We start from the raw sequence: 57,671 nt of genomic DNA, 5'->3' as shown, positions 1-57,671 counted from the left end.
TGGGGGCGGCCACCCCCGGACGGTCCCGGACCCATGCCAGGGCCACCTGGAGCGGGGTCACCGCCAGTCCGTGGGCGGCCGTGGCGACCGCGTCCACGATGCGGCTCGCCGCGTCGTCCAGGTACGGGTCCACGAAGGCGGCCAGGGTTTCCGAGGCGCCCCGGGAGTCGGCCGGGGTGCCGCCCCGGTACTTGCCCGTCAGGACGCCCCGGCCCAAGGGGGACGAGGGGAGGAGGGATACGCCCAGGTCGAGGGCGGCCGGGACGACCTCGCGCTCCACGCCCCGCTGGAGCAGGGAGTACTCCATCTGGGTCGATGCCAGCCGAGTCCGTACCCCCTGTGCGGCGATCTGCCAGGTCGCCGCCTTCGCCAGCTGCCAGCCGCTGAAGTTGGACACCCCGGCGTACCGTGCCCGGCCGCTGCTGACCGCCAGGTCCAGTGCCTGGAGGGTCTCCTCCAGCGGGGTGCCGGGGTCGAAGGCGTGGACCTGCCAGAGGTCGACGTAGTCCGTGTTCAGCCTGGCCAGGGACTCGTCCAGGGCGGCCAGGAGGTGGCCGCGGGAGCAGTCGAAGGGGCGGTCCCGGTCCGCGACCCCGCCCGCCTTCGTGGCGATCACCAGATCCCGCCGCGGCACGACGGAACCGATCAACTGCCCGAGGAGGTACTCCGCCTCCCCGCCCCCGTACACGTCGGCCGTGTCGACGAGGGTGCCGCCCGCGTTCCAGAACGTCTTCAACTGCGCGGCGGCTTCCGCCTCGTCCGGTCCGTCCGCCGACCGGCCCCAGGTCAGTGTGCCGAGACCGATCCGGGAGACGCGCAGTCCGGTGCGGCCGAGATGCCTCTGCTCCATGAGGGCTGAGACTACTGGGGCACTGACGCGGGGCACCCGGGCGCGCTACAGTCCCCGCAGACTGACGTTACTCATGAGTACTGACCGCTAAGGGGACTGCACATGCGGCTCGGCATCAATCTCGGTTACTGGGGCGCCGGCATGGACGCCGACAACCTCGCCGTCGCGCAGGAGGCCGACCGCCTCGGCTACGACGTGTGCTGGGCCGCCGAGGCCTACGGCTCCGACGCCCCGACCGTCCTGGCCTGGGTCGCCGCCCAGACCGAGCGGATCGACGTCGGCTCCGCGATCCTGCAGATCCCGGCCCGCCAGCCCGCGATGACCGCGATGACGGCCGCCACCCTCGACTCCCTCACCAAGGGCCGTTTCCGGCTCGGCCTCGGCGTCTCCGGACCGCAGGTCTCCGAGGGCTGGTACGGGGTGAAGTTCGACAAGCCGCTCGCCCGCACCCGGGAGTACGTGGAGATCGTCCGCAAGGCGATGAGCCGCGAGCGGCTGTCCTACGAGGGCGAGCACTGGACCCTGCCGCTGCCCGGCGGACCGGGCAAGCCGCTCAAGCTCACCGTGCACCCCGAGCGCGAGCACATCCCGCTGTACATCGCCGCCATCGGACCCAAGAACCTCGAGCAGACCGGCGAGATCGCCGACGGAGCGCTGCTGATCTTCCCAGCCGCCGAGCACCTGGAGGCCACCGCGCTCACGCACATCCGCGCGGGCCGCGAGAAGGCCGGGCTGACGATGGACGGCTTCGACGTCTGCCCGACCGTGCCGCTGGCCCTCGGCGAGGACGTGGCCGGCCTCGCGGACATGTTCCGCCCGTACACCGCCCTGTACGTGGGCGGCATGGGCAGCCGCAAGCAGAACTTCTACAACCAGCTCGCCCAGCGCATGGGTTACGAGAAGGAAGCCGCCGAGATCCAGGACAAGTACCTGGCGGGCGACAAGCAGGGGGCGGCCGCCGCCGTCCCGCACTCGCTGATCGACTCCACCACCCTGCTGGGCCCGGTGGAACGCATCGCGGACGGGATGCGGGCCTACGCGGAAGCCGGGGTCACCACCCTGACGCTCGCCCCGGCCGGCTTCACCCTGGACGAGCGGATCGCCGCCCTGCGGGCCGGCACCGAGGCCATGGAGATCGCGGGCCTCGCCTGACGGACCGGAGCCGCATGCTCTGCGGCCGTGGTGGGGGCTCGGGGGGTCTTCCCCGCCACGGCCGACACAGCCAACAACGCGCCCGGTGCCCGCGGGGTTACGCTCCCGGGGCCATCGGCCGTCTTCGTTCATTCGGCCGAACCCCACGGCGCACCCGGTTGCCCGGTCCGCCGATCGGCTTTTGACTCGATGCATGCTCTCCGCACGCAGCCTGTTCCAGGAGATCGTCGACCACGACGACTCCTTCCAGCTGTTCTGCTCCATCGCCGCCGGCGGCGAGGCCCAGGGAGGCTGGGAGAACGCCCGGATCGCGGCACTGGTCCCCGACTCCATGCGCGATCTCGCACCCAAGATCACCCGGCACGGGGCCGACGAGGACAAGCACGGCCGGATCTTCAACGCGCTGCTGCGCAAGCGCGGCCTGGCGCCCGTACCCGTCCCGCCCGGGACCGACTACACGATGCTGCTGGAGCGCCGCGGCATCGGCCTGGCGCACGAGACCCTGCGCGGGCAGCGGGCCCTGAGGGAGGAGGACGTCGTCGTCTACCTCGCCCACAGCCGGGTCACCGAACAGCGCGCCGCCGAACAGATGGTCATGCTGGTCCGCCACTTCGGGGACCACCCCGACCTCGGCAAGGCCGTCCGCATGATCAGCGCGGACGAGGACAACCACCTCGCCTACTGCCACGAGGAGCTCCTGCGCCTCGCCCGCGCCGGCCACGCCCGGACCATCCACCGGGTGCTGCGCGAGAGCGCGCTCGCCGAGATCGCCGTCTACCGCGACGTGAGCCTCGCCGTCATGGGCCACATGGGACGCCTGCTGCACTGGCCCGCGCCCAAGGCCGCCGCGCTCGCCGCCGGGATCCGCGCGGTGTACGCCTACGAGCGGTTCGGCGGCTGGCACCGGATGGTCGCCCTGCGCCCGCCGGAGCACAGGAACGCCCTGGGCGGCGTGGCGACGACGGCGCCCGAGTTCGCCTGACGGCCCCGCCGTACGGGGCCCCGCCGTACGGGGCCCTGCGCGTCGGAGCCTGCCGCGTCGGAGCCGGTCGCGTCAGAGCCAGCCGCGGCGCTTGAACATGCGGTGCAGCCCCAGACACAGGACCACCATCACCACGACCACCGCCGGATAGCCCCAGCCCTGCTTGAGCTCCGGCATGTGCTCGAAGTTCATGCCGTAGATCCCCGCCACCATCGTCGGGACCGCCGCCATCGCCGCCCAGGCCGAGATCTTGCGCATGTCGTCGTTCTGCCGGACCCCCATCTGCGCCAGATGTGCGGCCAGCGCGTCCGAGAGCAGCCGGTCCAGGCCCTCGATGTACTCGTTGGCCTTCGTCAGATGGTCGGCGACGTCGCGGAAGAACGGCTGGGCGTGCTCGTGCACGAAGGGCACGCTCCCGAAGGCGAGCCGGTCCATCGGCTGCAGCAGCGGGCTCGTCGCCCGGCGGAACTCCAGGACCTGCCGCTTGAAGCCGTAGATCCGGGCCGCCGTGTTCTTGGTGTCCGCCGGGTTCGGCGAGAACACCTCCGCCTCCAGCTCCTCCAGATCCGCCTGGAGTTCGGCGGCCACCTCGATGTAGTGGTCCACCACCGCGTCCGAGACCGCGTACAGCACCGCCGTCGGACCGTGCTTGAGCACCTCCGGCTCCTGCTCCAGCCGGTGGCGCACCGCGGCCAGCGCGGCCCCCTCGCCGTGCCGGACCGTGACCACGAACGAGTCGCCGATGAACACCATCAGCTCGCCCGTGCTCACCGTGTCCGTGTTGTCGTCGTAGCGCACCGGCTTGAGCACCACGAAGAGCGAATCGTCGTACACCTCCAGCTTCGGCCGCTGGTGCGCGGTCAGGGCGTCCTCCACGGCCAGCGGGTGCAGCCCGAACTCCGCACTGACGTGCTCGAATTCCGCCTCCGTCGGCTCGTGCATGCCCACCCAGAGGAAGGCGTCACCGGTCGCCCGCGCCTCGTCCAGGGCATCCGAGAAGTCCTCGGGCGCCTGGGAGCGGCGGCCGTTCCGGTACATCGCGCAGTCCACAATCACCCGCGCATTCTCCCTGCCCCGCACCCCGTCCGCACACCGCCGCGAACGCCTAGGCCGTCTCTTTCGGATCTTGCCGGGTCCGCGCCGCCCGGCACCGCACTGCCGCGGCACCCGAGTACGTCCAGTACACGGAAGCCCCGGCAGCACGGCGAGGCACGGCACCGGACGACGCGGACCTGACCGACAAGATCCGAAGGAGACGGCCTAGGCTGGCCGCATGGCCACGCTGATCCTCGTACGACACGGGCGGTCCACCGCCAACACCGCCGGACTGCTCGCCGGATGGACCCCGGGAGTCAACCTCGACGAACGCGGCCGGGAGCAGGCCGCGGCGCTCCCCGGACGGCTCGCCGGCGTACCGCTCGCCGCCGCCGTCACCAGCCCGCTGGAGCGGTGCGCCCAGACCCTGGCCCCGCTGCTGGCCGCCCGGCCCGGACTCGCACTCCACACCGACGAGCGCATCGGCGAATGCCACTACGGCGACTGGTCGGGCCGCAAACTCTCCGAACTCTCCGAAGAACCCCTGATGCGCATCGTCCAGCAGCACCCCTCGGCCGCCACCTTCCCCGCCGGCGAGTCCCTGCGCGCCATGCAGGCCCGCGCCGTGGACGCCGTACGGGAGTGGGACGCGCGCATCGAGGAGGAGCACGGCGCCGACGCCGTCTTCCTGATGTGCTCGCACGGGGACATCATCAAGTCCCTTGTCGCGGACGCCCTCGGCATGCACCTCGACCTCTTCCAGCGGATCCACGTCGACCCCTGCTCGGTCACCGCGATCCGCTACACGCCGACCCGGCCCTTCCTGCTCCGGCTCGGCGACACCGGAGACTTCGCCTCCTTCACCCCCCGCGAAACCCCGGCCGGGGACCCCGCCGCCTCCTCGGACGAGGCCGAAGCGGGCGGCGAAGCCGTCGTGGGCGGCGGCGCGGGCGCGGTGTGATCGAACGGCGCAGTAGGCTGGACGGGCCAACCCATGGGCCCAGCCCTGCCCCTGCCTCCCCGGACCCCGTCCGGGGACCCCCGGACACTTGGAGACTGGACGTGCCCCGTCAGGTGTTCCTCTACGACCCGCCGGACCGCTTCGTCGCGGGCACGGTCGGGCTGCCTGGACGCCGTACGTTCTTCCTGCAGGCCTCCGCCGGCCCTCGCGTCACCAGCGTCTCCCTGGAAAAGACCCAGGTCGCGGCGCTCGCCGAGCGGATGGACGAGCTGCTGGACGAGGTCGTACGGCGCACCGGCGGCAATGCCCCGGTCCCGGCCGTGGCCCCCGCCGAAGTCACCGACACCGCGCCCCTGGACGTCCCCGTCGACGAGGAGTTCCGCGTCGGCACGATGGCCCTGGCCTGGGACGGCGAGGAACAGCGCATGATCGTCGAAGCGCAGGCCCTCGTCGAACTCGACGCGGACTCCGAAGAGGACCTTGCCGAGGCCGAGGAGCGGCTCCTGCAGGACGAGGAGAACGGCCCGCCCATGCTGCGCGTGCGCCTCTCCGGCGCCCAGGCCCGGGCCTTCGCCAAGCGGGCCCTGGACGTGGTCAACGCCGGCCGGCCGCCGTGCCCGCTGTGCAGCCTCCCGCTGGACCCCGAAGGGCACGTCTGCCCGCGCCAGAACGGCTACCGGCGCCAGGCGTGAACACCACGGGGGAACTGGAAGAGCTGCTGGCCCACGGCGAGCTCACGGTCGTCGGCCGGATCCGCGAGGCGTCCAACGCCGTCCTGCTGTGCAGCGTCACCCACGAGGGCGTCAGCGCCGACTGCGTGTACAAGCCGGTCAAGGGCGAGCGCCCGCTGTGGGACTTCCCCGACGGCAACCTCGCCCAGCGCGAGGTCGCCTCCTACCTGGTCTCCGAGGCCACCGGCTGGGGGCTGGTGCCCCCGACCGTGCTCCGCGACGGACCCTACGGCGAGGGCATGGTCCAGCAGTGGATCGAGACGGGGGAGACCGAGGAGCCCGCGGCCGGACTCCTCGCGCTCGTGGAGGGCGAGGAAGCGGGAGAGGGCTACAAGCCCGTCGCCTTCGCCGAGGTCGGCGAAGGCCGCACCGCGCTCCTGGTCCACGCCGACGACGAGCGGCTGCGCCGGCTCTCCGTCCTCGACGTCGTCATCAACAACGGCGACCGCAAGGGCGGCCACCTGCTGCCCGCCCCCGACGGACGGCTCTACGGCATCGACCACGGCGTGACCTTCCACACCGAGGACAAACTGCGCACCCTGCTCTGGGGATGGGCGGGGGAGCCGCTGACCGGGGAGGCCCGCTCCGTGCTGACCTCCCTGGAGGCCCGGCTGGCCGCAGGAGAGCCCCTCGCCACCCGACTGGCGGAACTGGTCACCACCGCCGAGCTGGCCGCCGTACGGGCCCGGGTGGCCCTGCTGCTGCGCACCGGCAGGCACCCGCAGCCTTCGGGGCAGTGGCCGGCGATCCCCTGGCCGCCCGTCTGAGCCCGCCCGCACGAGCGCGTCTGAGCCCCCCGCGGCGCGTCTGAGCGGGGTCCGAGACCGGCCGCGCACCGCAGGCCCCGTACGCATAGAACCGGCCATGGCGCAAGAGTGCCGTTCAGGACAACAGTGCAGGTCCGGTTCGTTTTCGGAACACCCGTCCGGTTACGCTCGACGCATGCATGCCTGGCCCGCTTCTGAGGTCCCCGCCCTGCCTGGCAAGGGCCGCGACCTCCAGATCCACGACACCGCGACCCAGGGGACGATCACCCTCGCCCCCGGTCCCGTCGCCCGAATCTACGTCTGCGGGATCACCCCGTACGACGCGACGCACATCGGTCACGCGGCCACGTACAACGCGTTCGACCTCGTGCAGCGCGTGTGGCTCGACACCAAGCGGCAGGTCCTCTACGTCCAGAACGTCACGGACATCGACGATCCCCTGCTGGAGCGGGCGCTGCGCGACAACCAGGACTGGAGCGAGCTCGCCGAGCGCGAGACGGCCCTGTTCCGCGAGGACATGACCGCCCTGCGGATGCTGCCCCCGCAGCACTACGTCGGCGCGGTCGAAGCCATACCCGGCATCGTGCCCCTCGTCGAACGGCTGCGGGACGCGGGCGCCGCCTACGAGCTCGACGGCGACGTCTACTTCTCGGTGGAGTCCGACGCCAACTTCGGCAAGGTCTCCAACCTCGACGCCGAAGCCATGCGCCTGCTCTCCGCGGAGCGGGGCGGCGACCCCGACCGCGTCGGCAAGAAGAACCCCCTCGACCCGATGCTGTGGATGGCCGCCCGTCCGGGCGAGCCCAGCTGGGACGGCGGCTCCCTGGGCCGCGGCCGCCCCGGCTGGCACATCGAGTGCGTGGCCATCGCCCTGGACCACCTGGGCATGACCTTCGACGTCCAGGGCGGCGGCTCCGACCTCGTCTTCCCGCACCACGAGATGGGCGCCTCGCACGCCCAGGTGCTGACGGGCGAGTTCCCCATGGCCAAGGCGTACGTACACGCCGGCATGGTCGCCCTGCACGGCGAGAAGATGTCGAAGTCCAAGGGCAACCTGGTCTTCGTCTCCGCCCTGCGGCGGGCGGGAGTGGACCCGGTGGCGATCCGCCTGGCCCTGCTCTCGCACCACTACCGCGAGAACTGGGAGTGGACCGACGAGGTCCTCGCCCAGGCGGTGGCCCGCCTGGAGCGCTGGCGCGCGGCCGTCTCCCGCCCGGACGGCATCTCCGCCGACGCCCTGGTCGAAGAGGTCCGCGAGGCCCTGGCCAACGACCTGGACGCGCCTGCTGCTCTCGCGGCGGTGGACCGCTGGGTCGAGCTCCAGATCGCCACTGACGGCGACGACGAATCGGCCCCGGGCCTGGTCTCCCGCACGGTGGACGCGCTGCTCGGCGTAGCCCTGTAGGAGCACCTCCAGCCCCTCCGGCGTTTGAGGAGCGGGTCCGGGCAGCGCCCGGGAAACGGCGAAAGGGCGGGGCGGGGAGAGAAAACTCCCCGCCCCGCCCTTTCGCACGGGCTACGCCTCCGGAGGCGTCTCCTCCTCGTCCGGCGAGGCCGCCGGAGGGGCCGGGGGTTCGTCCCCCGAAGGCTCCGGCTTGCGCTTCGGCGGGCGCGGCAGGCCACCGGAGGTGTCCCGCAGGTACGACCCGTCACCCGCCTCCGCGCCCGCGGAAGGGTCACGCCGCCGCAGGTACCGCTCGAACTCCCGGGCAATGGCGTCCCCGGACGCCTCCGGCAGGTCGGCCGTGTCCCGGGCCTCCTCCAGCGTCTGGACGTACTCCGCCACCTCGCTGTCCTCGGCCGCCAGTTGGTCCACGCCCACCTGCCACGCCCGCGCGTCCTCCGGGAGTTCGCCCAGCGGGATCCGGATGTCGATCAGATCCTCCAGGCGGTTGAGCAGCGCCAGTGTCGCCTTCGGATTCGGCGGCTGGGAGACGTAGTGCGGCACCGCCGCCCACAACGACACCGCCGGGACCCCGGCATGGGTGCAGGCCTCCTGCAGGATGCCCACGATGCCCGTCGGGCCCTCGTACTTCGTCTCCTCCAGATCCATCGTCCGCGCCAGGTCCGCATCCGAGGTGACCCCGCTGACCGGCACCGGCCGGGTGTGCGGGGTGTCCCCGAGCAGCGCGCCCAGGATCACGACCATCTCCACGCCCAGCTCGTGCGCGAAGCCCAGGATCTCGTTGCAGAACGACCGCCACCGCATGGACGGTTCGATGCCCCGCACCAGCACCAGATCGCGCGGCTTCGCACCGCCGATCCGGACCACCGACAACCGGGTCGTCGGCCAGGTGATCTTCCGTACCCCGTTGTCCAGCCACACCGTCGGCCGGTTGACCTGGAAATCGTAGTAGTCCTCGGCGTCCAGAGCCGCGAAGACCTCGCCCTTCCACTCCCGGTCCAGGTGCGCGACCGCACCGGAGGCCGCGTCACCCGCGTCGTTCCAGCCCTCGAACGCGGCCACCATGACCGGGTCGATCAGCTCGGGCACGCCCTCAAGCTCGATCACCCAGGTCTCCTTCCGAAGTTCCCTTGCGTACGTGGGTCAGCCTAAGCCTTGATGGGTCGTCGGCCACAGCCCACGACAGAGGGGCGGTTCCCCCTGGAACCGCCCCTCTGCCCGCTCACGGAGCCGGTTATGCCTTGTCGGCCAGCATCTCCTCGACCCGGCCGCGCACTTCGGCGCTGTCCAGGCCGCGGACCGTCACCGTCGTACGGCGGCGCAGCACGTCATCGGCCGTCTCGGCCCACTCGTTGTCCCGGGCGTAGGCGACCTGCGCCCAGATCTCCGGACCGTCCGGGTGGATCCGCTCCGCGAGCGCCGGGTCCTCGTTCGCGAGCCGCGCGATGTCGAAGGCCAGCGACCCGTAGTGCGAGGCCAGGTGGCGCGCGGTCAGCGGGTCCATCCGCGAACCGGGCTCCCGGTCCACCAGCAGCCGGTGCGCCACCGCGTTCGGGTTGGCGACACCGGGCAGCGCGATCCGGCGCACCAGCGACTTCACCGGCTCCATGTCCTCGGTCAGCGGGCTCCCCGGCAGCTTCGCCAGCTTGTCCATGACCACCCGGCCGATGTGCCGGTACGTGGTCCACTTGCCGCCGGCCACGGACAGCATGCCGCCCGCGCCCTCGGAGACGACCGTCTCGCGCTTGGCCTTCTCGACCCCGCCGGGGCCGCCGGGCAGCACCCGCAGGCCCGCGAAGGCGTACGTCATCAGGGAACGGTCCAGATCGGCGTCCTTCACCGAGAAGGCCGCCTCGTCCAGGATCTGCTGGATGTCTGCCTCGGTGGCGCGCACGTCCGCCGGGTCGCCCTCGTAGACCTCGTCCGTGGTGCCCAGCAGGAGCTGGTCCTCCCACGGCAGGGCGAAGGTGATGCGGTACTTGTCGATCGGGGTGGCCATCGCGGCCTTCCACGGCGACTTGCGCTTCATCACGATGTGCGCGCCCTTGGACAACCGGATGGACGGCATCGAGTGCTTGTCCTCCATGCGCCGCAGGTGGTCCACCCACGGGCCGGTGGCGTTGAGCACGACCCGCGCGTCCACACCGAACTCGGTGCCGTCCAGACGGTCCTTCAGCTCGGCGCCGGAGACCCGGCCGCGCGTCATGCGCAGACCGGTGACCTCGGCGTGGTTCAGGACGACCGCGCCCGACTCCACGGCCGCGCGGACCGTCATCACGGCGACCCGCGAATCGTTCATCTGGTGGTCGTAGTAGACGGCGACGGCCTTGAGGTTGTCCGTCTTGAGACCCGGGTTGTCAGCGGCCGCCCGGGCCGGCGAGATGATCTTGCCCATGCCGTCGCCGAAGGCCGACAGCGCCGAGTACGCGAACACGCCCGCACCCAGCTTCGCGGCGCCCACCGGGCCGCCCTTGTACACCGGCAGGTAGAACGTGAGCGGGTTGACCAGGTGCGGGGCCACGTCCTTGGCCAGCACCCGGCGCTCGTGGTGGTTCTCCGCGACCAGCTTGACCGAACCGGTCTGCAGGTAGCGCAGGCCACCGTGGACCAGCTTGGAGGAGGCCGAGGATGTGGCGCCGGCGAAGTCGCCGGCGTCCACCATGGCGACCCGCAGACCCGACTGCGCGGCGTGCCAGGCCACCGAGGTGCCCAGGATCCCACCGCCGATGACCAGCAGGTCGTACGTGGCCTTCGCCAGCTGCTCACGGGTCTCGGCGCGGCTCGCGTTCGAACCGGCGGTCGGGTGCGAACCCAGGGTGGGAACGCTCTGCAGGCTGCTCATATCTCTCTTAGCTCCTCGTCGATAGCGTCAGCTGAGTGCGGTCAGCTGGCGTCTTCGTCGTCGACCCAGCCCATGGACCGCTCGACGGCCTTGAGCCAGCTCTTGTACTCGCGCTCCCGCTGCTCGGCGGGCATCCGCGGGGTCCACTCCGCCGCGCGGCGCCAGTTGGCGCGCAGGGCGTCGGTGTCCGGCCAGAAGCCGACGGCCAGGCCGGCGGCGTAGGCGGCGCCGAGGCAGGTGGTCTCGGCGACCATCGGGCGCACCACGGGGGCGTCCACGAAGTCGGAGAGCGTCTGCATCAGCAGGTTGTTGGAGGTCATGCCGCCGTCGACCTTCAGGGCCGCGAGCTCGACGCCCGAGTCCTTGGTCATGGCGTCGGTGATCTCACGGGTCTGCCAGGCGGTGGCCTCCAGGACGGCACGGGCGATGTGCGCCTTGGTGACGTACCGGGTGAGGCCGGCGATCACGCCGCGGGCGTCGGAGCGCCAGTACGGGGCGAACAGGCCGGAGAAGGCCGGCACGAAGTACGCGCCGCCGTTGTCCTCGACCGAGGACGCGAGGGTCTCGATCTCGGCCGCGGTCTTGATCATGCCCATCTGGTCGCGCATCCACTGGACGAGCGAGCCCGTGACGGCGATGGAGCCCTCCAGCGCGTAGACCGGCTTCTGGTCGCCGATCTGGTAGCCGACGGTCGTCAGCAGGCCGCTGTAGGAGTTGATGATCTTGTCGCCGGTGTTCATCAGCATGAACGTGCCGGTGCCGTACGTGGACTTCGCCTCGCCCTCGGCGAAACAGGTCTGGCCGAACAGCGCGGCCTGCTGGTCACCGAGCGCCGAGGCGACCGGGACGCCGGCCAGGACGCCCTCCTTGACGTGGCCGTAGACCTCGGCGGAGGACTTGATCACCGGGAGGACGTTGAGGGGCACGTCCATGGACTCGGCGATCTTCTCGTCCCAGGCCAGGGTGTGCAGGTTCATCAGCATGGTGCGCGAGGCGTTGGTGACGTCGGTGACGTGCACACCGCCCTGGGCGCCGCCGGTGAGGTTCCAGATGACCCAGGAGTCCATGGTGCCGAAGAGGATGTCCCCGGCCTCGGCGCGCTCGCGCAGACCCTCGACGTTGTCGAGCAGCCAGCGCACCTTGGGGCCGGCGAAGTAGCTCGCCAGCGGGAGGCCGGTCTCGCGGCGGAAGCGGTCCTGGCCGACGTTGCGGCCGAGCTCCTTGCACAGGGCGTCGGTACGGGTGTCCTGCCAGACCAGTGCGTTGTGGACCGGCTCGCCGGTGTGGCGGTCCCACAGCAGGGTGGTCTCGCGCTGGTTGGTGATGCCGACGGCCTTGACGTCGGCGGAGGTGATCTCGGCCTTGGCCATGGCCCCGGCGACGACCTCCTGGACGTTGGTCCAGATCTCGGAGGCGTCGTGCTCGACCCAGCCCGGCTTCGGGAAGATCTGCTCGTGCTCCTTCTGGTCGACGGCGACGATGCGGCCGTCACGGTCGAAGACGATGCAGCGGGAGGAGGTGGTGCCCTGGTCGATCGCGGCGATGAAAGGACCGGTGCTGGTGGTCATGGTGGCTGCTCCTGGCAGGTGTCGAAGTAGGCGGAATCAGAATGGCGGTGCGGGTGGCGCCGTGGTGCCGATTGCTGATCAGGCGAACGCGAGGTTGTACAGACCGCCGGCGAGCGCGGCACCCGCGAGGGGGCCGAGCACCGGGATCCAGGAGTAGCTCCAGTCCGAGCCGCCCTTGTTGGGCAGCGGCAGCAGGGAGTGGACGATGCGCGGGCCGAGGTCGCGGACCGGGTTGATGGCGTAGCCGGTGGGGCCGCCCAGGGAGAGGCCGATGCCGACGACGACGAACGAGGTGATCAGGACGCCGATGACGCCGAGGCCCTTGCCGTCGTCCTGCAGGCCCTGGGTCAAGATGGCCAGGACCAGGACGGCGGTGCCGATGATCTCGGTGGTCAGGTTCTGGACGACGTTACGGATCTCGGGGCCCGTGGAGAAGATGCCGAGCACCGGGCCGGCCACGTCGTGCGGGTGCGGGTCCTCGGGGCCGAGCTTCGCGTCACGGATGTGCTCCGGGTCGGCGAGGTGCGCCCGGAACTGTCCGTAGTAGGCGAGCCACATCAGGACCGAGCCGATCATCGCGCCGAGCAGCTGGCCGGCGAAGTAGACCGGTACGTCGCTCCAGTCGCCGCTCTTGATGGCGAGGCCGACCGTGACGGCCGGGTTGAGGTGCGCACCGGAGAGCGGTGCGGACACGTAGGCGGCGATCAGGACGGCGAAACCCCAGCCGAAGGTGATCGCGAGCCAGCCGGCGCCCCGGGCCTTGGAGCTCTTGAGCGTCAGTGCGGCGCAGACGCCGCCGCCGAGCAGGGTGAGCAGGGCGGTACCGATGGTCTCGCCGATGAAGATGTCGGAGCTGGACACCCGCGACTCCTTTGTCGTTCAGGGGTGGTCGGCCACCGGGTCCCTCCGGTGGCCCACGCACTCGGTGAGTGCTGCACCGGTCCTTGGCCTTGCCACACCCTAACGCGTATTGCCGGTAGGTGTTCGGCAATGCCGACCGATGAACGGCAGTTTTCCGCCACGTGAAGCGGGCGTCAAGGGCTCGACGGGCCAAGGGGCCGGATTGTTACCACTCGGTGTGATCGACCAAATCGGGCCATTGAGTGATCATAAAACGCCAAAAACCGCCCAGATGCCATATTTGAGTGGCCTCTGGACGGTCAGGACAGGGCGACGGGGGACGGCCGGATCAGAACCGGCCCGCCCCCAGGTCGCGGGAAACCGCCCGCGCGCAGTCCCGTACGGACGCCACCAGGGACGCCCGGGGGTCCCCCGAGTCCCCGCACATCCGCTCCACGGCCCCCGCGACGGCCACCGCGCCGACCGGCATCCTGCGCCGGTCGTGGATGGGGGCCGCCACCGAAGCCAGCCCGTCCCAGGTCTCCTCGATGTCACTGGCCCAGCCGCGGGCCCGGGTCAGCTCCAGGATCTCCTCGAAGCCCGCCCCGTCCGTGACCGTACGGGGGGTGAACGCCTCCCGCTCCACCTCCATGACCTGCGTGTGCGCCACAGGGTCGTACGCCGACAGCACCTTGCCCAGGGCCGTGGAGTGCAGCGGCTGCATGGCCCCCACCTCCAGCACCTGACGGCTGTCGTCGGGCCGGAACACGTGGTGCATGATCAGCACCCCGCTCTTGTGGAGCACCCCCACGTACACGCTCTCCCCGCTCGCGCGGGCCAGGTCGTCCGTCCAGACCAGGGCGCGGGCCCGCAGCTCGTGGACGTCCAGATAGCTGTTGCCCAGGCGCAGCAGCTCCGCGCCGAGCTGGTAGCGGCCGGAGGCCGGGTCCTGCTCCACGAAGCCCTCGGCCTGCAGAGTGCGCAGGATCCCGTGTGCCGTCCCCTTGGCCAGGCCGAGGGAAGAGGCCACGTCCGAGAGCCCCAGCCGGCGCTCGCCGCCCGCCAGGAGCCGCAGCATCGCAGCGGCTCGTTCGAGCGACTGGATGTTCCGTGCCATCGCGCAGCCTCCTGCTGACGTAGTTCGACAATGCTGAACACTATCGGTCGATGCCGACTTCGTGCATGGTGGGAAGAGTGTTCGGAAACGATGCGGCCAGGTCGCCCCGGCCGAAAGTCGTCGCCATCCCCGCGCACAGAATGCAGTCCGCCACGTGGGACGACCCCACCGGGGCCCGTTCGTCACCGTTACCCTGGCCGCGTGCACCCTTGATACCGAGGGGGTGCAAAGCCGACAGCCGTCGCAGCCCAGGGAGCAGAACCATGGCCTCGTTGCCGAACCCGCCCGCAGACACCCAGACCCGGGCCGATGCCCTCCGCCAGGCACTGGCGACCCGCGTGGTCGTCGCCGACGGAGCCATGGGAACCATGCTCCAGGCGCAGGACCCGACGATGGAAGACTTCGAGCAGCTCGAAGGCTGCAACGAGATCCTGAACGTCACCCGCCCCGACATCGTGGCGAACGTGCACCGCGAGTACTTCGAGGCCGGGGTCGACTGCGTCGAGACCAACACCTTCGGCACGAACTACGCGGCCCTGGCCGAATACGACATCGCCGACCGCAACCTCGAGCTGTCCGTCGCCGGTGCCCGCATCGCCCGCGAGATCGCCGACGAGTTCACCGCCTCCACGGGACAGCAGCGCTGGGTCCTCGGCTCTATGGGCCCCGGCACCAAGCTCCCCACGCTCGGCCACATCGACTACGCGACCATCCGCGACGCCTACCAGATCAACGCCGAAGGCCTGATCACGGGCGGCGCGGACGCACTCCTCGTGGAGACCACCCAGGACCTGCTCCAGACGAAGTCCTCCATCGTCGGCGCCCGCCGCGCCATGGAGGCCCTCGGCGTCTCCGTCCCGCTGATCTGCTCGGTGACGGTGGAGACGACCGGCACGATGCTGCTGGGTTCGGAGATCGGTGCGGCGCTGACGGCTCTGGAGCCGCTGGGCATCGACATGATCGGTCTGAACTGCGCCACCGGCCCCGCCGAGATGAGCGAGCACCTGCGCTACCTGGCGCGGAACTCCCGTATCCCGCTCTCCTGCATGCCCAACGCCGGCCTGCCCGTCCTCGGCAAGAACGGCGCCCACTACCCGCTGTCCGCGAGCGAGCTGGCGGATGCGCAGGAGACCTTCGTCCGCGAGTACGGGCTCTCGCTGGTCGGCGGCTGCTGCGGCACCACCCCCGAGCACCTGCGCCAGGTCGTGGAACGGGTCCGCGGCCTGAACCCGGGCGTGCGCGACCCCCGCCCCGAGCCGGGTGCGTCCTCGCTGTACCAGACGGTGCCGTTCCGTCAGGACATCTCGTTCATGGCGATCGGTGAGCGGACGAACGCGAACGGGTCGAAGAAGTTCCGCGACGCGATGCTCGAAGCCCGCTGGGACGACTGCGTGGAGATGGTCCGCGACCAGATCCGCGAGGGCGCGCACATGCTCGACCTGTGCGTGGACTACGTCGGCCGCGACGGTGTCGCCGACATGCAGGAACTCGCCGGCCGCTTCGCTACCGCCTCCACCCTGCCGATCGTCCTGGACTCCACGGAGGTTCCCGTCCTGCGGGCGGGTCTGGAGAAGATCGGCGGCCGCGCCGTCATCAACTCCGTGAACTACGAGGACGGCGACGGCCCCGAATCCCGCTTCGCGAAGGTCACCGCCCTGGCCCGGGAACACGGCGCCGCACTGATCGCCCTGACCATCGACGAAGAAGGCCAGGCACGCACCGTCGAGCACAAGGTCGCCATCGCCGAGCGCCTCATCGACGACCTGACGGGCAACTGGGGGATCCACGAGTCGGACATCCTCATCGACACCCTCACGTTCACGATCTGCACCGGTCAGGAGGAGTCCCGCAAGGACGGCATCGCGACGATCGAATCGATCCGCGAACTCAAGCGCCGCCACCCCGACGTCCAGACGACCCTGGGGTTGTCGAACATCTCCTTCGGCCTGAACCCGGCCGCCCGCGTCCTGCTGAACTCCGTCTTCCTCGACGAGTGCGTCAAGGCCGGCCTGGACTCGGCGATCGTGCACGCCTCGAAGATCCTGCCCATCGCCCGCTTCGACGACGAACAGGTCGGCACCGCCCTCGACCTGATCTACGACCGGCGCGCCGAGGGCTACGACCCGCTGCAAAAGCTCATGGCCCTCTTCGAAGGCGTCAACACCAAGTCCCTGAAGGCAGGCCGTGCCGAGGAACTCCTCGCACTGCCCCTGGAGGAGCGCCTGCAGCGCCGCATCATCGACGGCGAGAAGAACGGCCTGGAGGCCGACCTCGACGAGGCCCTCCAGACCCGCCCCGCCCTCGACATCGTCAACGACACCCTCCTGGAGGGCATGAAGGTGGTCGGCGAGCTCTTCGGCTCCGGCCAGATGCAGCTCCCCTTCGTCCTCCAGTCCGCGGAGGTCATGAAGACCGCGGTCGCCCATCTGGAACCGCACATGGAGAAGAGCGACGACGAGGGCAAGGGCACGATCGTGCTGGCCACGGTCCGTGGCGACGTCCATGACATCGGCAAGAACCTCGTCGACATCATCCTGTCCAACAACGGCTACAACGTCGTCAACATCGGCATCAAGCAGCCGGTCTCCGCGATCCTCGAAGCCGCCCAGGAGCACAAGGCCGACGTCATCGGCATGTCGGGTCTCCTGGTGAAGTCCACGGTGATCATGAAGGAGAACCTGGAGGAGCTCAACCAGCGCAAGCTGGCAGCCGACTACCCGGTCATCCTCGGCGGCGCCGCCCTGACCCGCGCCTACGTAGAGCAGGACCTCCACGAGATCTACGAGGGCGAAGTCCGCTACGCCCGCGACGCCTTCGAAGGCCTGCGCCTCATGGACGCCCTCATCGCGGTCAAGCGCGGCGTCCCCGGAGCCTCCCTCCCCGAACTCAAGCAGCGCCGCGTCGCCAAGCGCGACACCCCGGCACTCCAGGTGGAGGAGGCCGAGGAGCCCGGTGGCCGCTCGGACACCGCCATCGACAACCCGGTCCCCACTCCGCCGTTCTGGGGCACCCGCGTCGTCAAGGGCATCCCGCTCAAGGACTACGCCTCCTGGCTCGACGAAGGCGCCCTGTTCAAGGGCCAGTGGGGTCTCAAGCAGGCCCGTGCGGGCGGAGCCACGTACGAGGAACTGGTCGAGTCCGAGGGCCGGCCGCGTCTGCGCGGGCTCCTCGACAAGCTGCACACCGAGAACCTCCTCGAAGCAGCCGTCGTCTACGGCTACTTCCCGTGCGTCTCCAAGGGCGAGGACCTGATCATCCTCGACGAGGCCGGCAACGAGCGGACCCGCTTCACCTTCCCCCGCCAGCGCCGCGGCCGCCGCCTGTGCCTCGCGGACTTCTTCCGCCCCGAAGAATCCGGCGAAATCGACGTCGTCGGCCTCCAGGTGGTCACCGTCGGCTCGAAGATCGGCGAGGCCACCGCCAAGCTCTTCGAAGCCGACTCCTACCGCGACTACCTCGAACTCCACGGACTGTCCGTCCAGCTCGCCGAAGCCATGGCCGAGTACTGGCACGCCCGCGTCCGCGCAGAACTCGGATTCGGCGGCGAGGACCCCACCCAAGTCGAAGACATGTTCGACCTCAAATACCGCGGAGCCCGCTTCTCCCTCGGCTACGGCGCCTGCCCCGACCTCGAAGACCGCGCGAAGATCGCCGACCTCCTCAAGCCCGAGCGGATCGGCGTCCACCTCTCCGAGGAATTCCAGCTCCACCCCGAGCAGTCCACCGACGCCATCGTCATCCACCACCCGCAGGCGAAGTATTTCAACGCACGCTGACACGGACCGGCGTACACTTGTCGGTCCCATACAGGCCGGTCACCTGTTCCTCCGGGCATGCCCCCGGAGGTGAGGTGACCGGCCTTGTCGTCCCTCAAGACCTTCAGAGAGGTGCGCGCATGACGAGCACAGTTCCCGCCCCCGTCGCCCGTACGGCCGACGGACATGCCCTGCAGGCGGTGCTGCTCGACATGGACGGCACCCTCGTCGATACCGAGGGGTTCTGGTGGGAGATCGAGGTCGACGTCTTCGGCGAACTCGGCCACCGCCTCGACGAGTCCTGGCGCGACGTGGTCGTCGGCGGCCCCATGACCCGCAGCGCCGGATTCCTCATCGAATCCACCGGCGCCGACATCGGCCTCGCCGAACTCAGCGTGCTCCTCAACGAACGCTTCGAAGCCCGCATCGCCGACCAGGTGCCCCTCATGCCCGGCGCCGAACGCCTGCTGGCCGAGCTGGCCCGGCACAACGTGCCCACCGCCCTGGTCTCCGCCTCCCACCGGCGGGTCATCGACCAGGTCCTGCTCACCCTCGGCCGCGACCGCTTCCACCTGACGGTCGCCGGCGACGAAGTCGCCCGTACCAAGCCGCACCCCGACCCCTACCTCATGGCCGCCCGGGCCCTGGGCGCACACCCCTCGCGCTGCGCCGTCATCGAGGACACCGCCACCGGCGTCGCCTCCGCCGAGGCCGCCGGCTGCCGGGTCGTCGCCATCCCCTCCGTCGGCCGGATCGCGCCCGCCCCGGGCCGGACCATCGTGCGCTCGCTCGAAGACGTGGACCTGCCCTTCCTGCGCTCCCTCATCACTCCGATGAACTGACCGCGCACGCTCCGTACCGCACGATCCGCCCGCAGGACTCCGGTCCCGCGGGCGGATCTTTCGCGCGATACCCCGGAGGCCGAAATTCCATCCCTCCCGGGGCAGTTGTCCCGGGTGACCTTAGTCACCCACAAGGCCCCCTTCGCACCACTCCGGACCACTCCATGCCACCCCTTGTGTCCACATTGATGAGTACCTGACCGAATCTGCGAACGCCCCCGCGCTCACACCCGGTCCGCTCCCATAACCGTGCGATGACGCACCCGCTCCAACCGGTTCAAGCCACCCCTCCGCAGGCCACTAATGTCGATCCGGGCAAAGCGCCGCACCTCAGCCGTCCCGGACACACACCCCTGTTCCGGAACCGCGTGGACCGATCGTCACAACACCGGCCCGATCGTTCCGCCCAGAACGGGCGACCGCCGCGATGCCCTCCACGCCGCTTTGAACAAGTGCCGGGTTGAGGGAGTACTTCCAGCATGAACCGCAAGACCATGGTGCTGACGGCCGCCGCCGGACTGCTCACCCCCGCGCTGACCGCATGCGGCAGCACCAGCGGCGGAGGAGCAGGATCCGGAGCGATCATCGTCGGAACCACCGACCGGTTCGAGGCCGCCGACTACGCCCCCGCCCCGCTCGACCCCGCCTACGCCTACGACGCCGGCAGCTGGAACATCCTGCGCCAGACCGTCCAGACGCTGATGCACACCCCGCGCGGCGGCGGCCAGCCCGTCCCCGAAGCAGCCTCCGACTGCCGCTTCACCGACACCGGCAACGAGAGCTACCGCTGCACCCTGCGCCCGGACCTCAAGTTCGCCGACGGCAGCCCCCTCACCGCGCAGGACGTCAAGTTCTCCATCGAACGCGTCATCGCCATCAAGGACGAGAACGGCCCCTCCTCGCTGCTCTCCACCGTCGACACCGTCGAAACCAAGGGCGCCGACACCGTCGTCTTCCACCTGAAGACCTCCGACGCGACCTTCCCGTACAAGCTCTCCACCCCCGCCACGGGCATCGTCAGCGCCAAGAAGTACGACGCCAAGAAGCTCCGCGCCGGCTTCACCGTCGAGGGCTCCGGCCCCTACACGATGAAGGCCGAGGTCAAGGACAACCACCTCGTCCGCGCCGTCTTCACCAAGAACCCGAACTACAAGGGCGACCTGAAGCTCCAGAACGACAAGGCCGAACTGCGCACCTTCGAGGACTCCGACACGATGGGCAAGGCCCTGGAACAGGGCTCCATCCACCTGGTCTCCCGCACCCTGTCGCCCGCGCAGATCACCGAGCTCTCCGCCCACCCGCCCAAGGGCATCAAGCTCGTCCCCATGCCCGGCCTGGAGATCCGCTACCTCGGCTTCAACACCGAAGCCCCCGTGGTCAAGGACAAGGCCGTCCGCCAGGCCCTCGCGGCCGCCGTCGACCGGGGCGCCCTCATCACCAAGGTCTACGGGAAATCCGCGCAGCCCCTGTACTCGCTGGTCCCCACCACCGTGACCGGCCACGTCAACTCGTTCTTCAACAAGTACGGCGAGGCCAACACCGCCAAGGCCGCCGACCTGCTGAAGGCCGCCGGGATCAAGACCCCGGTCAAGCTCACCCTCAACTACACCAACGACCACTACGGCGACGGCACCGCGGCCGAGTTCGAAGCCCTCAAGACCCAGCTGAACTCCACCCAGCTCTTCGACATCACCGTCCAGGGCGCCGACTGGGCCGACTTCCGGCCCGCGCAGAAGAAGGGCGACTACGCCGCCTACGGGCTCGGCTGGTTCCCCGACTACCCCGACGCCGACAACTTCCTCGCCCCCTTCCTGGAGCAGGACAACTTCCTGGGCACGCCGTACGCCAACAGCGCGGTGCGCACCAGGCTCATCCCCGAATCCCGACGGGCGGTCGACCGAGGCGTCGCCGTCCCCGCGATCACGGAGATTCAGGACATCGTCGCCGAGGACGTACCCGTCCTGCCCCTGTGGCAGGGCAAGCAGTACGTCGCCGCGCGCGACGGGATCACCGGAGTGGAGTGGTCGGTCAACGCCATCTCCGACCTCCAGCTGTGGGAACTCGGCCGCGGCGTCAGCGGCTGACCAGCAAGGCCGCCGGCCGCGGACCACGCGGGCCGGAACAAGTAATCGGATCACCCAGTGAGACTGTGAAGGACGTTCGCGTGATGAGACGTAACCAGTGGTTGGTGGCCCCGCTCGGTGCAGCCACCGCCGCCGCGCTGCTCAGCGGTTGCGGTTCGACCGATGGCTCGAACGCCGGCGGCGGCAAGGGCGTGGTCATGGGCATATCCGACAAGGTGAAGGCCACCGACCCCGCCTCGGGCTACGACCCCGGCTCCTGGCTGCTCTTCAACAACGTCTTCCAGTCCCTGCTGAGCTTCCCCAAGGGCGGCACCACCCCGGAGCCCGACGCGGCACAGTCCTGCGGGTTCGAGGGCAGCGAGAGCAAGGTGTACAAGTGCACCCTGCGCGGCGGCCTGAAGTTCAGCAACGGTGACAGCCTCACCTCGAAGGACGTCAAGTTCTCCTTCGAGCGCACGCTGAAGATCAACGACGACAACGGCCCGGCCGTCATGCTGGCGTCGATCGCCTCCATCGACACCCCGGACGACAAGACCGTCCTGTTCCACCTCAAGACCCCCGACGCCACCTTCCCGAGCAAGATCGCCTCGGGCGCCGGCTCCATCGTCGACCACGCCGAGTACCCCGCGGACAAGCTCCGCACGGACGGCAAGGCCGTCGGCTCCGGGGTCTACAAGCTGGACTCCATCAACGACAAGAGCGCCAGCTTCTCCGTCAACGATGCCTACAGCGGCAAGGCCAAGCCCCGCAACAGCGGCGTGACCATGAAGTTCTTCAACGAGGACCAGGCCGCCCTCAAGAAGGTCCTCGAAAGCGGCGACGTCGACTTCGCCTTCCGCGGCCTGGCCGCCAAGGACATCGCCGGCCTGGCCTCCCAGAGCGGCGACCAGAAGGTCGAGGTCGTCCAGGGCGCCGGAGCCGAAGTCGAACACCTCGTCTTCAACATGAACGACCCGGTCGCCGGAAAACTCCCCGTCCGCAAGGCCATCGCCTACCTCGTCGACCGCGAAGCCCTCGTCAAGCAGGTCTACGACGGAACGGCCACCTCGCTGTACTCGATCGTCCCGGCCGGCATCGCCTCGCACACCACCGCCTTCTTCGACCGCTACGGCGGCACCCCCCAGCCCGACAAGGCCAAGGCCGTCCTGCACGCCGCCGGCATCAAGGACAAGGTGAAGATCACCCTGTACTCGACGCCCTCGCGCTACGGCCCCTCCACGGACCAGGAATTCCAGCTGATCGCCAAGCAGCTGAACGACAGCGGCCTCTTCGAAGCCACCGTCAAGTCCGTCGAGTTCGACCAGTACGAGAAGGACATCGCCGACGGCAAGTACGGCGTCTACGTCAAGGGCTGGGTGCCCGACTACCCGGACGCCGACAACTTCACGCAGCCGTTCTTCGGCCCGGACAACATCCTGCACAACAACTACGACAACAAGGAGATCACCGGGACGATCATCCCGTCGACCTCCACCAAGTCCGACCGCGCCGCCGCCAACGCCGAGTACAGCAGGCTCCAGGACATCGTCGCCGACGAGATCCCGCTCCTCCCGCTCTGGCAGAGCAAGCAGTACGCCGTCACCCGCCCCAACGTGACCGGCCTGCAGTGGTCCCTGGACGCCTCCACCGTCTTCCGCTTCTGGGAGATCAGCAAGGGCTGACCGGCCCGCACACGGCAAAGGCCCGCCTCCGCACGCAGCGGAGGCGGGCCCTTCCCGTACCGGAGGCGTACCGAAGGACGCCGCTACTGGCCGGCGCCCGGCCGCACCAGACCGCTCTCGTACGCGTACACCGCCGCCTGCACCCGGTCACGCAGACCCAGCTTCGTCAGCACATGACCCACATGCGTCTTCACCGTGGTCTCGCTCACGAACAGATCCGCCGCGATCTCCGCGTTCGACAACCCGCGCGCCACCAGCTTCAGCACCTCGACCTCGCGCTCGGTCAGCGTTCCCAGCGCATCCGGAACACTGTCCTCACCCGACGGCAGATGACCCGCGTACTTGTCCAGCAGCCGCCGCGTGATGCTCGGCGCCAGCATCGCCTCACCACCCGCCACCACCCGGATCGCCTGCACCAGCTCCACGGCGGGCGCATCCTTCAGCAGGAACCCACTGGCCCCCGCCCGCAGCGCCTCCACCACGTACTCGTCCAGATCGAAAGTCGTCAGGACCAGCACCTTCGCCGGACCGTCCCGGCCCGGACCCGTGATCTGCCGGGTCGCCTCCACCCCGTCCATCCGCGGCATCCGGATGTCCATCAGCACCACATCGGGCTGCAGCGCCCGCACCTGGTCCAGCGCCTGCAGACCGTCCCCGGCCTCGCCGACCACCGCCAGGTCCTGCTCCGCCTCCAGGATCATCCGGAAACCGGTGCGCAGGAGCGGCTGGTCGTCGACCAGCAGTACGCGGATCGCCACGGGGTCTACCTCGTATTCGTCGGACGCCATCGGGGGACGCCGCCCATTGTGCCCTGAGGCGAAGATCAGGACTCCGCCCGGCGGTAGCCGGGAGAGATCGTCAGAGGGTAGGCCGGGGGAGTCCCCCCGAACTCGGGACACACCGCCTGATGATCACACCAACCGCACAGCTTCGTCTGCCGCGGCAGCCACTCACCCGTCTCCGTCGCCTCCCGGATCGCGTCCCACAACGCCAGGAGCTTGCGCTCCATCCGCTCCAGATCCTCGATCACCGGGTCGTACGTCACCACGTCCCCACTGCCCAGATACACCAGCTGCAGCCGACGCGGCAAAACCCCCTTCAGCCGCCACACCACCAGCGCGTAGAACTTCATCTGGAACAGCGCACCCTCGGCATACTCCGGCCGCGGAGCCTTCCCCGTCTTGTAGTCGACGATCCGCACCTCGCCCGTCGGAGCCACGTCCACCCGGTCGATGATCCCGCGCAGCCGAAGCCCTGAATCCAGCTCCGTCTCCACGAAGAACTCCCGCTCCACCGGCTCCAGCCGCGTCGGGTCCTCCAACGTGAACCACCGGTCCACCAGCGCCTCGGCCTCCGACAGCCACCGCGCCAGACCCGCCCCCTCATCACCCTGCGGGAACAGCTCCGTCAACTCCGGCTTCGACTCCAGCAACCGGTCCCACTGCCCCGGAATCAACGCCTTCGCCCGCGGCGCCGTCCGCTCCGGCGCCGGATGATCGAACAGCCGCTCCAGCACCGCGTGCACCAACGTCCCCCGGGTCGCCGCCGCACTCGGCTTCTCCGGCAGCTTGTCGATCACCCGGAACCGGTACAGCAACGGACAGCGCATGAAGTCGCTCGCCCGCGAAGGAGACAGCGAAGCGGGCGCCACCGCCCCCGCCCGGCCGGACTCGGGACCAGGACCGGACTCGCGACCGGGATCGGCACTGGGCTCACTACTGGCTGCCGCATCCTGCGGACCGCTGCCGGGGCTCGTCGTCATACCCAAAACCCTACGACCCGCCACCGACAGCACGCGCATACCATCGACTCAAAGCCCCCTCGCACTGCATGATCGGAGCATCACACCGCGCTACGGCGCACCCGGACACCACCGGGAAAAAGCAGAAAAACCGCCGACGCCCCCACTGCGCCGGACAGCAGCGAACGAAGGAAAACCGTGGCAGACACCGAGGAAACCGGCGAGCGCACGGGCCGGCGCCGAGGACCGGGCGGCGGAATCCTCATGGGCCGCCCCTTCGGCGTGCCCGTCTACGTCTCGCCCAGCTGGTTCCTCGTCGCCGCCCTCATCACCTGGGTCTTCGGCAACCAGCTCGACCGGATCCTCCCCGAACTCGGACCCGCCCGCTACCTCGTCGCCCTCTTCTTCGCCGTCGCCTTCTACGCCTCGGTCCTCGTCCACGAACTCGCCCACACCATCGCCGCCCTCCGCTTCAAACTCCCCGTCCGCCGCATCCAGCTCCAGTTCTTCGGCGGCGTCTCCGAAATCGAGAAGGAATCCGAAACCCCCGGCCGCGAATTCGTCCTCGCGTTCGTCGGCCCCCTCCTCTCCCTCCTCCTCGCCGGCGCCTTCTACCTCGGCATGAAAACCGTCGAACCCGCCAGCGTCCCCGGCGTCCTCCTCGCCGGCCTGATGATCTCCAACCTCCTCGTCGCCGCCTTCAACCTCCTCCCCGGCCTCCCCCTCGACGGCGGCCGCATGCTCCGCGCCGTCATCTGGGGCATCACCGGCAAACCCATGACCGGCACCGTCGCCGCCGCCTGGGTCGGCCGCGGCCTCGCCGTCACCGTCCTCCTCGGCCTCCCGCTCCTCACCCACACCGGAGCCCTAGGCAACCCCACCCAGGAAATCGGCGGCATGGACACCGTCATGGACGCCCTCCTCGCCGCGATCCTCGCCGCCATCATCTGGACCGGAGCCGGAAACAGCCTGCGCATGGCCCGCCTGCGCGAACACCTCCCGGAACTCCAAGCCCGCAAACTCACCCGCCGCGCCATCCCCGTCGAGAACGCCACCCCCCTCTCCGAAGCCCTGCGCCGCGCCAACGAAGCCGGCGCCCGCGCCCTCGTCGTCGTCGACGGACTCGGAGACCCCCTCGGCATCGTCCGCGAAACCGCCATCGCCTCCGTACCCGAACACCGCCGCCCCTGGATCGCCGTCAGCACCCTCTCCCAGGACCTCACCGACGGAATGAAGGTTTCCGCGGACCTCACCGGCGAAGAACTCCTCGACCACCTGCGCGCCACCCCCGCCTCCGAATACCTCGTACTCGAAACCGGCGGCACGATCTACGGAGTCCTCTCCACCCTCGACGTCGAGAAGGCCTTCGTGAAGGCCATGGCGCGGCCCCAGTCCTGAAGCCAATACACTGGTCACATGTCCGAACCGACCGGTGCCGCCCGCCGACGCGGGCCCTTCGAGGTCGGGGACCAGGTTCAGCTCACCGACCCCAAGGGCCGCCACTACACGTTCACGCTCGAAGCCGGGAAGAATTTCCACACCCACAAGGGTTCCTTCCCGCACGACGAGCTGATCGGCTCCCCCGAGGGCAGTGTTGTCCGTACCACGGGCAACGTCGCCTATCTCGCGCTGCGTCCCCTGCTCCCCGACTATGTCCTGTCCATGCCCCGCGGTGCCGCCGTGGTCTACCCCAAGGACGCGGGCCAGATCCTGGCCTTCGCCGACATCTTCCCCGGCGCCCGAGTCGTCGAAGCAGGTGTGGGCTCCGGCTCCCTGAGCAGCTTCCTGCTGCGCGCCATCGGCGACCAGGGCATGCTCCACAGCTACGAGCGCCGCCCGGACTTCGCCGAGATCGCCACGGCCAACGTCGAGCGCTACTTCGGCGGCCCCCACCCCGCGTGGCAGCTGACCGTCGGCGACCTCCAGGACAACCTGTCCGACACGGACGTCGACCGCGTGATCCTCGACATGCTCGCCCCCTGGGAATGCCTGGAAGCCGTCTCCAAGGCGCTGGTCCCCGGCGGCATCCTCTGCTGCTACGTGGCCACCACCACCCAGCTCTCCCGGACCGTCGAATCCATCCGCGAGTTCGGCTGCTACGCCGAACCGCAGCCCTGGGAATCGATGATCCGCAACTGGCACGTCGAGGGCCTGGCCGTCCGCCCGGACCACCGGATGATCGGCCACACCGGCTTCCTCGTCACCGCCCGCCGCCTCGCGGACGGCGTCGAAGCGCCCATGCGCCGCCGCCGCCCCTCCAAGGGCGCCTACGGCGAGGACTACGACGGCCCGGGCAGCCAGTCCGGCAGCAAGGCAGCGGCGACCGCCCCGGCCGAACCCGCCGTCACGGACACCGCCGCCGACTCCGCCGACCTCGGCTGAGCCACGCAACAACCGGCCGCCCGCGAAGGCCACCCAACACACAGACGCTGTGGCGCAGTTCCCCGGACCGACCGGGAACTGCGCCACAGCGTCTTTTCGTTGTCCCACACATACGCCCGACCGGGCCGGACCCACCCGTTCCACCCCACTGTGAGGTGTGGCACGATGCTGGCTCCCCGTCACCCTTCGCACAGGAGACACCCCGCGTGCCGCACAGCCCCGCCGAGCCGGCGCCGAACCCGCAGACCCCGGCACACCACCGGGCCCGGCCCGTCCACTGGCTCGCCACCGCCTCGGCCCTGGCCGCCGTCATAGCCGGCGCGGGATTCCTCCAGCCCGAACGGGCCACCGGAGCCTCGGCAGGACCACCGGCCCCTCCAGGGCCCACCGGCCCCGCGAGCCCCACGCCCTCCGCGGACGGCCCCGCCGCACCGGCTCCCGACGCGCACGCAGTCACGTACCCCCTCGACTGCAGAGGCGCCCCGCAGACCGTCACGGCCACCGCCGAAGGCGACCTCGACGGCGACGGCCGCCCCGAAACCGTGGCCGCAGTCCGCTGCGACGCCGGATCCGGAACCCCGCCGCACGCCATCTACGTACTCACCCAGGACAAGGCCAAGGGCTCGGCCCCCCGCGTCGTCGCCACCCTGCTCGAAGCCGGACGCAAGCAGACCGCGACCGACCTCACCCTGCGCGACGGAACCGTCACCGCCACGCTCCACGGGTACTCATCACCCGAAGTGCCCCGCTACAGCCCCGACACCAAGCAACTCGCCAAGTGGCGCTGGACCGGCGGAAAATTCCGCCAAGAGCTTACGGACTCGACCGCCACAGGAGTTTGAACCCCTATTCGGCGTCGGGACCGAAGACCTCGACCCTGTCCGAAACACGCCTTACATGGATGCAGTCGCCAGGACATTCCTTCGCCGAATCCACCACGTCCTGCAACAGCACCAGAGGAACCGGAGTGGTCGCCCCCGCCTCCACGAGCAGCTCGTCGGCGGGGCTCTTCACATACGCCAGACCATCGATGTCCAGCTCGAACACCTCCGGCGCGTACTGCACACAGATGCCGTCGCCGGTGCAGAGGTCCTGGTCGATCCAGACCTCAAGGGGCTCTGAGGCCCCGCCGGCGCCACCCGCCGGCGCCTCCTGCTGCACGGTCATATCTCCTGCCGTTCCCTGCTCTGAGTGATCCATCCCGGACACAACTCGCGGCAAGTCGCACGAGCTCTGACGGGTGTTGAACACTTCGACCTTACAACCGGCTGCTTTCCGATGTTGATGGGTGGGTATTTCCTTGACGTGAGGGAGTACGCAAGGGTGAAGATCGGACACACCCCTACCGTCTTTGTGATCTAGGGGTTTCAATCACCACCAGCCCAGGTAGGGTCAGAAAGCGTCCAGCTCCCCTTGGAGGAGGTGAGGACCGTGGCAGCCCACGACGACGACATCAACCGCGGCATCCGGCCCGCGCGAGGGTCCGAGGACCCCGCCGGCCAGGTTGCCTACCTAGAGCAGGAAATCGCCGTCCTGCGACGTAAGCTCGCCGACTCTCCGCGACACACGAGGATTCTCGAAGAGCGGATCGTCGAGCTCCAGACAAACCTGGCAGGCGTCTCCGCCCAGAACGAACGCCTGGCGAACACCCTGCGCGAGGCCCGCGACCAGATCGTGGCCCTCAAGGAAGAAGTCGACCGGCTCGCACAGCCGCCGGCCGGCTTCGGAGTCTTCCTGCAGTCCAACGAAGACGGCACCGTCGACATCTTCACCGGCGGCCGCAAACTCCGAGTGAACGTGAGCCCCAGCGTCGAACCGGAAGACCTCCGGCGAGGCCAGGAGGTCATGCTCAACGAGGCCCTCAACGTGGTCGAGGCCATGGAATTCGAGCGGGCCGGGGACATCGTCACCCTCAAGGAGATCCTCGAGGACGGCGAGCGCGCCCTGGTGGTCGGGCACACCGACGAGGAAAGGGTGGTGAGGCTCGCCGAGCCGCTCCTGGACGTCACCATCCGCCCCGGCGACTCCCTGCTGCTCGAACCCCGCTCCGGCTACGTCTACGAGATCGTCCCCAAGAGCGAGGTCGAAGACCTCGTCCTCGAAGAGGTCCCCGACATCGACTACGACAAGATCGGCGGCCTGGGCGACCAGATCGAGCTGATCCGCGACGCCGTCGAGCTCCCCTACCTCTACCCCGACCTCTTCAAGGAACACGAACTGCGGCCCCCGAAGGGCATCCTGCTGTACGGCCCCCCCGGCTGCGGCAAGACGCTCATCGCCAAGGCCGTCGCCAACTCCCTTGCCAAGAAGGTCGCCGAAGTCACCGGCCAGCCCACCGGGAAGTCCTACTTCCTGAACATCAAGGGCCCCGAACTCCTCAACAAGTACGTCGGCGAGACCGAGCGGCACATCCGCCTCGTCTTCCAGCGTGCGAGGGAGAAGGCGAGCGAGGGCACCCCCGTCATCGTCTTCTTCGACGAGATGGAATCCCTCTTCCGCACCCGCGGATCAGGCGTCAGCTCGGACGTGGAGAACACCATCGTCCCCCAGCTGCTCGCCGAGATCGACGGCGTGGAAGGCCTGGAGAACGTCATCGTCATCGGCGCCTCCAACCGCGAGGACATGATCGACCCGGCCATCCTGCGCCCCGGCCGACTCGACGTGAAGATCAAGATCGAGCGCCCCGGAGCCGAGGCCGCGAAGGACATCTTCGCGAAGTACCTCAAGGCCTCACTGCCCCTCCACTCGGACGACCTGTCCGAACACCAGGGCTCCACGGCCGACACCGTCCACAGCATGATCCAGACCGTCGTCGAGCAGATGTACGCCGAAACCGAGGAAAACCGCTTCCTCGAGGTCACGTACGCCAACGGCGACAAGGAAGTCCTCTACTTCAAGGACTTCAACTCGGGCGCGATGATCCAGAACATCGTGGACCGTGCAAAGAAGATGGCCATCAAGGCCTTCCTCGAGCACAAGCAGCGGGGCCTTCGCGTCGCCCACCTCCTCCAGGCATGCGTGGACGAGTTCAAGGAGAACGAAGACCTCCCCAACACCACCAACCCCGACGACTGGGCCCGAATCTCCGGAAAGAAGGGCGAGCGGATCGTATTCATCCGCACCCTCGTCACCGGAAAGCAAGGCGCGGACACCGGACGCTCCATCGACACGGTGGCCAACACCGGTCAGTACCTCTGACGAAGCGGGCCGGCTGCGGGAGCCCGCAAGGGCACCCGCAGCCGACTGCTTTACCGACTGCTCTTTTCAGCCGGTGACAGGGCGAAATTCAATGACTGAAATGATCTCCCCACCAGCGCGGAGTGGTTCTAGGCTCATCCGTACCGCAGGTCGCGCAGTGCGGGGACGGGCACCGCACACGACGCACCTCAGCACCAGCGGTACTTGAGCGCCGCTCCCGAACGGGAGCGCCGCCGGGCAAGGAGGGCCGCATGACCGTACGGCGAGTAATGGGGATCGAGACGGAGTACGGGATCTCCGTCCCGGGGCACCCGAACGCCAATGCCATGCTCACCTCGTCCCAGATCGTCAACGCCTACGCGGCGGCGATGCACCGGGCGCGACGCGCCCGCTGGGACTTCGAGGAAGAGAACCCGCTGCGGGACGCCCGCGGCTTCGACCTCGCCCGCGAGGCCGCCGACAACAGCCAGCTCACCGACGAGGACATCGGCCTCGCCAACGTCATCCTCACCAACGGCGCACGCCTCTACGTCGACCACGCACACCCCGAATACAGCTCCCCGGAGATCACCAACCCGCTCGACGCCGTCCTCTGGGACAAGGCCGGCGAGCGGATCATGGCCGAGGCCGCCGTCAGGGCCGCCCAGCTCCCCGGGGCCCAGCCCATCCACCTCTACAAGAACAACACCGACAACAAGGGCGCCTCCTACGGCACGCACGAGAACTACCTGATGAAGCGGGAAACCCCCTTCTCGGACATCGTGCGCCACCTCACCCCCTTCTTCGTCTCCCGCCTCGTCTTCACCGGCGCCGGCCGCGTAGGCATCGGCCAGGACGGCCGCGAACACGGCTTCCAGATCAGCCAGCGCGCCGACTACTTCGAAGTCGAGGTCGGCCTCGAGACCACCCTCAAGCGCCCCATCATCAACACCAGGGACGAGCCGCACTCGGACGCGGAGAAATACCGCCGCCTCCACGTGATCATCGGCGACGCCAACCTCTCCGAGATCTCCACCTACCTCAAGCTCGGCACCACCGCACTCGTCCTGTCCATGATCGAAGACGGCTACATCAACGTCGACCTCGCCGTGGACCAGCCCGTACGCACCCTGCACCAGGTCTCCCACGACCCCGACCTGAAACACCTCATCACGCTGCGCAGCGGGCGGACACTGACCGCCGTACAACTCCAGATGGAGTACTACGAGCTGGCCAGGAAGTACGTGGAGGAGCGTTTCGGCTCCGACGCGGACGAGCAGACCAAGGATGTGCTGGCCCGCTGGGAGGACGTCCTGGGCCGGCTGGAGAGCGACCCGATGAGCCTGTCGGGAGAGCTCGACTGGATCGCGAAGCGGGAGATCCTGGAGGGCTACCGGCGCCGCGACGGCCTCGGCTGGGACGCCGCCCGCCTCCACCTGGTGGACCTGCAGTACGCGGACGTACGGCCCGAGAAGGGGCTGTACAACCGCCTCGTGGCCCGCGGCAAGATGAAGCGGCTCCTGGACGAGACGGCCGTGGAGCGGGCGCAGAGCAAGCCGCCGGAGGACACCCGGGCGTACTTCCGGGGCCGGTGCCTGGAGCAGTACGCCGACGACGTGGCCGCGGCCTCGTGGGACTCGGTGATCTTCGACCTGCCGGGCCACGACTCCCTCCAGCGGGTCCCGACCCTGGAACCCCTGCGGGGCACCCGGGCCCACGTGAAGGAGCTCCTGGACCGCTGCCGCACGGCGGAGGACCTGGTGCGGGTGCTGTCGGGGCGCTGAGTGGGCGCTGAGTCTTTCCGATCCCCGGACGGGGGCTGAAAGGCCCCCGGTCCGGGAATCATGAAGACACCCGGACGTTATGAAAGTACCGGGACGGATGTCGGACCCTCCTTGTAGGGTCCGAAGTAGAGTCTGATCTTGAGGGATCCCGAATTCGCGGGGTCTTTCGACGTGAGCGTGCGAACCGAGCGGGGTGAGCTAGACATGGCGACCAAGGACACCGGCGGCGGACAGCAGAAGGCGCAGCGCTCGACCGAGGAGGTCGAGGAGGCGGCGGTCGAAGAGTCGACCGACCTCAAGGAACGACAGGAAAAGCTCTCCGACGACGTCGACTCGGTACTTGACGAGATTGACGATGTACTCGAGGAAAATGCCGAGGACTTCGTTCGGAGTTTCGTACAAAAAGGCGGCGAATAGCCTTCGAATCTAAGGCGAATCCGCCAGTGTGTGCTCCATGTCCAATGGAACGAAGTGGTGCCGCGGGTGTGCCCGTGACATACCACTGAGCGGATTCGCCTCGGATCGCAACCGGAGCGACGGGCTTCAGCCCAGATGTCGTGAATGCGTGGCAGCGTATAACGCCGAGCACTACCGACGCCGCCGGGCGGCCATGGGTAAGGCCGTCAGAGAGCACGTGGAAGTGCCGACTGGGTGGAAGCTCTGCAGGCAGTGCGGTGAGGTGAAGCCGCACAGCGAATGGCACAAGAACGCAACAGCGTCTGACGGGCTGTCCACTCGCTGCAAGGCATGCCGGGCCATCCAGGGTCGGGTAGATCACCTCAAGCGCTCGTACGGCATGACCGAAGCCGATCGTGACGAGATGATCGCGGCGCAAGGCGGCCTCTGCTTGACCTGTAAAAAGGCTCCGGCCGTACATGTTGATCACTGCCACACCACGGGTAGGGTCCGAGGCGTACTTTGCTTCAACTGCAACACGGCCATCGGCAAGTTGGGAGACGATCCCGACGTAGCTCGTAGGGTCGTCTCATATCTGGAAGGAAACCTGTGGAACCCAACACTCGAAGCACAGGGCGTCTACCGGCAGCCTTCCTGACGCCGGGGTCGTCGTCCTTCATGGACTTCTTGGGCGCGCACCAGCCCGAGATGCTCCCGGGCAACCGGAAGCTGCCCGACGGGGTCATCGAGGCGCCGCACGGGACGACCATCGTGGCCGCCACCTTCCCCGGCGGGGTCGTGCTCGCCGGTGACCGGCGGGCGACCATGGGGAACATGATCGCGCAGCGGGACATCGAGAAGGTGTTCCCGGCGGACGAGTACTCCGCGGTCGGGATCGCCGGTACGGCCGGTCTGGCCGTGGAGATGGTGAAGCTGTTCCAGCTGGAGCTGGAGCACTTCGAGAAGGTGGAGGGGGCGACCCTTTCCCTCGAAGGCAAGGCGAATCGGCTCTCCACCATGATCCGGAGCAATCTGGGGATGGCGATGCAGGGGCTGGCCGTCGTGCCGCTCTTCGCGGGGTACGACGAGGCCAAGGAGAGGGGTCGGATCTTCTCCTACGACGTGACCGGCGGCCGTTCCGAGGAGCACGGGTACGCCGCGACCGGGTCGGGCTCGATCTTCGCCCGGGGGTCGATGAAGAAGCTGTACCACTCCAAGCTGACGGAGGAGGAGGCCACGACGCTGGTCGTCCAGGCGTTGTACGACGCCGCCGACGACGACTCGGCGACCGGCGGCCCGGACCTCTACCGCCACATCTATCCCATCGTCACCGTCATGACCGATGAGGGATTCCGCAGGCTGACCGACGAGGAGTCCTCGGAGCTGGCCCGCAAGATCACGAATCGTCGGCTGGAGCAGCCCGACGGCCCGCGCGCCGCCCTGCTCTGACCATCCGTCGCCCCGTAGGAGCCCAGAAGAAAGGGACGGACAGCCGGTGTCGACTCCGTTCTATGTGTCACCCCAGCAGGCCATGGCCGACCGGGCGGAATACGCCCGGAAGGGCATCGCCCGGGGCCGCAGCCTTGTAGTGATCCAGTACGCCGACGGCATCGTGTTCGTCGGTGAGAACCCGTCCCGTGCGCTGCACAAGTTCAGCGAGATCTACGACCGGATCGGCTTCGCGGCCGCCGGCAAGTACAACGAGTACGAGAACCTGCGGATCGGCGGTGTGAGGTATGCCGATCTGCGCGGATACACCTACGACCGTGACGATGTGACGGCCCGTGGGCTGGCGAACGTCTACGCGCAGACGCTGGGCACGATCTTTTCGAGTGCGGGTGAGAAGCCGTACGAGGTCGAGCTCGTCGTCGCGGAGGTCGGTCCGACGGCGGCGGGTGACCAGATCTACCGGTTGCCGCACGACGGTTCGATCGTGGACGAGCACGGTTCGGTGGCGGTCGGCGGCAATGCCGAGCAGATCAGTACCTTCCTCGATCAGCGGCACCAGGACGGGATGACCCTGTCCGAGGCGTTGAAGCTGGCGGTGCAGGCGCTGTCGAGCCAGGCGAACGGTACGGACAAGTCGATTCCGGCGGAGCGGCTGGAGGTGGCGGTGCTGGACCGTACGCGGGCTCAGCAGCGCAAGTTCAAGCGGATCCGGGGCCGGCAGCTGTCGCGGCTGCTGGAGGCGGACGTTCCGGCGGCCGCTCAGGCGGATGCCGTCTCGAACGACGAGGCTCCGGACGAGGAAGCCGAGTAGAGCGAGCCTGTAGTGAGTGGGCGCCCCTGGCCTTCGGGTCGGGGGCGCTTTCGCGTTCCCGGGGAGTTCAGGGGGTCGGTGCGGGGCCCGAGGAGTCGCGGACGACGAGTTCGACGGGGATGTCGGGGGCGGTCCAGGGGGTGCCTTCGAGGACGGCGAGGAGGGCGGTCATGCCTTGTTCGCCGACGCGTTCGGCGGGGAGTCGGACGGTGGTGAGTTCGGGTTCGACGGCGGTGGCGAGGGCGAGGTCGTCGAAGCCGGTGACGGAGAGGTCTTCGGGGATGCGCAGGCCGAGGCGGCGGGCGGCCTTGCAGGCTCCGGCGGCGAGGATGTCGTCGTCGCAGACGATGGCGGTGGGTCGGTCGTGGGGGGCCGCCAGGGCGGTTTCCATGGCCGTACGGGCGGCGTCCACGCTGAGGTGGGCCCGTACGGTGCGCAGCTCGGTGGAGGGGTCGAGGAGGGCACTGAGGGCTTTGGCGCGGACGTCGAAGGTCCAGGAGTCGATGGCGGAGGCGAGGTGGAGGAAGCGGCGGTGGCCGAGGTTTTGGAGGTGTTGGGTGACTTGGCGCATGCCGTCGGCGATGGCGAGGTTGACGTGGGCGGCGGCTGTGTGGGCGCTGGGGTCGCTGTCGAGCATGACGAGGGGGAGGGTGTCGCCGCCGAGGGCGTGGAGGGCGTCGGCGGCCATGGAGGAGGCGATGACTCCGTCGAGGGCGGCGCGGGCGGAGGCGAAGGGGTTGCGGGCGGGGCCGGTGCCGTCGGGGGAGGGGTAGAGGACGACGCCGAAGCCGTGGTCGGAGGCGATGCGGGCGGCGCCGGTGTAGACGCGGGCGAAGAATTCGTTGGTGAGGGCGGGGACGACGAGGAGGGCGGTGCGGGTGGAGCCGAGGCGGAGGTTGCGGGCGGCGAGGTTGGGGCGGTAGCCGAGTTGGGTGGCGGTGTGGCGGACGTGGTCGGCGGTGCGTTCGGAGACGCGGCCGCGCCATTTTTCGCCGAGTACGAGGGAGACGGTGGCCTGGGAGACTCCGGCGGCGGTGGCTACGTCGCGGCTGGTGGGTCTCGTCACATGGTGCTCCTGTAGTGCGAGGTCAGGTGGGGTTTGGGGGGTTCGGTGGGTGGACCGGCCGTCTGTGGCCATGGTACGTATGACGCGTCAAGTTATACGTATTACCCCGGCGGGGTCCGGGCAGGAGGGGGCGGAGATGGCCGCGGGTTATGCGGAGCTGCTCAGGACCCGGCACGCCGCGAGGCTGCTGGTGGGCACGTTGATAGGTCGGTTGCCGAACGGCACGGCGCCGATCGCGATCGTGCTGTTCACGCGGGCGGAGGGGGGCAGCTACTCCCTGGCGGGGGCGCTGGCGGCGGTGTACGGGGTGGCCAATGCGGTGGGGCAGCCGTTGCTGGGCCGGGCGGTGGACCTGTACGGGCAGCCGCGGGTGCAGTTGCCGGCGGCGGTGGTGTCGGCGCTGGGCATGGTGTGGCTGGCGTTGGCGGGTACGGGTTCGGCGGTGTCGGCGTACGGGGCGGTGGTGGTGGCGGGTCTGTTCACGCCTCCGCTGGAGGGCGGGTTGCGTGCGCTGTGGCCGGGGGTGCTCGGTGGCCGCCAGGAGCGGGTGCATGCCGCGTACGCGATGGACGCGGTGGCGCAGGAGGTCATGTTCACGGTCGGCCCGTTGCTGGTGACGTTGTGCGTGGCGCTGTGGGATCCGGCGGTGGCGCTGCTGGTGATCAATGCGATCGGTGTGCTGGGTGCGCTGTCGGTGGTGGTGTCGGAGCCTTCGCGGACGTGGCGTTCGGAGCCGCGTGAGGCGCATTGGCTGGGGGCGCTGCGTTCGCGGGGGCTGCTGGCGTTGCTGGGTGCGTTCTTCTTCGTGGGGACGGCGCTGGGGTCGATCACGGTGGCCGGTGTGGCGTATGCGGACGATCACGGGAACCAGGCGGTGTACGGCTGGCTGATGGCGGCGCTGGGTCTGGGTGCGCTGGTGGGTGGTCTGGGGTACGGGGCGCGGCAGTGGGCGGGTGCGCCGGAGCGGCGACTGCGGTTGCTGGTGGCGTTGCTGGCGGTGTGTTATCTGCCGTTGATGCTGGTGCCGGGTCCGTGGGCGATGGCGGGTCTGGCGGCGTTGGCCGGGGTGTTCCTGGCGCCGTGCCTGGCCTGTGCGTTCATCGTGGTGGACCGGCATGCTCCGGTGGGCACGGTGACGGAGGCGTTCTCGTGGCTGGTGACGTTCTTCGGGGTGGGTGCGGCGATCGGTACGGGTGCGGCGGGTCCGGCGGTGGAAGCGGGCGGTACGGCGGCCGGGTTCGCGGTGGCGGGTGTGGCGGGTGCGGCGGCGGTGCTGGTGCTGACGGTCACTCGGAAGGTGCTGGAAGGTGCCCGGGTGAGCGGTCCGCTGGGGGACTCCTCGGAGGGTTCTCGGGAAAATGATCGAAACGACGCTCGCGAACTCGGTTTCAGAACAGAGCAGAAGGCGTAATGTTCAGTCATGGACCGCCGCATTTTCGGGCTGGAGAACGAGTACGGCGTCACGTGCACGTTCAGGGGACAGCGCCGACTGTCTCCTGACGAAGTGGCGCGCTACCTCTTCCGCCGTGTTGTGTCATGGGGCCGCAGCAGCAATGTCTTCCTGCGGAACGGCGCCCGCCTCTACCTCGACGTGGGTTCGCATCCGGAGTATGCAACTCCCGAATGCGACAACCTGATCGAACTGGTCACCCACGACAAGGCCGGCGAGCGCATTCTCGAGGGCCTGCTCGTCGACGCCGAACGCCGCTTGCACGAGGAGGGAATCGCGGGCGACGTCTATCTGTTCAAGAACAACACCGACTCGGCGGGAAACTCGTACGGCTGCCACGAGAACTACCTGGTGGCCCGGCACGGGGAATTCTCCCGGCTGGCGGACATTCTCATCCCGTTCCTCGTCACGCGGCAGTTGATCTGCGGCGCGGGCAAGGTGCTGCAGACGCCGCGGGGTGCGGTGTACTGCGTGAGCCAGCGGGCCGAGCACATCTGGGAGGGCGTCAGCTCTGCCACGACCCGTTCGCGGCCGATCATCAACACGCGAGACGAGCCGCACGCGGATGCCGAGCGGTACCGCCGTCTGCACGTGATCGTGGGCGACTCGAACATGTCCGAGACGACCATGCTGCTCAAGGTCGGGGCGACCGATCTGGTGCTGCGCATGATCGAGGCGGGCACGGTGATGCGGGATCTGACGCTGGAGAACCCGATCCGGGCGATCCGCGAGGTCAGCCACGACATCACCGGTCAGCGCAAGGTGCGCCTGGCGAGCGGCCGGGAGGCCTCGGCGCTGGAGATCCAGCGCGAGTACTACGACAAGGCGGTGGACTTCGCCGAGCGGCGGGGCATCCGCGAGGGTGTCGTGGACCAGGTGCTGGAGCTGTGGGGCCGGACCCTGGACGCGATCGACGCGGAGGACCTGGACCGGATCGGGACCGAGATCGACTGGGTGATGAAGTACCAGCTGATCGAGCGGTACCGGGCCAAGCACAACATGACGATGTCGAATCCGCGGGTGGCTCAGATAGACCTCGCCTACCACGACATCCACCGCCGGCGCGGGCTGTACTACCTGCTGGAGCGCAAGGGGCAGGCGGCGCGGATCTGCAACGACCTCAAGATCTTCGAGGGCAAGTCGGTGCCTCCGCAGACGACGAGGGCGCGGCTGCGCGGTGACTTCATCCGTCGTGCGCAGGAGCAGCGGCGGGACTTCACGGTCGACTGGGTGCATCTGAAGCTCAATGACCAGGCGCAGCGCACGGTGCTGTGCAAGGACCCGTTCCGGTCGGTGGACGACCGGGTGGAGAAGCTGATCGCGGGGATGTAGGGCGCCGCGGCGCGTGGTGTGACGTACCACTGATCTGGGACAGGGCCCCGTACGAATCTCGTACGGGGCCCTGTGCACGCCTTAGAGTGGCGACGACCTATGTGCCGTCTGAGATCTGAGGAACACGTGCGCCGACTTGCCGGCCTGCTTGTCGTACCCCTTCTGCTGCTTTCGACAGCGGCCTGTGGCGACAGCGGCTCCGAGATGAAGAACGGGGTGCCCGCGATCACGAAGGGCGCCAAGTTCGGTGAGAGCCCCACCCTGGCGAAGGGGTCGGGCACCCCGCCGAAGGAACTGAAGGTGGTGACCATCAGTGAGGGCGACGGCCCGGCGCTGAAGAAGGGCGACGCCGCCCAGGTCAACTACCTCGGTCAGGTCTGGGACGGTACGAAGCCGTTCGACCAGAGCTTCGGCAAGGGCAAGCCGTTCGACGTGACCATCGGCGCCGGCCAGGTCATCAAGGGCTGGGACCAGGGCCTTGAGGGCAAGAAGGTCGGCAGCCGTCTGGAGCTCGTGATTCCGCCGGACCTCGGGTACGGGGCGCAGGGTCAGGGCGCCGACATCAAGCCGAATGCCACGCTGGTCTTCGTCGTGGACATCGTCAAGGGAACGTCCATCCCGGCTTCGGCCAAGGGCAAGGAAGTTCCGCAGGAGAACAAGGACCTGCCCAAGGTCGGTACGAACACGGACGGCAAGGAAGTCGCCGTGACGGTCCCCAAGGACGTCACGCCGCCGGCCAAGCTGGTGTCGGACTACGTGCTGGAGAGTGACGGCGCGGTCGTCAAGGACACCGACAACGTGGTGGTCAAGTTCAACGGCAAGACGTGGAAGGACGACAAGTCCTTCGAGAGCACGTACGCCACCGACCAGTCGGTGACCTGGCCGATGGCCCAGCTTTCGGTCAAGGGTCTCAAGGACGGTCTGGTCGGCAAGAAGGTCGGCAGCCGCGTCCTGCTGGTGATCCCGCCGGACCAGGGGTTCGGCGACAAGGAGCAGGGCACCATCCCGGCCAACTCGACGCTGGTCTTCAGCCTCGACATCCTCGCCGTGGTGTAAGACTGTCCCGGTTGTCCCCCTGTTCGTACGTTTGAGGAGCAGTACCGTGAGCGACAAGCTCGAGAAGCCCGAGATCGACTTCCCCGAGGGCGATGTCCCGGCCGACCTCGTGATCGAGGACATCTGGGTCGGCGACGGCGCGGAGGCCAAGGCCGGATCCAACGTGTCCGTCCACTACGTGGGTGTGGCCTTCTCCACCGGCGAAGAGTTCGACGCCTCCTGGAACCGCGGCGCCCCGCTGCCGTTCACGCTCGGTATCGGCCAGGTCATCTCCGGCTGGGACCAGGGTGTCCAGGGCATGAAGGTCGGCGGCCGTCGCAAGCTGACGATCCCGGCCCACCTCGCGTACGGCGACCGTGGCGCCGGCGGTGCCATCAAGCCGGGCGAGACGCTGATCTTCGTGTGCGACCTGATGGCCGCCTGACCGGTCGGCTGTGAAGTCGTGGGGCCCCTGCCGTTCGGCAGGGGCCCTCGCTTTTGCCCAGGCGGACCGGGGCGGTACGGTCAACGGTCACGAGGGTGTACGCGGTCGGGGTGCGAGGGACCGCGCGGCGAGAAGGGCGGATGGGGCTCGATGGCGATTGCCAAGGCCGAGCGGCTGATGAATCTGGCGCTGTGTCTGCTGGGGACGCGTCGGCCGCTCAGCAAGCGCGAACTGCGCGGTTCCATCGAGGCGTACATGGAAGCCGGGAACGACGACTCCTTCAACCGGATGTTCGAGCGGGACAAGGACGATCTGCGGGAGCTCGGGCTGGTCATCGAGACCGTCGAGAACCTGGAGGGCGACACCGGTTACCTGGCACGCCGCGACAGCAACCGGCTTCCGCCCGTGGCGCTGGATGCCGAGGAGGCCGCGGCCCTGGGGCTCGCGGCGAAGGTGTGGCAGCAGGCGCGGCTGGCCGGAGCGGCCAGTGGCGCCCTGCAGAAGCTGCGGGCCGGGGGCATGCCCGAGGCCGGGGATCCCTACGAGGGCCAGCACAGTGCCATCGAACCGCGGATCCCGGTCCACGAGGCGGCGTTCGAACCGCTGATGCTGGCCTGCCGCGACCGCCGTCCGGTGGTCTTCGACTACCGCAGGTCCAACGCGGCCCGCCCCGAGACCCGTCAGGTCGAGCCGTGGGCGCTGGAGTGCTGGCGCGGCCACTGGTACCTGGCCGGCTTCGACCGCGACCGCGGGGCGGAGCGGGTGTTCCGGCTCTCCCGGATCACGGGGAAGGTCCGTTCGCGCGCGGCCAAGTACACCGCCGAGGTCCCCGACGTGGTGACGGTGCGGGAGACCGTGGCGAGCTGGGCCGGTGAGGGCGGGGACCGCTCCGCGCTGATCCGGCTGCGGGCCGGTGCGGGTTATCCGCTGCGGGCCAAGGCCACCGCCGTGCGCGAGAGCGCGGGCGGGGAGGGCTGGGACGAGCTGGAGATCCCGTACGGGCACGGGCTCGACGCCTGGCTGGTGGAGTTCGGCCCCGACGTGGTCGTGGTGGAGCCCGCCGATCTGCGGGCCGACGTGATCGACCGGCTGCGCGCCGTGGCCAAGGGCTGACCCAGTGCCGCGTCAGGCAACGTTCGCCCCGTCGCAACGCCCGGCACGCACTCTCGCCGCACCGGCCGAAAGCCAAGTACGTCCAGTACGAGCGCTTCCGGCCGGCGCACCGAGAGCACGCACCGGACGCCGCTCCTCAACGGGCAAACGCTGCCTGACGCGGCACTAGCCCGTTCGCGCAGGTCCGGCGCCGATCCGGTGGCCGGGCCCGGTTCCGCGGGGAGGTCCCGCGGGGCTGCCCCAATCCCGTAGCACGTGCCCTGAGGGGGAGACGTACCAGCATGGCTGCCAACGCCATCGACCAGACGCGCCGGATGCTGTCCCTGGTGACGTACCTGCGCGAGCGCCCCGGCGCGCACGTCGCCGACGTCGCCCGCGCGTTCGGGATCACCGAGGACGAGCTGATCTCGGACCTCGACGTGCTCCCCATGTGCGGAACCAGTTTCCGCGGCGGGGACCTGCTCGACATCGACACCGACGGGGAGCGCATCTGGTGGCGCAACCCCGACGCCTCGGGGGAGTCCACCGCGGAGCCGCTGCGGCTGGCCGCCGACGAGGCGACGGCGCTGCTGGTCGCCGCCCGCGCGGTGGCCACCCTGCCGGGGCTGCGCGAGAGCGACCGGGACGCCCTGCTGCGGGCCACCGCCAAGCTGGAGGCGGCCGCGGGCGAGGCCGCCGGGGCCAGCTCCCGGCTCTCGGTGACCTTCGAGTCCGAGGGCGGGGTCTTCGCCGATGTGGACCGGGCCATCGCGGAGCGGCGCCGGCTGTGGCTGCGCTACTACTCGCCCGCCCGTGACGAGCTCACCGAGCGCAAGGTGGATCCGATCCGGCTCTTCGCCGTCGGCCACACGTACATGGAGGGGTGGTGCCACCTCTCGGAGGCGCGGCGCACCTTCCGGCTGGACCGGGTCGCCGAGATCCGGCTGCTGGACGAGCGGGCCGATCCGCCCGCGATCGAGCCGCGCGACCTGTCGGAGGGGCTGGTGCAGCCGGCTGCCGAGGACCCGGAGGTCGTGGTCGAGGTCGGTCCCGGCGGGCGCTGGGTCGCCGAGTACTACCCGCACGACAGTGCGGAGGAGCTGCCCGAGGGCGGTCTGCGGATCACCCTGCGCAGCCCCGATCCGGCTTCGCTGCGCCGTCTCGCGCTGCGGCTGGGCCGCGAGGGGCGCATCGTGGCCCCCGTGGAGCTGGCGGACAGTGCGCGCCGGGCGGCCCGGGAGGCGTTGGCCGCGTACGAGGACTCGGCTGCTGGGGAACAGGTCTGAGGGGGCTCCGCACGATGTCGCCGACGCCACCAGGACCGCGGGACGTGCCGGTGCGGGCCGTACCGTCCGATTCCGCCGGTCGGGCCGCCTCCGGTCCGGCTGCTTCGGGTCCTGCTGCTTCAGGTCCGGTCCCTTCAGGTCCGCTCCCTTCCGGTACGGGCGCTCCCGGGGCGGCGGCTCCCGGGCCGGTCGCCTTCACGGCGGCCTGTCCCGACTGCCGGGCCCGCTTCGAGCTGGACGCGGGGGCCCTGCGTCTGGCGATCGGCGGCAGCAGGCGGACCACCTTCTACTCCTTCACCTGCCCCGAGTGCGGGGCGGCGGTCCGCAAGCCGGCCGGTGAGCGCATCGTGGAGCTGCTGACCGGTGGCGGCGTGAGCACCCTGCGCAGTGTCTGACCCGGCCGGTGGCCTAGGCTCTGGTCATGCTGTGGCCGATGTTCGCAATCGCTCTGGGCTTCCTCGGGCTCGCCGTCCTCGCCGTGCTCGCGGTACGGGTCTTCGTGGAGGTGCGCAGGCTCTCCTGCCAGGTGGCGGACGCCGGCCGACGGATCGCGGACGCCTCGAGTGATCTGGAGCGGGCCGCGACCGACCTGGCCAGGTCGGGGCGCTCCGCGATGCCGTAGTACCTGTGCGAGGCCGCAGTACCTGGAGGCCGCAGCGCCTACAGGAACGGTCCGGCATCTATAGGAACGGTCCGCGAACCCGCCGTTCTCGCAGGCCATGGCCCGGGGCCATAGCCATGGTGGGGCAACCGTCGTACTGTCTGACCACGCGCGCGGCGATGCCTCAGGGGATTGCCGGGCGTTAACCCCCGGGGGTTACGATCCTTGTCAGAGCGGTTCACGGATCCAGGTCCGGGCCGCCTGCGACCACAACCAGCCGTTTCGGTGAGAAGGAAGACACACATGATCGGCAACCTGAAGCCCCTCGAGATCCTCCTGATCGTCGCCGTGATCTTCCTGCTGTTCGGTGCCAAGAAGCTTCCCGACATGGCCCGCTCGCTCGGCAAGTCCGCCCGCATCCTCAAGAGCGAGGCGAAGGCGATGAAGAAGGACGGCGAGGCCGAGGACGGCACTGCCGCTTCCGTTGCCGACCCGGCTCCGCAGCAGCAGGCCGCGGCCCCGCGCACGATCCAGGCCTCGCCCGGTGACGTCACCAGCGCCCGGCCCGTCAACGAGACCAACCACACCACCCAGAGCTGACTCCGGCCGGCCACGGCCGGGCCAGTCATCTGCGACGAGACAAGGGACGTGGGTTGCTCAAGTCTGCCCGCAAGCAGGAGAAGCTGGATCAGAAGGCGAAGGACGCCGAAGGGCGGATGCCTCTCGTCGAGCACCTGCGTGAGCTGAGAAACCGTCTGCTGAAGGCGGTCGTCGCGGTCCTCCTGATCACCATCGTGGCCGCGGTGTACTACAAGGACATCATCGACTTCATGCTGAAGCCGATGCTGGACTCCGTCGGCTGCACCAACGGTGTGGTGGAGCAGCGCAACGGCCGTCCTTGTGCCGACATGACGGTCAACGGCCTCATCGCGCCCTTCTCCATCGCGCTCAAGGTTTCCCTGACGGCCGGTGTGGTGCTTTCCGCGCCGGTGTGGCTGTACCAGCTCTGGGCCTTCGTGGCTCCGGGTCTGCACAGCAACGAGAAGAAGTACGCGATCGGCTTCGTGGCGGTCGGCGCCCCGCTGTTCGGTGCCGGCGCGGTTCTCGCGTACAAGATCCTTCCGCAGACCGCGGTGATCCTGCTCGAGTTCACTCCGGCCGACGCGCGAAACCTGCTGCCGGTCGACGACTACCTCGACCTCGTGACGCGCATGGTCGTCGTCTTCGGTCTGGCCTTCGAGCTGCCGCTGCTGCTGATCCTGCTCAACTTCACCGGCGTGCTGACCGCGAAGCGGCTGCTGAGCTGGTGGCGCGCGATGGTGCTGGGCATCACGATCTTCGCGGCGTTCGCGACTCCCACCGGTGACCCGCTCACCATGATGTCGCTGGCCTCCCCGATCATCGCCCTGTACTTCATCGCGCTGGGCATCTGCATGATCAACGACCGCAGGCGCAAGAAGTCCAACCCCGACGCGGAACTCGACGACGACGAGGCCGCCGAGCTGGACCTGACCCCTGGGGCGCTCGGCGAGATCGAGTCCGTTCCGTCCCCCAGCGCCCTGCCCGAGCAGGCCGACGGCGGCCGGGCGCGGATCAACGGTTACGACGACGCCACGTGATCGACGCCGACCGAGCCTGACAGGTACATTCCCCCGGGTGAGTGCTGAGATCACCCTCTTCGTCAATCCCACAGCCGGACGCGGCCGGGGCGCGCACGCCGCGCAGCCGGCCGCTTCCGCGCTCCGGGACGCCGGTTTCTCCGTACGGACCGTCGTCGGTGCCGATGGACCGGACGCCCTGGCCCGGCTGCGCGCGGCCGTCCGAGCGGGCACCGGTGCGGTGATCGCGGTGGGCGGCGACGGCATGGTCTCCCTGGCGCTGCAGGCGGTGGCCGGGACCCTGGTACCGCTGGGAGTGGTCGCGGTGGGCACCGGGAACGATTTCGCGCGCGCCACGGGACTGCCCGTACGGGATCCCGCGCGGGCGGGGCGGCTGGCCGCCGAGGCGCTCAAGGCGAGCCGGATCCGCGAGATAGACCTGGGCCGGGTCACCCCGGGCGCCGGAGCGAGCGGCAGCGCGGGCGGGGGCGCCGGTGGCGGTGACGGCACCTGGTACGGGACCGTGCTGTGCTCCGGCTTCGACTCGCGGGTCAACGACCGGGGCAACCGGATGCGGCTGCCGGTCGGGAAGTTCAAGTACGACCTGGCGATGGTCGCGGAACTGGCCGCCTTCCGGCCCTTCCCGTACCGGATCACCCTGGACGGCGGTCCGGTCATCGAGACCGAGGCCACGCTGGTGGCCGTCGGCAACGGGTCCTCGTACGGCGGCGGGATGCGCATCTGCGCGGACGCCGAGCCGGACGACGGGCTGTTCGACGTCACGGTCGTCGGGGACTGCAGCCGCGCCACCCTGCTGAAGGTGTTCCCGCGCGTGTACCGGGGAACCCATCTCTCGCACCCGAAGGTCACCGTGCACCGGGCCGCGAAGGTGACCCTGGAGGCGGCCGGCATCACGGCCTACGCGGACGGGGAGCCGCTGGGGCCGCTTCCGGTGGGCGCGGAGTGCGTCCCGGGGGCCCTGCGTCTCCTGTCGTAGGACGGCGGGACCTCGTGTCGTAGGACAACCGGACCTCGTGGGAGCTCGCCATAAAGATCGCGACTGTTGTCGGAGGCGGCGGGTAGGCTCGATAACAAGATGACCGAAGAACTTTCACCCGCCGAGCGGTACGCCGCTTCCCGGATCCGCGCCGCCGAAGAGGCCACCGCCCTGTGGCCGTTCCGCGAGATGTACGAATTCGATCTGGATCCGTACCAGATCGAGGCCTGCAAGGCACTTGAGGCAGGCAAGGGCGTCCTCGTCGCCGCCCCGACCGGCTCGGGCAAGACGATCGTCGGCGAGTTCGCCGTGCACCTGGCGCTCGCGCAGGGCCGCAAGTGCTTCTACACGACGCCCATCAAGGCCCTGTCGAACCAGAAGTACGCCGACCTCGCCAAGCGCTACGGCGCCGACAAGGTCGGCCTGCTCACCGGCGACAACAGCGTCAACTCCGAGGCTCCGGTGGTCGTCATGACCACCGAGGTGCTCCGCAACATGCTGTACGCGGGCTCGCAGTCGCTGCTGGGTCTGGGCTACGTCGTGATGGACGAGGTCCACTACCTCTCCGACCGGTTCCGCGGAGCCGTCTGGGAGGAAGTGATCATCCACCTCCCCGAGTCGGTGACCCTGGTCTCGCTCTCCGCCACCGTCTCCAACGCCGAGGAGTTCGGCGACTGGCTGGACACGGTGCGCGGCGACACCCAGGTGATCGTCTCCGAGGAGCGGCCCGTACCGCTGTGGCAGCACGTCATGGCCGGCCGGCGGATCTACGACCTCTTCGAGGAGGAGTCCGACCACGGCGGCCGCGGCTCCGCGCGCCGCGAGGTCAACCCCGACCTCCTGCGGATGGCGCGCGAGGAGAACACCAGCCGCTACAACCCGAAGGACCGGCGGCGCGGAAAGATGGTCCGCGAGGCCGACCGCGAGCGCGAGCGGCGCTCGCGCGGCCGGATCTGGACCCCTTCGCGTCCCGAGGTCATCGCCCGCCTCGACGGTGACGGGCTGCTGCCCGCCATCAACTTCATCTTCAGCCGGGCCGGCTGCGAGGCCGCCGTCCAGCAGTGCCTGTACGCGGGGCTGCGGCTCAACGACGACACGGCGCGCCTTAAGGTCCGCGAGATCGTCGAGGAGCGGACCTCGGCGATCCCCGCCGAGGACCTGCACGTCCTGGGGTACTACGAGTGGCTCGAAGGCCTGGAGCGGGGCATCGCCGCGCACCACGCGGGCATGCTGCCCACCTTCAAGGAGGTCGTCGAGGAGCTGTTCGTACGGGGTCTGGTGAAGGCCGTCTTCGCCACCGAGACCCTGGCGCTGGGCATCAACATGCCCGCGCGCACGGTCATCCTGGAGAAGCTGGTCAAGTGGAACGGCGAGCAGCACGCCGACATCACCCCCGGCGAGTACACGCAGCTCACCGGCCGTGCCGGGCGGCGCGGCATCGACGTCGAGGGCCACGCGGTGGTGCTGTGGCAGCGGGGCATGGACCCGGCGGGTCTGGCCGGGCTCGCGGGTACCCGTACGTATCCGCTGCGTTCCAGCTTCAAGCCCTCGTACAACATGGCGGTCAACCTGGTCCAGCAGTTCGGGCGGCACCGCTCGCGCGAGCTGCTGGAGACCTCCTTCGCGCAGTTCCAGGCCGACCGCTCGGTCGTCGGGATCTCCCGGCAGGTGCAGCGCAACGAGGAGGGGCTGGAGGGCTACCGGGAGGGCATGACCTGCCACCTGGGGAACTTCGAGGAGTACGCGCGGCTGCGCCGCGACCTCAAGGACCGTGAGAACGACCTCGCCAAGCAGGGTGCGGCGCAGCGCCGGGTGCAGGCGGCCTCCTCGCTGGAGAAGCTGAAGCCGGGCGACATCATCCACGTGCCCACCGGCAAGTTCGCCGGGCTGGCGCTGGTCCTGGACCCGGGCGTGCCGGCCGGGCGGTCCAACGGGCACCGCGGGCACGAGTACACCGAGGGTCCGCGCCCGCTGGTGCTCACCGCGGAGCGGCAGGTCAAGCGGCTCGCCGCGATCGACTTCCCGGTTCCGGTGGAGGCCATCGAGCGGATGCGGATCCCCAAGACGTTCAACCCGAAGTCCCCGCAGTCGCGCCGGGACCTGGCGTCCCAACTGCGCGTCAAGGCCGGGCACATCACGGTGGAGCGGCACCGGGGCGGCCGGGCGGCCGCGGCGGACGACCGGGAGATCTCGCGGCTGCGCACCGAGCTGCGGGCGCACCCGTGCCACGGCTGCGACGAGCGGGAGGACCACGCCCGCTGGGCGGAGCGCTACCACCGGCTGCAGCGGGACACGCAGCAGCTGGAGCGGCGCATCGAGGGCCGGACGAACACCATCGCCCGCACCTTCGACCGGATCCACGCGCTGCTGACCGATCTGGACTACCTGCGCGAGGACGAGGTCACTCCGCACGGCCGGCGTCTGGCCAGGCTCTACGGAGAGCTCGACCTGCTGGCGTCGGAATGCCTGCGGGCGGGCATCTGGGAGGGGCTGAGTCCGGCCGAGCTGGCGGCCTGCGTCTCGGCGCTGGTCTTCGAGGCGCGGCAGTCCGACGACGCGGTCGCGCCGAAGGTGCCGGGTGGCGCGGCGAAGGCGGCGCTGGGCGAGATGGTCCGCATCTGGGGCCGCCTCGACGCGTTGGAGGAGGAGCACGGCATCAACCAGGCGGAGGGCGTGGGCCAGCGCGAGCCGGACCTCGGCTTCGCGTGGGCGGCGTACCAGTGGGCCTCCGACAAGGGCCTGGACGAGGTGCTGCGCGAGGCGGAGATGCCGGCGGGCGACTTCGTGCGCTGGTGCAAGCAGGTCATCGACGTCCTGGGGCAGGTTGCCGCCGCGGCGCCCTCCTCCTCCGCTCCGCCGTCCTCGGCGGGCGGCAGTACGGTGGCCCGTAATGCCCGTAAGGCCGTGGACGCGCTGCTGCGGGGTGTGGTGGCCTACAGCTCCGTGGGCTAAGGGGACTTGGACCTTCCTCTAGTTCCGGTCATGGCCGGATCTGACCTCTCGCCATGATCAATTCGGCCAGTGCTGTGCGACGATCGGGCCATGACTGGGGGAACGGGCGAAGGTCCGAGACGGGTCGGTCGGCCACGCGCCGATCAGCTGAGGCCGGACAGCGGCAGGCCGCCGCGGGAGGAACTCCTCTACGCGGCGGCCGAGCTGTTCACGGTCAAGGGGTACGCGGCCACCACCACGCGGGCGGTGGCCGAACGGGCCGGAATGCGCCAGGCCACGATGTACCACTACTTCTCCGGCAAGGAGGAACTCCTCGCCGAACTCCTGGAGTCCACGGTCGCACCCTCGCTGGTGCTGGCCCGAAGGCTGCTCCTGGAGACGGACCGGCCCGCCACCCGCCGGCTGTGGGAGCTGTGCCGCGCCGACGTGCTGCTGCTGTGCGGCGGTCCGTACAACCTTGGCGCCCTCTACCTGCTGCCCGAGGTGGACGGCTCGCGGTTCGCCCACTTCGTGCGGATGCGCCTCGAACTCAAGGACGCCTACCGGGAGTTGCTCGACGCCACCTGTGTCGGCGTCGAACTCGCCGGTGACCGGGCCGGATTGGTGCTCCGCAACGACCTGGTCTTCGGCCTCATCGAAGGGGTCATGCTGATCCACCGCTCCGATCCGGCGCGCCCCGTGGCCGCTTTCGCGGAGGCCACCGCCGACGCGGCGCTGCGGATCGCGGGAACCGGCGGCCGGTGAGACCCCCTACTGGGGTGAGTGCGGCCTACTGGGGTGGGTGCGGCTCTGCGGCCGCGCTCGCGGGGCCCGCTTCCCAGGCGGACCGGTCCTCCCAGGCCTGGAGGTTCAGGCCGCTTTCGATGCGGTGCGCGATCCCGGTGACCGGATCGGTGAACTCAAGGGTGCGGGCCAGGAGTTGGAGTGGGCGGCGGTAGTCGTCCGGCGCGGGATCGCCGACCACCGGATACACCGGGTCGCCCAGGATCGGCAGACCGAGACTGTTCATGTGCACCCGCAGCTGGTGGGTGCGCCCGGTGTGCGGAGTCAGCCGGTAGCGACCCAAGTCGCCCCTGGTCTCGACGAGTTCGGCCAGGGTCTCGGCATTGGGCTCCACGCCCTCCACCTCCACCGCGGCCATCACCCCGCGGACCTTCTCGATGTGGCTGCGCAGGATCCGGGGGAACTCCACCGCCGGGTCGTGGGGCGCCAGCGCCTCGTACTCCTTGCTGATCCGCCGCTCCTGGAAGAGCAGCTGGTAGGCGCCGCGGTCCTCGGGGCGGATGCTGAACAGCACCAGCCCGGCCGTCATCCGGTCCAGCCGGTGCGCCGGGCTCAGCGCGGGCAGGCCCAGCTCCACCCGGAGCCGGGCCAGGGCCGTCTGGAAGACGTGGCTGCCGCGCGGGGTGGTCGCCAGGAAATGCGGCTTGTCGATCACCAGCAGGTGCTCGTCGCGGTGCACGACCCCGATCGGGAAGGGCACCACCGGCTCGGGCGGCATGTCCCGGTGGAACCAGAGGAAGGCCCCCGGCTCGTACGGGTCCTCCGGCCGCAGCACCCGGCCGCCGACGCCCAGCACCCGGCCGCCCGCGAGCAGGCGGGCCATGGACTCGGAGCCGCGCGTGCCCTCGTAGCGCGCCGTGAGGTAGGAGCCGAGATCCGGCCACATCCCGTCCGGGTCGGGGGGCAGCCGCATGCGGACCGGGTCGATGCCGGAGACCTGGGGCAGGGGCGATTCGGGGATGTGGGATCTGCGCTTCATCGCGATACAGGCTAGGGGGTACGGGGCGTGCGGCTATCCGCGGGTGAAGGTGCCCAGGTGGTTGGCGTCGAGGTGTTCGACGCGCAGGGCGCCGTCGGTGAAGAACACCCCGGTGCGGCCCACCGCGTTCTCGCCCGCGGTCTCGAAGCTGAAGGTGTCGCCGTCGTAGTGGGTCAGCGGGTAGCGCTGGGGTTTGGGACCGAGGGAGAGGGTCAGGCCGCTGCCGTCGGGGTTCGCGGCGACGGTGGCCTTGCCGTAGTACGGGCTGTTGTAGGTCCCCGTGTACGCGGTGTCGGCCTTGGCGGGCTTCGCCGCGGTCGGCGGGTGGGCGTAGTCGGTGGGGGAGTGGCCGGCGCCGAGGACCTGGGCGTAGAGGGAGGCCAGCAGGGGGAGCCAGTCGGCGGTGGACTTGCCGTTCTGGGCGATGTCGAAGAAGTCCAGGGCGATGGCGTCGGCCACGCCGACGGGGGCGCCGTTGGTCAGGACGACGATCCCGAGCTTCTCCAGGGGGAGCATGGTGGCGTTGGTGTTGGCGCCGAGTTCGAAGCCCCCGGAGTGGCTGAGGCGGAGCCGGCCGGCGCTGTCGTAGGAGACGTTCCAGCCGAGCCCGTAGAAGTCGGGCCTGCCCTGGGCGTTCTTCGGCTGGGAGACGATCTCGGGGAGGCGGGTGCGGGCGAGGTTGTCGGCGGGGATGATCCGCTTCCCGTCGAGTACGCCGTCGCCCAGCTGGAGGCGCAGCCAGCGGGCCATGTCACGGGCGGTGGAGCTGACCCCGCCGGCCGGTGCCTGGGCATCGGGATCGCGGACGTAGCGGGGGCTCCAGGTGCCGTCGGGGTTCTTGACGTGCGTGGCTGCGTGGTCGGGCGCGTGCGCGAAGGCGGAGAACTCGGTGCTGGTGTGCGTCATGCCGGCCGGTTTGAAGAGGGTGTCTTCGGCAAGCTTCTGCCAACTGACCCCGTGCGTCCTGGCGATGGCCTCGGCGGCGGCGGTGAAACCGAAATTGGTGTAGGCGTAGCTCGCGCGGAACTCGGTCAGCGGCTCCAGGCGCATGTGGTCCAGGATGTACGACTGGTCGTACCCGAGGTCTTCGAGGAGGTCCCCGGCGTGGTCCGGGAGGCCGCTGCGGTGGGACAGCAGGTCGGCGGCGGAGACGTGCCCGGTGACCCAGGGGTCCTTGAGCGTGAAGCCGGGCAGGTCGACGGGCCGGTCGAAGTCTTGGGGGGCCTTGAGGGCGCCGGCGGCGATGGTGGAGGTGATCGGCTTGGAGACGGAGGCGAGTTGGAAGACGGTGTCCGGGTCGATCGCGCCCGGCTCGCCGACGCGGCGGACGCCGAAGCCCTTGAGGTAGATCACGTGGTCATCGTGGACGACGGCGACGGAGATGCCGGGCACACCGGTGCTCCGCATCATGTCCGCGACGGTCTGGTCGAGGCGGTGCACCGCCCTGTCGACCTGGGCGTCGGTGAGCTGCGCCTTCGGCTGCGGAGGCGGGCTGGGTGGGGTGGCCGCCGCGGCCGTCCCGGTGGTGACCAGGAGTGCGGCGGCTCCGGCTGTGCCGAGTGCACGGAGCGTACGCATGCGGCCATTGTCCCGCCGCTTGGGTGAACCCGCCCGGCAGGACGGTCGGTCCGCAGACGTCAGAGTTGTCCGGCGGTCAGGACGCCGTGGCGAGGAGCTGTTCCTGCTCCGCTTCCACCCGCGCGTTCCAGTCGCTCTTGATCGCGCGCCAGCCCTCGTCGGTTTCGCCCAGGCGCCAGTACCCGGAGATCGACAGGCGTTCGCGGGGGATGCCGCGTTCCAGGCGCAGGTGGCGGCGGAGCGACTTCACGAAGCCGGCCTCGCCGTGGACGAAGGCGTGCACGTCCGTGGAGGGGAAGGACAGGGCCCGGACGGCTTCCGTCAGGGCCTCGCCCACGGGGCGGGAGCCGCGGTGGATCCAGACCGGGACGATGCCGTCCGGGGTGGCGATCCGCTGCTCGTCCTGCGGTCCCTCGACCTCCACCAGCGCGTGGACCCGGGCGCCGGCCGGCATCCGCTCCATCGCCGCGCCGATCGCCGGCAGCGCGCTCTCGTCGCCGACGAGGAGGTGCCAGCCGGCCGCCGGGGCCGGGGCGTAGCCGCCGCCCGGGCCGAGGAATCGTACGAGTTCACCCGGCTGGACGCGGGCCGCCCAGGGGCCGGCCAGTCCTTCGTCCCCGTGGACCACGAAATCGAGGGTCAGCTCACGGAGTGCCGGGTCCCAGGCGCGCACGGTGTACGCGCGCTGGCGGGGCCATTCCTCGCGCGGATGCGTCATGCGGATCCGGTCCAGGTCCCACGGGGAGTCGTAGGTGACGCCCTCGGGCGGGAAGAGGATCTTCACGTAGTGGTCGGTGTACGCGCCCGCGCCGAAACCGGCCAGCCCGTCACCGCCCAGCACGATCCGCACCATGTGCGGGGTCAACCGCTCGGTGCGCACGACGACTGCGGTGCCGACCTTGCGGACGCGTCCTTCTGCCACGACGTCTCCTTGACTCCCTGACCCTGACTTCCGTGAAGCTTAGGATTACCTAAGTTAGCACCTCATCGGCGCAGCGCGCTGCTCAGGCGTTCAATTGCTCCACCCAGACCCCACCGGTGGCCCAGAGCGGCGAGCACGTCGGGGTGGGCGGGCACGGCCGGGAGGGCCGGATCGAAGGCGGGCAGTTGAACGTCCCGGGCCACCTGGACCACCTTGGGGGCCACCGCCAGATAGGGCCGGGACTCGTCCAGCCGCTTGCGCTGGGTGGGGGTCAGCTTCGACTTCGGATCCCCGATCGCGGCGATGATTCCGGCCAGGTCCCCGTAGGCGTCCAGCAGCTTCGCCGCGGTCTTCTCGCCTACGCCGGGCACGCCCGGCAGGCCGTCGCTCGGGTCGCCGCGCAGCAGTGCCAGGTTCGCGTAGCCGGGGCCGTCGACCCCGTACTTCTCGTGCAGCCAGGACTCGTCGGTCACCTGGAGGGTGCCGACCCCCTTCAGCGGGTACAGGACGCGCCGCTCCTTCGCGTCGTCGACCAGCTGGTAGAGGTCGCGGTCGCCCGTGACGATGTCCACCGGGCCCGTGGCGCGGGTGGTGAGGGTGCCGATCACGTCGTCCGCCTCGTAGCCGGCGACGCCCACCCGGGCGATCCCGAAGGCGTCCAGGGCGGCCTCGATGATCGGTACCTGCGGGGCGAGGGTGTCCGGGGTCTCCTCGAGGTCCGGGCCCGTCTCGGTCTCCTCGGCGACCCGGTGGGCCTTGTAGGAGGGGATCAGCTCCACCCGCCAGTGCGGCCGCCAGTCGGCGTCCATGCAGGCGACCAGGTCGTCGGGCCGGTGGTCCTGCACGAGGCGGCCGATGAAGTCGAGCAGGCCGCGCACGGCGTTGACCGGGGTGCCGTCGGGGGCTTTCACGGAATCCGGCACACCGAAGTACGCGCGGTAGTAGAGGGAGGCGGTGTCCAGGAGCATCAGGCGTCGTGTCGTCGTCACGATCTCGATGATGCCTTGAGGCCCGGTGGAAAGTGCGTGAGGTTCGGCCTCCTCGGCTCTTGAGCGCGAAACCGGAGCCGGTTGCTGCGTAAGGTGCTTACAGCACACCAACGTGCGATGTGTGATGTGTGACGGATCAGGACAAGGGGAGGGCAGCCCCGCCATGGACGACAGGGATGGCACCGACGGCAAGAACGGCAGGAACGTCAGCAACGGCGTCAGCGGCGCGGACGACAAGGACCGGGACAGGGACAAGGACTCCAAGGAACCGCTCCGGGTGGGCGTGGCCGTGCGCAAGCGCCGCCGGGCCCTCGGTCTGACCCTCGCCGCGGTGTCGGGCCGCAGCGGCCTCTCGGTTCCCTTCCTGAGCCAGATAGAGAACGAACGGGCCCGGCCCAGCATGCGGTCCCTGGAACGGGTCGCCGACGCGCTGGAGACCACGGCCGTGGAACTGCTGGCCGCCTCGGACACCGCGCGCACCGTGGACCTCGTACGGGCCGGTGACGATTCGGGGCTCACCCCCGTTCCCGGCGTACGGCCCCTCGTGCGCGGGCACCACCAGCTGCACGCACTGGAGTTCACCGGGGACCAGGACGCCGGCCGCGAGTACCAGCACCGCAACGACGAGCTGATGTACGTGGTCTCGGGCGCCTGCCAGGTGGAGGCCGAAGGGCGGGCGTACCGGCTGGAGAACGGCGACGCGCTGTTCCTGTCCGGTGGCGTACGGCACCGCTGGCGGGCCGTCACCGAGGACACCCGGATCCTGATCGTCGCGGTCGGCGACCACATCCACGCCACCTCCGAACCGCCCTCGCCCGGACACTGAGCGGGACACCGGGCCGGATGCGCAGCCGGATGCGGGTCGTCTCCCTCGTACCGTCCCTGACCGAGGCGATCGCGGTGAGCGCGCCCGGGGCACTGGTCGGTGTGACCGACTGGTGCACCCACCCGGCCCCCGCCGAGCTGGGGGACGTGGCGCGCGTCGGGGGGACGAAGAACCCGGACGTGCGCGCGATCGCGGAGCTGCGCCCTGACCTGGTCGTGGCCAACGAGGAGGAGAACCGGGCCCCCGACCTCGCGGAGCTGCGGGCGGCCGGGCTCCAGGTGCTGGTCACCGAGGTACGGGACCTCCCGCAGGCACTGAGCGAGCTGGAGCGGCTACTGGTGGGGGCCATGGGGCTGAAGCGGCCCGGGTGGCTGTCCGACGCCGAGGCCGCGTGGGCCCGGGTGGTCCCGGCCGGGGTGCCGCGCCTGGCCTTCGTACCGATCTGGCGCAGGCCCTGGATGGTGCTGGGCCGGGACACCTTCGCGGGGGACCTGCTGGCCCGCCTCGGAGTGCGCAACGCCTACGCCGGGCACGCCGAGCGCTACCCGAGGATCCCGGCGGCCGAGCTGGCTGCGGCGGGCTGCGATCTCGTGGTGCTCCCGGACGAGCCGTACCGCTTCACGGCCGGGGACGGGCCCGAGGCCTTCCCCGGCCTGCCCGCCGCGCTCCTCAGCGGACGCCACCTGACCTGGTACGGACCCTCGCTGTCCGAGGCTCCGGCCGTGCTGGCGGCGGCCCTGCACGCGGCCGACACGCACTAGGCACTAGCGGGGCGCGGCCAGCAGCCGGCCGGTGTACAGGCCGCGCAGGGTGTTCGCGGCGGCCGCCAGCCAGGCGGTGACCAGGGCCAGGAACAGGGCGGCGGCCAGCCAGTCGAAGGCGGCGAGGCCGGTGTGGCGGGCGAGCCCGGCGGCGCCGGTGACGCAGGTGCCGACGGGGAAGGTCAGCGCCCACCAGGTCATGGCGAACCCCATGCCGCCCCGGGCGGCCCGCACCAGCATCGCGGCGGCCAGCGCCAGCCACAGCAGGGCGAATCCCATCACGGGGACCCCGTAGACCACGGCGAAGGCCCCGAAGGCCCCGGAGTAGGGGGCGGATATCGACTGGGGGGCCATGTCGGCGAGGGAGTTCACTGCGGTGGTGGACTGGCCGAGGGGGCCCAGGACCAGGAACAGGGTGGGGGTGAGCGCCAGGGGGAGGGGGCCGCTCACGATCAGCCGGCCGAACACCAGGGGGAGCATCAGCAGGGTGGCGAGCAGGCTGATCCCGAACATGGCGTAGCAGGCGAGCAGCATGGCCTCGCGGGCCTGCCCGGCGGCCAGGTGGGGGATCAGCAGGGGGCCCAGCGCGGCGGAGACCATGGGGGCGACCACGGGGAGCAGCCAGACGGGGGTGGCCTGGTGGGCTTCGACCTTGTGGCGGACCACCATCAGGTAGGGGATGCCGGCGGCGGCCAGCAGGCCGATCACGGTGCCGGCGGTGAACAGGACGGTGTCGACGGCGACGGCGGCGGGGACCCCGATGAGGTCCTTGCCGACGATGAGGGTGCCGCCGCCGACGGCCAGCAGGGCCATCGAGAGGCAGCCGTAGAAGGGGGCCACCGCGGGGTCCAGGAGGTGGGTGCGGGCCTGGTCGCGGTGGTGGAGCCAGTGCCCGGCGCGGGCGGTCAGCAGTACGGCGAGGGCGGTGGCGGCCAGCACCCAGAAGATCTGGCAGAGCACGCGCTGGCCGGGGAGCTGGTAGGGGAGTGTCGCCCCGGCGTTGGCGATGATCGCCGTGCCCATGACGGAGGCGTACCAGTTGGGGCCGAGGTGGCGCAGTGCGGGGGCCTTGTGGGGCCGGGCGATCCCAGGGGTGGCGGGACGGGGACGTACGAGGGTGGTGGCCATGGATCCAGCCTGCCGCCGGGCGGGGGCGGGCGGCAGAGGTGATGTTCCTATGAGGGCATAAACTGCGGTTATGGGTAATGAGCAGTGGGCCGAGGCACGCATACCGCTGGCGCACCGGGTCCCGGACCTGGGCGCCATGGAACTGCTGCTGGCCGTGGCCCGGGTCGGCAGCCTGAGCGGGGCCGCCCGGCGGCTGGGGATCACCCAGCCCGCCGCCAGCAGCCGGATCCGGGCGATGGAGACCCGGCTCGGAGTGGCGCTCGTGGACCGCTCCCCGCGGGGATCGACGCTGACGGCGGAAGGCGCGCTGGTCACGGACTGGGCGCGGCGCGTGGTGGAGGCGGCCGAAGCCTTCGACGCGGGCGCCGAGGCGCTACGGGGCCGCCGCGACTCCCGGCTGCGGGTGGCGGCCAGCATGACCATCGCCGAGTACCTGCTGCCCGGCTGGCTCATCGCCCTGCGCGGGCAGCGCCCCGGCACGGCGGTGTCCCTGCACGCGGGGAACTCGGCGGTCGTCGCCGAGCGGGTGCTGGCGCACGAGGCGGACCTGGGCTTCGTCGAGGGGCTCAGCGTCCCGGAGGGGCTCGACGCGGTGGTGATCGCGCAGGACCGCCTCGTGGTGGCGGTGGCTCCGGGGCACCCGTGGGCGCGGCGTTCGAAGGGGGTGGAGGCGGCGGAGCTGGCGGCGACCCCGCTGATCCTGCGCGAGCGGGGGTCGGGAACCCGGCAGGTCCTGGACGCGGCACTGGCCGGGAGCGGGGGGCTGGCGGAGCCGCTGCTCGAACTGGCCTCCACCACGGCGGTGAAGGCGGCGGCGGAGAGCGGAGCCGGGCCGTGCGTGCTGTCGGAGCTGGCGGTCGGCGCCGAGCTGGCGGCCCGCCGCCTGGTGTCCGTCCCGGTCCTCGGCGCCCCGCTGGACCGCGCACTGCGCGCGGTCTGGCCCACGGGCTCCCGCCCGGCGGGCCCGGCGCGCGACCTGCTGTCGCTGACCCGGGCCCGCTGACCCGGCGGGGCCGGACGGGGATGCCCTGCGGGGCTCGTCCCCTACCCGCCCTTCCACCGTTCCCCGGGGCTCCGCCCCGGACCCCGCGCCTCAAACTCCCCCAGCTACCGCTGGGAGGGGCCCCCGGGCGGGGCTGGATTCGCTGAGGGCCCAGGTGGAAGCAGCCGCGATCAGGGCGGACATCACGCGGGTGTCCTTGTCGCGTTCCGGGTGCCATTGGACGCCCAGGGCCCAGTGGGAGGGGTCGGTGAGTTCGATGGATTCGATCGTGCCGTCCACCGCGTGGGACGAGGCGACCAGGCCGGTGCCCAGGCGGTCCACGGCCTGGTGGTGGTAGGTCGGGACCTCCGACTCCTCCGGGACCAGGGCCGCGTACCGGGTGCCCGGGACCGGGCGGACCGGGTGCCAGGAGACGATCCCCGCCCCCGCGACGTGCCCGTCGATGTGCTGGATCAGCGTCCCGCCCAGGGCCACGTTCAGTGCCTGCATGCCCCGGCAGATCCCGAGCAGGGGCAT

Annotated in this window: 52 protein-coding genes (2 of these 52 only partly in view); 35 read left to right on the top strand and 17 right to left on the bottom strand. The window is 70.0% G+C overall.

Annotation, left to right across the window (positions count from 1 at the left end; translation table 11 throughout):
- A protein-coding gene (locus OG490_RS07985; RefSeq protein ID WP_330295581.1) for an aldo/keto reductase crosses the window boundary here: on the bottom strand, window positions 1-850 show its 5' portion. 143 nt of this gene lie to the left of the window's left edge; 850 of the gene's 993 nt are visible here — the first part of the coding sequence; it begins with the start codon at window positions 848-850; its stop codon lies off the left edge, out of view.
- Between the two features lie 102 nt (window positions 851-952).
- Between OG490_RS07985 and OG490_RS07980 the strand changes: the two genes are divergently transcribed.
- Window positions 953-2,002, top strand: coding sequence for an LLM class F420-dependent oxidoreductase (locus OG490_RS07980; protein ID WP_330295580.1), 1,050 nt, complete (start codon window positions 953-955; stop codon window positions 2,000-2,002).
- A gap of 193 nt (window positions 2,003-2,195) precedes the next feature.
- Complete coding sequence (locus tag OG490_RS07975) at window positions 2,196-2,984, top strand: ferritin-like domain-containing protein (RefSeq protein WP_330295579.1); 789 nt, start codon at window positions 2,196-2,198, stop codon at window positions 2,982-2,984.
- Window positions 2,985-3,056: 72 nt separating this feature from the next.
- Here OG490_RS07975 and corA read toward each other — a convergent pair whose 3' ends face one another.
- The gene (corA, locus tag OG490_RS07970) at window positions 3,057-4,022 is read right to left on the bottom strand and encodes a magnesium/cobalt transporter CorA (protein ID WP_330300822.1); all 966 of its coding nucleotides are present in this window, start codon (window positions 4,020-4,022) and stop codon (window positions 3,057-3,059) included.
- A 235-nt stretch (window positions 4,023-4,257) separates the two neighbouring features.
- On the opposite strand from corA, the gene OG490_RS07965 reads away from it, so the two are divergent.
- The 4 genes from OG490_RS07965 (at window position 4,258) to mshC (ending at window position 7,883) form a co-directional block, all read left to right on the top strand.
- Window positions 4,258-4,980 carry a histidine phosphatase family protein gene (locus tag OG490_RS07965; protein WP_330295578.1) on the top strand — a complete coding sequence of 241 codons (723 nt, stop codon included), beginning with the start codon at window positions 4,258-4,260 and terminating at the stop codon, window positions 4,978-4,980.
- 101 nt (window positions 4,981-5,081) lie between these two features.
- Window positions 5,082-5,672, top strand: coding sequence for a DUF3090 domain-containing protein (locus OG490_RS07960; RefSeq protein WP_330295577.1), 591 nt, complete (start codon window positions 5,082-5,084; stop codon window positions 5,670-5,672).
- Window positions 5,636-6,478, top strand: coding sequence for an SCO1664 family protein (locus tag OG490_RS07955; RefSeq protein ID WP_330300821.1), 843 nt, complete (start codon window positions 5,636-5,638; stop codon window positions 6,476-6,478). Before OG490_RS07960 ends, OG490_RS07955 begins: the two co-directional genes overlap by 37 nt.
- Before the next feature lie 175 nt (window positions 6,479-6,653).
- Complete coding sequence (gene mshC / locus OG490_RS07950) at window positions 6,654-7,883, top strand: cysteine--1-D-myo-inosityl 2-amino-2-deoxy-alpha-D-glucopyranoside ligase (protein ID WP_330295576.1); 1,230 nt, start codon at window positions 6,654-6,656, stop codon at window positions 7,881-7,883.
- Between the two features lie 111 nt (window positions 7,884-7,994).
- Here mshC and OG490_RS07945 read toward each other — a convergent pair whose 3' ends face one another.
- The 5 genes from OG490_RS07945 to OG490_RS07925 all read right to left on the bottom strand — a co-directional run bounded on the left by OG490_RS07945 (window position 7,995) and on the right by OG490_RS07925 (window position 14,250).
- On the bottom strand, window positions 7,995-8,990 hold the full coding sequence (locus OG490_RS07945) for a PAC2 family protein (protein WP_330295575.1): 996 nt from the start codon (window positions 8,988-8,990) through the stop codon (window positions 7,995-7,997).
- A gap of 127 nt (window positions 8,991-9,117) precedes the next feature.
- Entirely contained in the window at window positions 9,118-10,725 is a 1,608-nt protein-coding gene (locus OG490_RS07940; protein ID WP_330295574.1) for a glycerol-3-phosphate dehydrogenase/oxidase, read from the bottom strand.
- A gap of 41 nt (window positions 10,726-10,766) precedes the next feature.
- Window positions 10,767-12,293, bottom strand: a complete 1,527-nt coding sequence (gene glpK, locus OG490_RS07935) for a glycerol kinase GlpK (protein ID WP_330295573.1) — start codon at window positions 12,291-12,293, stop codon at window positions 10,767-10,769.
- 78 nt (window positions 12,294-12,371) lie between these two features.
- The gene (locus OG490_RS07930) at window positions 12,372-13,154 is read right to left on the bottom strand and encodes an MIP/aquaporin family protein (protein WP_330295572.1); all 783 of its coding nucleotides are present in this window, start codon (window positions 13,152-13,154) and stop codon (window positions 12,372-12,374) included.
- A gap of 328 nt (window positions 13,155-13,482) precedes the next feature.
- Window positions 13,483-14,250 (bottom strand): IclR family transcriptional regulator, encoded by a 768-nt coding sequence (locus OG490_RS07925; RefSeq protein ID WP_330295571.1) that lies wholly within the window; start codon window positions 14,248-14,250, stop codon window positions 13,483-13,485.
- Between the two features lie 263 nt (window positions 14,251-14,513).
- Here OG490_RS07925 and metH point away from each other — a divergent pair, with 263 nt between their 5' ends.
- The 4 genes from metH (at window position 14,514) to OG490_RS07905 (ending at window position 22,592) form a co-directional block, all read left to right on the top strand.
- On the top strand, window positions 14,514-18,026 hold the full coding sequence (metH, locus tag OG490_RS07920) for a methionine synthase (protein ID WP_330295570.1): 3,513 nt from the start codon (window positions 14,514-14,516) through the stop codon (window positions 18,024-18,026).
- A 119-nt stretch (window positions 18,027-18,145) separates the two neighbouring features.
- Window positions 18,146-18,847 (top strand): HAD family hydrolase, encoded by a 702-nt coding sequence (locus tag OG490_RS07915; RefSeq protein ID WP_330295569.1) that lies wholly within the window; start codon window positions 18,146-18,148, stop codon window positions 18,845-18,847.
- A 479-nt stretch (window positions 18,848-19,326) separates the two neighbouring features.
- Complete coding sequence (locus OG490_RS07910) at window positions 19,327-20,931, top strand: ABC transporter substrate-binding protein (RefSeq protein ID WP_330295568.1); 1,605 nt, start codon at window positions 19,327-19,329, stop codon at window positions 20,929-20,931.
- Between the two features lie 83 nt (window positions 20,932-21,014).
- Window positions 21,015-22,592 (top strand): ABC transporter substrate-binding protein, encoded by a 1,578-nt coding sequence (locus OG490_RS07905; protein WP_330295567.1) that lies wholly within the window; start codon window positions 21,015-21,017, stop codon window positions 22,590-22,592.
- Between the two features lie 83 nt (window positions 22,593-22,675).
- Here the strand turns inward: OG490_RS07905 and OG490_RS07900 are convergent, their stop codons facing one another.
- Both OG490_RS07900 and OG490_RS07895 read right to left on the bottom strand, forming a co-directional pair.
- Window positions 22,676-23,350 carry a response regulator transcription factor gene (locus tag OG490_RS07900; RefSeq protein WP_330295566.1) on the bottom strand — a complete coding sequence of 225 codons (675 nt, stop codon included), beginning with the start codon at window positions 23,348-23,350 and terminating at the stop codon, window positions 22,676-22,678.
- Between the two features lie 65 nt (window positions 23,351-23,415).
- A complete protein-coding gene (locus OG490_RS07895; RefSeq protein WP_443065767.1) occupies window positions 23,416-24,354 on the bottom strand; it encodes a RecB family exonuclease in 939 nt (312 codons plus the stop codon).
- Window positions 24,355-24,531: 177 nt separating this feature from the next.
- On the opposite strand from OG490_RS07895, the gene OG490_RS07890 reads away from it, so the two are divergent.
- The 3 genes from OG490_RS07890 (at window position 24,532) to OG490_RS07880 (ending at window position 27,557) form a co-directional block, all read left to right on the top strand.
- On the top strand, window positions 24,532-25,731 hold the full coding sequence (locus tag OG490_RS07890; RefSeq protein ID WP_330295565.1) for a site-2 protease family protein: 1,200 nt from the start codon (window positions 24,532-24,534) through the stop codon (window positions 25,729-25,731).
- 18 nt (window positions 25,732-25,749) lie between these two features.
- Complete coding sequence (locus tag OG490_RS07885) at window positions 25,750-26,715, top strand: tRNA (adenine-N1)-methyltransferase (RefSeq protein ID WP_330295564.1); 966 nt, start codon at window positions 25,750-25,752, stop codon at window positions 26,713-26,715.
- 206 nt (window positions 26,716-26,921) lie between these two features.
- Complete coding sequence (locus OG490_RS07880) at window positions 26,922-27,557, top strand: hypothetical protein (RefSeq protein ID WP_330295563.1); 636 nt, start codon at window positions 26,922-26,924, stop codon at window positions 27,555-27,557.
- A gap of 4 nt (window positions 27,558-27,561) precedes the next feature.
- Here OG490_RS07880 and OG490_RS07875 read toward each other — a convergent pair whose 3' ends face one another.
- Window positions 27,562-27,882 carry a ferredoxin gene (locus OG490_RS07875; RefSeq protein WP_330295562.1) on the bottom strand — a complete coding sequence of 107 codons (321 nt, stop codon included), beginning with the start codon at window positions 27,880-27,882 and terminating at the stop codon, window positions 27,562-27,564.
- Window positions 27,883-28,146: 264 nt separating this feature from the next.
- Between OG490_RS07875 and arc the strand changes: the two genes are divergently transcribed.
- The 6 genes from arc to prcA all read left to right on the top strand — a co-directional run bounded on the left by arc (window position 28,147) and on the right by prcA (window position 34,332).
- Window positions 28,147-29,913 (top strand): proteasome ATPase, encoded by a 1,767-nt coding sequence (gene arc, locus OG490_RS07870; protein ID WP_330295561.1) that lies wholly within the window; start codon window positions 28,147-28,149, stop codon window positions 29,911-29,913.
- Between the two features lie 251 nt (window positions 29,914-30,164).
- Window positions 30,165-31,676, top strand: a complete 1,512-nt coding sequence (dop, locus tag OG490_RS07865) for a depupylase/deamidase Dop (protein ID WP_330295560.1) — start codon at window positions 30,165-30,167, stop codon at window positions 31,674-31,676.
- A 204-nt stretch (window positions 31,677-31,880) separates the two neighbouring features.
- On the top strand, window positions 31,881-32,093 hold the full coding sequence (locus tag OG490_RS07860) for a ubiquitin-like protein Pup (protein ID WP_030294332.1): 213 nt from the start codon (window positions 31,881-31,883) through the stop codon (window positions 32,091-32,093).
- A gap of 37 nt (window positions 32,094-32,130) precedes the next feature.
- Complete coding sequence (locus OG490_RS07855; protein ID WP_330295559.1) at window positions 32,131-32,730, top strand: endonuclease VII domain-containing protein; 600 nt, start codon at window positions 32,131-32,133, stop codon at window positions 32,728-32,730.
- Window positions 32,682-33,521 (top strand): proteasome subunit beta, encoded by an 840-nt coding sequence (gene prcB / locus OG490_RS07850; protein ID WP_243334024.1) that lies wholly within the window; start codon window positions 32,682-32,684, stop codon window positions 33,519-33,521. Before OG490_RS07855 ends, prcB begins: the two co-directional genes overlap by 49 nt.
- 46 nt (window positions 33,522-33,567) lie before the next feature.
- Complete coding sequence (gene prcA, locus OG490_RS07845; protein ID WP_330295558.1) at window positions 33,568-34,332, top strand: proteasome subunit alpha; 765 nt, start codon at window positions 33,568-33,570, stop codon at window positions 34,330-34,332.
- A gap of 67 nt (window positions 34,333-34,399) precedes the next feature.
- Here prcA and OG490_RS07840 read toward each other — a convergent pair whose 3' ends face one another.
- On the bottom strand, window positions 34,400-35,398 hold the full coding sequence (locus OG490_RS07840; protein ID WP_330295557.1) for a LacI family DNA-binding transcriptional regulator: 999 nt from the start codon (window positions 35,396-35,398) through the stop codon (window positions 34,400-34,402).
- Between the two features lie 136 nt (window positions 35,399-35,534).
- Between OG490_RS07840 and OG490_RS07835 the strand changes: the two genes are divergently transcribed.
- The 13 genes from OG490_RS07835 (at window position 35,535) to OG490_RS07775 (ending at window position 48,930) form a co-directional block, all read left to right on the top strand.
- Window positions 35,535-36,809: an MFS transporter gene (locus tag OG490_RS07835; RefSeq protein ID WP_330295556.1), complete on the top strand. Its 1,275-nt coding sequence runs from the start codon at window positions 35,535-35,537 to the stop codon at window positions 36,807-36,809.
- A gap of 9 nt (window positions 36,810-36,818) precedes the next feature.
- Complete coding sequence (gene pafA / locus OG490_RS07830) at window positions 36,819-38,180, top strand: Pup--protein ligase (protein ID WP_250740364.1); 1,362 nt, start codon at window positions 36,819-36,821, stop codon at window positions 38,178-38,180.
- Between the two features lie 126 nt (window positions 38,181-38,306).
- Window positions 38,307-39,236: an FKBP-type peptidyl-prolyl cis-trans isomerase gene (locus OG490_RS07825; protein ID WP_330295555.1), complete on the top strand. Its 930-nt coding sequence runs from the start codon at window positions 38,307-38,309 to the stop codon at window positions 39,234-39,236.
- Window positions 39,237-39,282: 46 nt separating this feature from the next.
- Window positions 39,283-39,660, top strand: coding sequence for an FKBP-type peptidyl-prolyl cis-trans isomerase (locus OG490_RS07820; protein ID WP_330295554.1), 378 nt, complete (start codon window positions 39,283-39,285; stop codon window positions 39,658-39,660).
- 150 nt (window positions 39,661-39,810) lie between these two features.
- Window positions 39,811-40,773, top strand: coding sequence for a helix-turn-helix transcriptional regulator (locus tag OG490_RS07815; protein WP_330295553.1), 963 nt, complete (start codon window positions 39,811-39,813; stop codon window positions 40,771-40,773).
- Window positions 40,774-41,054: 281 nt separating this feature from the next.
- Window positions 41,055-42,038 (top strand): helix-turn-helix transcriptional regulator, encoded by a 984-nt coding sequence (locus tag OG490_RS07810; protein WP_330295552.1) that lies wholly within the window; start codon window positions 41,055-41,057, stop codon window positions 42,036-42,038.
- Between the two features lie 50 nt (window positions 42,039-42,088).
- Window positions 42,089-42,433 carry a hypothetical protein gene (locus tag OG490_RS07805; protein WP_330295551.1) on the top strand — a complete coding sequence of 115 codons (345 nt, stop codon included), beginning with the start codon at window positions 42,089-42,091 and terminating at the stop codon, window positions 42,431-42,433.
- A 26-nt stretch (window positions 42,434-42,459) separates the two neighbouring features.
- Window positions 42,460-42,660 (top strand): hypothetical protein, encoded by a 201-nt coding sequence (locus OG490_RS07800; protein WP_330295550.1) that lies wholly within the window; start codon window positions 42,460-42,462, stop codon window positions 42,658-42,660.
- A gap of 282 nt (window positions 42,661-42,942) precedes the next feature.
- Window positions 42,943-43,239 (top strand): Sec-independent protein translocase subunit TatA, encoded by a 297-nt coding sequence (gene tatA, locus OG490_RS07795; protein WP_330295549.1) that lies wholly within the window; start codon window positions 42,943-42,945, stop codon window positions 43,237-43,239.
- Between the two features lie 53 nt (window positions 43,240-43,292).
- Entirely contained in the window at window positions 43,293-44,258 is a 966-nt protein-coding gene (tatC, locus tag OG490_RS07790) for a twin-arginine translocase subunit TatC (RefSeq protein ID WP_330295548.1), read from the top strand.
- Between the two features lie 37 nt (window positions 44,259-44,295).
- The gene (locus OG490_RS07785) at window positions 44,296-45,234 is read left to right on the top strand and encodes a diacylglycerol kinase (protein WP_330295547.1); all 939 of its coding nucleotides are present in this window, start codon (window positions 44,296-44,298) and stop codon (window positions 45,232-45,234) included.
- A 99-nt stretch (window positions 45,235-45,333) separates the two neighbouring features.
- Window positions 45,334-48,186 (top strand): DEAD/DEAH box helicase, encoded by a 2,853-nt coding sequence (locus tag OG490_RS07780; RefSeq protein WP_330295546.1) that lies wholly within the window; start codon window positions 45,334-45,336, stop codon window positions 48,184-48,186.
- 90 nt (window positions 48,187-48,276) lie between these two features.
- Complete coding sequence (locus OG490_RS07775) at window positions 48,277-48,930, top strand: TetR/AcrR family transcriptional regulator (RefSeq protein WP_330295545.1); 654 nt, start codon at window positions 48,277-48,279, stop codon at window positions 48,928-48,930.
- Between the two features lie 25 nt (window positions 48,931-48,955).
- Here OG490_RS07775 and OG490_RS07770 read toward each other — a convergent pair whose 3' ends face one another.
- From OG490_RS07770 to OG490_RS07755, 4 genes are all read right to left on the bottom strand, one after another.
- Window positions 48,956-49,948, bottom strand: a complete 993-nt coding sequence (locus OG490_RS07770; RefSeq protein WP_330295544.1) for a pseudouridine synthase — start codon at window positions 49,946-49,948, stop codon at window positions 48,956-48,958.
- Window positions 49,949-49,981: 33 nt separating this feature from the next.
- The gene (locus OG490_RS07765) at window positions 49,982-51,526 is read right to left on the bottom strand and encodes a serine hydrolase (protein ID WP_330295543.1); all 1,545 of its coding nucleotides are present in this window, start codon (window positions 51,524-51,526) and stop codon (window positions 49,982-49,984) included.
- Between the two features lie 76 nt (window positions 51,527-51,602).
- The gene (locus OG490_RS07760) at window positions 51,603-52,448 is read right to left on the bottom strand and encodes a siderophore-interacting protein (RefSeq protein ID WP_330295542.1); all 846 of its coding nucleotides are present in this window, start codon (window positions 52,446-52,448) and stop codon (window positions 51,603-51,605) included.
- Between the two features lie 62 nt (window positions 52,449-52,510).
- A complete protein-coding gene (locus OG490_RS07755; RefSeq protein ID WP_330300819.1) occupies window positions 52,511-53,416 on the bottom strand; it encodes a 5'-3' exonuclease in 906 nt (301 codons plus the stop codon).
- A gap of 298 nt (window positions 53,417-53,714) precedes the next feature.
- Here OG490_RS07755 and OG490_RS07750 point away from each other — a divergent pair, with 298 nt between their 5' ends.
- On the top strand, window positions 53,715-54,263 hold the full coding sequence (locus tag OG490_RS07750; protein ID WP_330300818.1) for a helix-turn-helix domain-containing protein: 549 nt from the start codon (window positions 53,715-53,717) through the stop codon (window positions 54,261-54,263).
- 29 nt (window positions 54,264-54,292) lie between these two features.
- A complete protein-coding gene (locus tag OG490_RS07745) occupies window positions 54,293-55,024 on the top strand; it encodes a helical backbone metal receptor (RefSeq protein WP_330300817.1) in 732 nt (243 codons plus the stop codon).
- 3 nt (window positions 55,025-55,027) lie between these two features.
- On the opposite strand, the gene OG490_RS07740 is transcribed toward OG490_RS07745, so the two are convergent.
- Window positions 55,028-56,152, bottom strand: coding sequence for a TDT family transporter (locus tag OG490_RS07740; protein WP_330295541.1), 1,125 nt, complete (start codon window positions 56,150-56,152; stop codon window positions 55,028-55,030).
- A gap of 70 nt (window positions 56,153-56,222) precedes the next feature.
- On the opposite strand from OG490_RS07740, the gene OG490_RS07735 reads away from it, so the two are divergent.
- Entirely contained in the window at window positions 56,223-57,155 is a 933-nt protein-coding gene (locus tag OG490_RS07735) for a LysR family transcriptional regulator (RefSeq protein WP_330295540.1), read from the top strand.
- Window positions 57,156-57,245: 90 nt separating this feature from the next.
- Here the strand turns inward: OG490_RS07735 and OG490_RS07730 are convergent, their stop codons facing one another.
- On the bottom strand, window positions 57,246-57,671 hold the 3' portion of the coding sequence (locus tag OG490_RS07730) for a gamma-glutamyl-gamma-aminobutyrate hydrolase family protein (RefSeq protein WP_330295539.1). 321 nt of this gene lie beyond the right edge of the window; the window shows 426 of its 747 coding nt (coding positions 322-747); the start codon falls outside the window, past its right edge — the gene reads right to left on this strand; the stop codon is at window positions 57,246-57,248.

Origin of the sequence: Streptomyces sp. NBC_00503 (assembly GCF_036346895.1) — a bacterium.
Lineage (GTDB): Bacteria > Actinomycetota > Actinomycetes > Streptomycetales > Streptomycetaceae > Streptomyces.
This window is presented reverse-complemented; position numbering and strand designations above follow the sequence as displayed.

Coding starts and splice junctions, on each gene's coding strand:
- corA (WP_330300822.1), bottom strand. CDS start 4,022: ATGTACCGGAACGGCCGCCGCTCCCAGGCGCCCGAGGACTTCTCGGAT.
- OG490_RS07745 (WP_330300817.1), top strand. CDS start 54,293: ATGCGGGTCGTCTCCCTCGTACCGTCCCTGACCGAGGCGATCGCGGTG.
- pafA (WP_250740364.1), top strand. CDS start 36,819: ATGGACCGCCGCATTTTCGGGCTGGAGAACGAGTACGGCGTCACGTGC.
- OG490_RS07775 (WP_330295545.1), top strand. CDS start 48,277: ATGACTGGGGGAACGGGCGAAGGTCCGAGACGGGTCGGTCGGCCACGC.
- OG490_RS07755 (WP_330300819.1), bottom strand. CDS start 53,416: ATGCTCCTGGACACCGCCTCCCTCTACTACCGCGCGTACTTCGGTGTG.
- OG490_RS07735 (WP_330295540.1), top strand. CDS start 56,223: ATGGGTAATGAGCAGTGGGCCGAGGCACGCATACCGCTGGCGCACCGG.
- OG490_RS07915 (WP_330295569.1), top strand. CDS start 18,146: ATGACGAGCACAGTTCCCGCCCCCGTCGCCCGTACGGCCGACGGACAT.
- OG490_RS07875 (WP_330295562.1), bottom strand. CDS start 27,882: ATGACCGTGCAGCAGGAGGCGCCGGCGGGTGGCGCCGGCGGGGCCTCA.
- OG490_RS07770 (WP_330295544.1), bottom strand. CDS start 49,948: ATGAAGCGCAGATCCCACATCCCCGAATCGCCCCTGCCCCAGGTCTCC.
- OG490_RS07815 (WP_330295553.1), top strand. CDS start 39,811: ATGGCGATTGCCAAGGCCGAGCGGCTGATGAATCTGGCGCTGTGTCTG.
- dop (WP_330295560.1), top strand. CDS start 30,165: ATGACCGTACGGCGAGTAATGGGGATCGAGACGGAGTACGGGATCTCC.
- mshC (WP_330295576.1), top strand. CDS start 6,654: ATGCATGCCTGGCCCGCTTCTGAGGTCCCCGCCCTGCCTGGCAAGGGC.
- OG490_RS07980 (WP_330295580.1), top strand. CDS start 953: ATGCGGCTCGGCATCAATCTCGGTTACTGGGGCGCCGGCATGGACGCC.
- OG490_RS07740 (WP_330295541.1), bottom strand. CDS start 56,152: ATGGCCACCACCCTCGTACGTCCCCGTCCCGCCACCCCTGGGATCGCC.
- OG490_RS07765 (WP_330295543.1), bottom strand. CDS start 51,526: ATGCGTACGCTCCGTGCACTCGGCACAGCCGGAGCCGCCGCACTCCTG.
- OG490_RS07885 (WP_330295564.1), top strand. CDS start 25,750: ATGTCCGAACCGACCGGTGCCGCCCGCCGACGCGGGCCCTTCGAGGTC.
- OG490_RS07855 (WP_330295559.1), top strand. CDS start 32,131: ATGTCCAATGGAACGAAGTGGTGCCGCGGGTGTGCCCGTGACATACCA.
- glpK (WP_330295573.1), bottom strand. CDS start 12,293: ATGACCACCAGCACCGGTCCTTTCATCGCCGCGATCGACCAGGGCACC.
- OG490_RS07860 (WP_030294332.1), top strand. CDS start 31,881: ATGGCGACCAAGGACACCGGCGGCGGACAGCAGAAGGCGCAGCGCTCG.
- metH (WP_330295570.1), top strand. CDS start 14,514: ATGGCCTCGTTGCCGAACCCGCCCGCAGACACCCAGACCCGGGCCGAT.
- OG490_RS07965 (WP_330295578.1), top strand. CDS start 4,258: ATGGCCACGCTGATCCTCGTACGACACGGGCGGTCCACCGCCAACACC.
- OG490_RS07800 (WP_330295550.1), top strand. CDS start 42,460: ATGCTGTGGCCGATGTTCGCAATCGCTCTGGGCTTCCTCGGGCTCGCC.
- OG490_RS07910 (WP_330295568.1), top strand. CDS start 19,327: ATGAACCGCAAGACCATGGTGCTGACGGCCGCCGCCGGACTGCTCACC.
- OG490_RS07810 (WP_330295552.1), top strand. CDS start 41,055: ATGGCTGCCAACGCCATCGACCAGACGCGCCGGATGCTGTCCCTGGTG.
- OG490_RS07835 (WP_330295556.1), top strand. CDS start 35,535: ATGGCCGCGGGTTATGCGGAGCTGCTCAGGACCCGGCACGCCGCGAGG.
- OG490_RS07925 (WP_330295571.1), bottom strand. CDS start 14,250: ATGGCACGGAACATCCAGTCGCTCGAACGAGCCGCTGCGATGCTGCGG.
- OG490_RS07940 (WP_330295574.1), bottom strand. CDS start 10,725: ATGAGCAGCCTGCAGAGCGTTCCCACCCTGGGTTCGCACCCGACCGCC.
- tatA (WP_330295549.1), top strand. CDS start 42,943: ATGATCGGCAACCTGAAGCCCCTCGAGATCCTCCTGATCGTCGCCGTG.
- OG490_RS07975 (WP_330295579.1), top strand. CDS start 2,196: ATGCTCTCCGCACGCAGCCTGTTCCAGGAGATCGTCGACCACGACGAC.
- OG490_RS07905 (WP_330295567.1), top strand. CDS start 21,015: ATGAGACGTAACCAGTGGTTGGTGGCCCCGCTCGGTGCAGCCACCGCC.
- OG490_RS07780 (WP_330295546.1), top strand. CDS start 45,334: ATGACCGAAGAACTTTCACCCGCCGAGCGGTACGCCGCTTCCCGGATC.
- OG490_RS07895 (WP_443065767.1), bottom strand. CDS start 24,354: ATGACGACGAGCCCCGGCAGCGGTCCGCAGGATGCGGCAGCCAGTAGT.